The organism is Leptolyngbya sp. GB1-A1 (assembly GCF_039962475.1).
Classification (GTDB): domain Bacteria; phylum Cyanobacteriota; class Cyanobacteriia; order Elainellales; family Elainellaceae; genus Leptolyngbya_A.
This window is the reverse complement of the sequence record NZ_JAMPLI010000002.1, coordinates 288,358-346,028: the sequence shown is the minus strand read 5'-3', so window position 1 is coordinate 346,028 and position 57,671 is coordinate 288,358. Positions and strand designations below refer to the sequence as shown.

Annotated in this window: 43 protein-coding genes, 1 tRNA gene, 1 other RNA gene and 2 pseudogenes (1 of these 47 running past the window's edge); 23 read left to right on the top strand and 24 right to left on the bottom strand. The window is 51.0% G+C overall.

Annotated elements, in window-relative coordinates; all coding sequences use genetic code 11:
• The 6 genes and pseudogenes from NDI45_RS03440 to purU all read right to left on the bottom strand — a co-directional run.
• Nucleotides 1–30, bottom strand: partial view of a class II glutamine amidotransferase gene (locus NDI45_RS03440; RefSeq protein WP_190793872.1) — the beginning only. It extends 861 nt beyond the left edge of the window; only the first 30 of its 891 coding nucleotides appear in the window; it begins with the start codon at nucleotides 28–30; the stop codon falls past the left edge of the window.
• Nucleotides 31–66: 36 nt separating this feature from the next.
• Nucleotides 67–1,395, bottom strand: coding sequence for a type III glutamate--ammonia ligase (glnT, locus tag NDI45_RS03435; protein WP_190793871.1), 1,329 nt, complete (start codon nucleotides 1,393–1,395; stop codon nucleotides 67–69).
• 843 nt (nucleotides 1,396–2,238) lie between these two features.
• Nucleotides 2,239–5,127, bottom strand: a pseudogene (locus NDI45_RS03430) (2Fe-2S iron-sulfur cluster-binding protein); the annotation flags it as partial.
• Nucleotides 5,124–5,381, bottom strand: a complete 258-nt coding sequence (locus NDI45_RS03425) for a sarcosine oxidase subunit delta (protein WP_190793869.1) — start codon at nucleotides 5,379–5,381, stop codon at nucleotides 5,124–5,126. The gene NDI45_RS03425 and the pseudogene NDI45_RS03430, both read right to left, overlap by 4 nt.
• A gap of 21 nt (nucleotides 5,382–5,402) precedes the next feature.
• Nucleotides 5,403–6,644 (bottom strand): FAD-dependent oxidoreductase, encoded by a 1,242-nt coding sequence (locus NDI45_RS03420; RefSeq protein WP_348246313.1) that lies wholly within the window; start codon nucleotides 6,642–6,644, stop codon nucleotides 5,403–5,405.
• A 92-nt stretch (nucleotides 6,645–6,736) separates the two neighbouring features.
• Nucleotides 6,737–7,597, bottom strand: coding sequence for a formyltetrahydrofolate deformylase (gene purU, locus NDI45_RS03415; protein ID WP_348246311.1), 861 nt, complete (start codon nucleotides 7,595–7,597; stop codon nucleotides 6,737–6,739).
• A 127-nt stretch (nucleotides 7,598–7,724) separates the two neighbouring features.
• Here purU and NDI45_RS03410 point away from each other — a divergent pair, with 127 nt between their 5' ends.
• Nucleotides 7,725–8,375, top strand: coding sequence for an XRE family transcriptional regulator (locus NDI45_RS03410; RefSeq protein WP_348246309.1), 651 nt, complete (start codon nucleotides 7,725–7,727; stop codon nucleotides 8,373–8,375).
• Between the two features lie 29 nt (nucleotides 8,376–8,404).
• Here NDI45_RS03410 and NDI45_RS03405 read toward each other — a convergent pair whose 3' ends face one another.
• A complete protein-coding gene (locus NDI45_RS03405) occupies nucleotides 8,405–9,736 on the bottom strand; it encodes a PPC domain-containing protein (protein ID WP_348246307.1) in 1,332 nt (443 codons plus the stop codon).
• A 301-nt stretch (nucleotides 9,737–10,037) separates the two neighbouring features.
• On the opposite strand from NDI45_RS03405, the gene NDI45_RS03400 reads away from it, so the two are divergent.
• A complete protein-coding gene (locus NDI45_RS03400) occupies nucleotides 10,038–11,585 on the top strand; it encodes an AAA family ATPase (protein ID WP_348246305.1) in 1,548 nt (515 codons plus the stop codon).
• Between the two features lie 120 nt (nucleotides 11,586–11,705).
• Nucleotides 11,706–12,044 carry a hypothetical protein gene (locus NDI45_RS03395; protein ID WP_348246303.1) on the top strand — a complete coding sequence of 113 codons (339 nt, stop codon included), beginning with the start codon at nucleotides 11,706–11,708 and terminating at the stop codon, nucleotides 12,042–12,044.
• Here the strand turns inward: NDI45_RS03395 and NDI45_RS03390 are convergent.
• The 6 genes from NDI45_RS03390 to NDI45_RS03365 form a co-directional block, all read right to left on the bottom strand.
• Nucleotides 12,028–12,945 (bottom strand): glycosyltransferase family 2 protein, encoded by a 918-nt coding sequence (locus NDI45_RS03390; RefSeq protein WP_348246301.1) that lies wholly within the window; start codon nucleotides 12,943–12,945, stop codon nucleotides 12,028–12,030. The genes NDI45_RS03395 and NDI45_RS03390 overlap by 17 nt on opposite strands.
• A gap of 55 nt (nucleotides 12,946–13,000) precedes the next feature.
• The gene (locus NDI45_RS03385) at nucleotides 13,001–13,930 is read right to left on the bottom strand and encodes a glycosyltransferase family 2 protein (RefSeq protein ID WP_190793861.1); all 930 of its coding nucleotides are present in this window, start codon (nucleotides 13,928–13,930) and stop codon (nucleotides 13,001–13,003) included.
• A gap of 79 nt (nucleotides 13,931–14,009) precedes the next feature.
• Nucleotides 14,010–14,693, bottom strand: a complete 684-nt coding sequence (locus NDI45_RS03380) for an SAM-dependent methyltransferase (protein WP_190793860.1) — start codon at nucleotides 14,691–14,693, stop codon at nucleotides 14,010–14,012.
• Between the two features lie 6 nt (nucleotides 14,694–14,699).
• Nucleotides 14,700–15,053 (bottom strand): metalloregulator ArsR/SmtB family transcription factor, encoded by a 354-nt coding sequence (locus NDI45_RS03375; protein ID WP_190793859.1) that lies wholly within the window; start codon nucleotides 15,051–15,053, stop codon nucleotides 14,700–14,702.
• 125 nt (nucleotides 15,054–15,178) lie between these two features.
• Entirely contained in the window at nucleotides 15,179–16,366 is a 1,188-nt protein-coding gene (locus NDI45_RS03370) for a TRC40/GET3/ArsA family transport-energizing ATPase (RefSeq protein ID WP_190793858.1), read from the bottom strand.
• 79 nt (nucleotides 16,367–16,445) lie between these two features.
• Nucleotides 16,446–16,832 (bottom strand): DUF2358 domain-containing protein, encoded by a 387-nt coding sequence (locus tag NDI45_RS03365; RefSeq protein ID WP_190793857.1) that lies wholly within the window; start codon nucleotides 16,830–16,832, stop codon nucleotides 16,446–16,448.
• A gap of 330 nt (nucleotides 16,833–17,162) precedes the next feature.
• Here NDI45_RS03365 and NDI45_RS03360 point away from each other — a divergent pair, with 330 nt between their 5' ends.
• The 3 genes from NDI45_RS03360 to NDI45_RS03350 all read left to right on the top strand — a co-directional run bounded on the left by NDI45_RS03360 (nucleotide 17,163) and on the right by NDI45_RS03350 (nucleotide 20,138).
• Nucleotides 17,163–17,516, top strand: a complete 354-nt coding sequence (locus NDI45_RS03360; protein WP_348246297.1) for a hypothetical protein — start codon at nucleotides 17,163–17,165, stop codon at nucleotides 17,514–17,516.
• Between the two features lie 109 nt (nucleotides 17,517–17,625).
• Entirely contained in the window at nucleotides 17,626–17,889 is a 264-nt protein-coding gene (locus NDI45_RS03355) for a DUF3146 family protein (protein ID WP_190789643.1), read from the top strand.
• Between the two features lie 908 nt (nucleotides 17,890–18,797).
• Nucleotides 18,798–20,138 carry an AAA-like domain-containing protein gene (locus tag NDI45_RS03350; protein WP_348246295.1) on the top strand — a complete coding sequence of 447 codons (1,341 nt, stop codon included), beginning with the start codon at nucleotides 18,798–18,800 and terminating at the stop codon, nucleotides 20,136–20,138.
• Nucleotides 20,139–20,507: 369 nt separating this feature from the next.
• Here NDI45_RS03350 and NDI45_RS03345 read toward each other — a convergent pair whose 3' ends face one another.
• Complete coding sequence (locus tag NDI45_RS03345) at nucleotides 20,508–21,143, bottom strand: hypothetical protein (RefSeq protein ID WP_190789645.1); 636 nt, start codon at nucleotides 21,141–21,143, stop codon at nucleotides 20,508–20,510.
• 459 nt (nucleotides 21,144–21,602) lie between these two features.
• Between NDI45_RS03345 and NDI45_RS03340 the strand changes: the two genes are divergently transcribed.
• The 11 genes and pseudogenes from NDI45_RS03340 to NDI45_RS03290 all read left to right on the top strand — a co-directional run bounded on the left by NDI45_RS03340 (nucleotide 21,603) and on the right by NDI45_RS03290 (nucleotide 34,924).
• Nucleotides 21,603–22,658 carry a DUF2382 domain-containing protein gene (locus NDI45_RS03340; protein ID WP_190789646.1) on the top strand — a complete coding sequence of 352 codons (1,056 nt, stop codon included), beginning with the start codon at nucleotides 21,603–21,605 and terminating at the stop codon, nucleotides 22,656–22,658.
• A gap of 138 nt (nucleotides 22,659–22,796) precedes the next feature.
• A complete protein-coding gene (locus NDI45_RS03335; protein ID WP_199296361.1) occupies nucleotides 22,797–23,933 on the top strand; it encodes a DUF2382 domain-containing protein in 1,137 nt (378 codons plus the stop codon).
• Between the two features lie 97 nt (nucleotides 23,934–24,030).
• Nucleotides 24,031–24,301: pseudogene (locus NDI45_RS03330) on the top strand (sugar ABC transporter permease); the annotation flags it as partial.
• 346 nt (nucleotides 24,302–24,647) lie between these two features.
• On the top strand, nucleotides 24,648–26,174 hold the full coding sequence (locus tag NDI45_RS03325; protein WP_199296360.1) for an MFS transporter: 1,527 nt from the start codon (nucleotides 24,648–24,650) through the stop codon (nucleotides 26,172–26,174).
• Nucleotides 26,175–26,249: 75 nt separating this feature from the next.
• Nucleotides 26,250–26,483 (top strand): hypothetical protein, encoded by a 234-nt coding sequence (locus NDI45_RS03320; RefSeq protein WP_190790320.1) that lies wholly within the window; start codon nucleotides 26,250–26,252, stop codon nucleotides 26,481–26,483.
• A gap of 426 nt (nucleotides 26,484–26,909) precedes the next feature.
• Entirely contained in the window at nucleotides 26,910–28,382 is a 1,473-nt protein-coding gene (locus NDI45_RS03315) for an acyltransferase (protein WP_348246291.1), read from the top strand.
• Between the two features lie 51 nt (nucleotides 28,383–28,433).
• A complete protein-coding gene (locus NDI45_RS03310; RefSeq protein ID WP_348246289.1) occupies nucleotides 28,434–29,912 on the top strand; it encodes a glycosyltransferase family 2 protein in 1,479 nt (492 codons plus the stop codon).
• 490 nt (nucleotides 29,913–30,402) lie between these two features.
• On the top strand, nucleotides 30,403–31,254 hold the full coding sequence (cobA, locus tag NDI45_RS03305) for a uroporphyrinogen-III C-methyltransferase (RefSeq protein WP_190790317.1): 852 nt from the start codon (nucleotides 30,403–30,405) through the stop codon (nucleotides 31,252–31,254).
• 7 nt (nucleotides 31,255–31,261) lie between these two features.
• Nucleotides 31,262–31,750, top strand: coding sequence for a rhodanese-like domain-containing protein (locus NDI45_RS03300; RefSeq protein ID WP_190790316.1), 489 nt, complete (start codon nucleotides 31,262–31,264; stop codon nucleotides 31,748–31,750).
• Nucleotides 31,751–32,006: 256 nt separating this feature from the next.
• Nucleotides 32,007–33,041, top strand: coding sequence for a 2-hydroxyacid dehydrogenase (locus NDI45_RS03295; RefSeq protein ID WP_348246286.1), 1,035 nt, complete (start codon nucleotides 32,007–32,009; stop codon nucleotides 33,039–33,041).
• A gap of 251 nt (nucleotides 33,042–33,292) precedes the next feature.
• Entirely contained in the window at nucleotides 33,293–34,924 is a 1,632-nt protein-coding gene (locus NDI45_RS03290; protein ID WP_348246419.1) for an alpha-D-glucose phosphate-specific phosphoglucomutase, read from the top strand.
• Nucleotides 34,925–34,942: 18 nt separating this feature from the next.
• Here NDI45_RS03290 and NDI45_RS03285 read toward each other — a convergent pair whose 3' ends face one another.
• Nucleotides 34,943–35,272: a hypothetical protein gene (locus tag NDI45_RS03285; RefSeq protein ID WP_190790314.1), complete on the bottom strand. Its 330-nt coding sequence runs from the start codon at nucleotides 35,270–35,272 to the stop codon at nucleotides 34,943–34,945.
• A gap of 494 nt (nucleotides 35,273–35,766) precedes the next feature.
• Here NDI45_RS03285 and mgtE point away from each other — a divergent pair, with 494 nt between their 5' ends.
• The gene (gene mgtE, locus NDI45_RS03280; RefSeq protein WP_348246284.1) at nucleotides 35,767–37,128 is read left to right on the top strand and encodes a magnesium transporter; all 1,362 of its coding nucleotides are present in this window, start codon (nucleotides 35,767–35,769) and stop codon (nucleotides 37,126–37,128) included.
• A gap of 208 nt (nucleotides 37,129–37,336) precedes the next feature.
• Here mgtE and NDI45_RS03275 read toward each other — a convergent pair whose 3' ends face one another.
• Nucleotides 37,337–38,095 (bottom strand): HAD family hydrolase, encoded by a 759-nt coding sequence (locus NDI45_RS03275; protein ID WP_190790312.1) that lies wholly within the window; start codon nucleotides 38,093–38,095, stop codon nucleotides 37,337–37,339.
• A 215-nt stretch (nucleotides 38,096–38,310) separates the two neighbouring features.
• Here NDI45_RS03275 and cbiB point away from each other — a divergent pair, with 215 nt between their 5' ends.
• Complete coding sequence (gene cbiB / locus NDI45_RS03270) at nucleotides 38,311–39,273, top strand: adenosylcobinamide-phosphate synthase CbiB (RefSeq protein WP_348246417.1); 963 nt, start codon at nucleotides 38,311–38,313, stop codon at nucleotides 39,271–39,273.
• A 7-nt stretch (nucleotides 39,274–39,280) separates the two neighbouring features.
• Here the strand turns inward: cbiB and NDI45_RS03265 are convergent.
• Nucleotides 39,281–39,353 (bottom strand) — tRNA-Arg (locus tag NDI45_RS03265).
• Between the two features lie 343 nt (nucleotides 39,354–39,696).
• Between NDI45_RS03265 and codA the strand changes: the two genes are divergently transcribed.
• Nucleotides 39,697–40,965, top strand: coding sequence for a cytosine deaminase (gene codA / locus NDI45_RS03260; protein WP_348246282.1), 1,269 nt, complete (start codon nucleotides 39,697–39,699; stop codon nucleotides 40,963–40,965).
• 319 nt (nucleotides 40,966–41,284) lie between these two features.
• Here the strand turns inward: codA and NDI45_RS03255 are convergent, their stop codons facing one another.
• The 3 genes from NDI45_RS03255 to NDI45_RS03245 all read right to left on the bottom strand — a co-directional run bounded on the left by NDI45_RS03255 (nucleotide 41,285) and on the right by NDI45_RS03245 (nucleotide 45,069).
• Nucleotides 41,285–42,265, bottom strand: coding sequence for a fasciclin domain-containing protein (locus NDI45_RS03255; protein ID WP_348246280.1), 981 nt, complete (start codon nucleotides 42,263–42,265; stop codon nucleotides 41,285–41,287).
• Between the two features lie 157 nt (nucleotides 42,266–42,422).
• Nucleotides 42,423–43,727, bottom strand: a complete 1,305-nt coding sequence (locus NDI45_RS03250; RefSeq protein ID WP_348246415.1) for an FAD-dependent hydroxylase — start codon at nucleotides 43,725–43,727, stop codon at nucleotides 42,423–42,425.
• 151 nt (nucleotides 43,728–43,878) lie between these two features.
• Nucleotides 43,879–45,069: a class I SAM-dependent methyltransferase gene (locus tag NDI45_RS03245; RefSeq protein WP_348246278.1), complete on the bottom strand. Its 1,191-nt coding sequence runs from the start codon at nucleotides 45,067–45,069 to the stop codon at nucleotides 43,879–43,881.
• Between the two features lie 381 nt (nucleotides 45,070–45,450).
• Here NDI45_RS03245 and NDI45_RS03240 point away from each other — a divergent pair, with 381 nt between their 5' ends.
• Entirely contained in the window at nucleotides 45,451–48,852 is a 3,402-nt protein-coding gene (locus NDI45_RS03240) for a phycobilisome rod-core linker polypeptide (protein WP_348246276.1), read from the top strand.
• Nucleotides 48,853–49,049: 197 nt separating this feature from the next.
• On the opposite strand, the gene ssrS is transcribed toward NDI45_RS03240, so the two are convergent.
• Nucleotides 49,050–49,232: non-coding RNA, 6S RNA (gene ssrS / locus NDI45_RS03235), on the bottom strand.
• A gap of 324 nt (nucleotides 49,233–49,556) precedes the next feature.
• Between ssrS and NDI45_RS03230 the strand changes: the two genes are divergently transcribed.
• Complete coding sequence (locus NDI45_RS03230; RefSeq protein ID WP_190792785.1) at nucleotides 49,557–53,504, top strand: hypothetical protein; 3,948 nt, start codon at nucleotides 49,557–49,559, stop codon at nucleotides 53,502–53,504.
• Nucleotides 53,505–53,509: 5 nt separating this feature from the next.
• Here NDI45_RS03230 and NDI45_RS03225 read toward each other — a convergent pair whose 3' ends face one another.
• Genes NDI45_RS03225 through NDI45_RS03215 form a run of 3 tightly spaced genes read right to left on the bottom strand, consistent with a single transcriptional unit; the run spans nucleotide 53,510 to nucleotide 56,869 of the window.
• Entirely contained in the window at nucleotides 53,510–54,694 is a 1,185-nt protein-coding gene (locus NDI45_RS03225) for a glycosyltransferase (protein WP_348246274.1), read from the bottom strand.
• Nucleotides 54,691–56,712 (bottom strand): ABC transporter ATP-binding protein, encoded by a 2,022-nt coding sequence (locus tag NDI45_RS03220; RefSeq protein ID WP_348246272.1) that lies wholly within the window; start codon nucleotides 56,710–56,712, stop codon nucleotides 54,691–54,693. The genes NDI45_RS03225 and NDI45_RS03220 overlap by 4 nt, the downstream gene beginning before the upstream one ends.
• Before the next feature lie 4 nt (nucleotides 56,713–56,716).
• Nucleotides 56,717–56,869: a hypothetical protein gene (locus NDI45_RS03215; RefSeq protein ID WP_348246270.1), complete on the bottom strand. Its 153-nt coding sequence runs from the start codon at nucleotides 56,867–56,869 to the stop codon at nucleotides 56,717–56,719.
• A gap of 112 nt (nucleotides 56,870–56,981) precedes the next feature.
• Between NDI45_RS03215 and NDI45_RS03210 the strand changes: the two genes are divergently transcribed.
• Complete coding sequence (locus tag NDI45_RS03210) at nucleotides 56,982–57,602, top strand: DUF308 domain-containing protein (protein WP_190792787.1); 621 nt, start codon at nucleotides 56,982–56,984, stop codon at nucleotides 57,600–57,602.
• Nucleotides 57,603–57,671 lie beyond the last annotated feature (69 nt).

Genomic DNA, 57,671 nt, shown 5'->3' with positions numbered 1-57,671 from the left:
TTTGATCAGGAGTCCGACGATGCCGCACATAAGGGGATAAGGGGTGAAGGGGTGAGGGAGATGGGGTTAGAAGAATTCCAGGTAGCGATCGACTTCCCAATCTGAAACATGGCGGCAGTATTCGATCCATTCCATGCGTTTCAGATTGATAAATTCGGGGGCGAGTGGACCAAGGGCGGATTGGATTACAGCGTCGGATTCGAGAGCGTCGATCGCCTCGCTGAGAGATTGGGGCAGGGTGCCGATGCCTTTTTCTTCGAGCTGTTCGGGAGTGAGGTCGTAGAGATTGCCGTTGAAGGGTTCGCCGGGGTCAAGTTCGCGTTCGATGCCGTCTAGCCCGGCTGCGATCACGGCGGCGGTTGCCAGATAGGGGTTGCAGGAGCCATCTGCAAGGCGCAATTCGAGCCGTCCACCAGGAATACGCACCATGCTCGATCGGTTGTTGTCGCCGTAGCTGATGTAAGCGGGTGCCCAAGTTGCGCCGCTGAGCGATCGTCCCACTACCAGTCGCTTATAGGAATTGATCGAAGGGGCACAGAGAGCAGTCAGAGCATGGGCATGGGTCAGCAGTCCGCCGAGGAAGTGGTATGCCAGTTTTGAGAGTCCCAGTTGGTGCGGGTCGCTGTGGTCTTCAAAAAGATTGGTGTTGCCTTCGGCGAGCGAGCAGTGAATATGCATCCCTGTTCCGGTGCGGTTGGAGAAGGGCTTGGGCATAAAGGAGCAGATTAGCCCCATGTCGCGGGCAATCTCTGAGGCTGCCATCTTGAAGAAAATATAGCGATCGGCGGTGGTGAGGCAGTCGGTGTAGGTGTAGTTGATTTCAAACTGTCCGTTGGCGTCTTCATGATCGACCTGATAGATATCGAAACCAACCTGTTGCAGGTTATCCACCAGCTTCTCGATGTAGCCAATGCTGCGCGACAATCCTTTGTAGTCGTAGCAGGGCTTGTCGAGGGTGTCGGTGAAATCATAGGGGCGAAGGTTGCCGCGTCGGTCTTTTTTGAGCAGCATGAATTCGGGTTCGACTCCCGTGTTGAGCGTCCAGCCGTGCTGTGTGAGGCGATCGATCTGCTGCATTAGCACGTAGCGGGCATCGTAGGGGTAGGGTTTGCCTTTGACATGACCCACGCAAACAATTCGGGCGAATCCGGGCATCCAGGGAACCAGAGAAAGCGTGTTTAAATCACCAACTGCCAGATAATCTGGGCTGTTCGGTTCCATGCCCAGTCCCCAGACGGCAAATCCGGCAAATCCGGCTCCCGGATCAAGAATGTCTTCCAGATGGGAGGCAGGAACGGCTTTGGTTTTGGCAACACCGTGAATGTCTACGAACTGAGCGAGGATGAATTTGATTTGATGGGCTTCGAGAAACTGTTTGGCTTCGGTAAGGTTCATGGGTTCTGGGGAAGGTAGAAATTGTTGGAGGAATGGCAGCGGTGCGACATCGTCCCCTCGATTCCCCAAGGTTCGGGGATCTTGAGCAGTTCAACCTTTTTTATGCAAAAGAACTGCTTGCATCGGCTCAGTTTCGCCCAAAGCTGGGGGGTTAGAGGGACGGTTCGGCGAATTATCGTAACTTCTTCGATTTTTAGTGAGAGAACTGTTTGCGTCGCTACCTAATTCCGCAGCAATTTCATTCAGAGTTTGCCAAACATAGTGGCGGTAAGTTGTGTCGCACCACAAACGGTATTGGGGAATTGGAGCCTCTTCGATCGCCACAATCACGGATACGCCGATCGCCGAGGTCAGCACAATAGGACGATCGCTAGAATTAAACGATCGAAAACTGACGTTGCAGATTTGAGCAAATAGATCGTGAACCGCTTTACCTGAAAGAACGATCGCCAGATCTTGCCGCAAGACGGGATAAACCTGCGGCGGCAGATTTGAATCAGCCCGAAGCCGATGCGAAGCACTTTTCCCTTCGGGGTAATCGCCAATCTCTCCATCGTCCTCGATTAGAAATTCTGTCAGTCCCAGTCGGGCGATGCGTCCACCGTTCGCCAAAGGGAGCCAGGAATTCGGGCGATCGGGAATTGGGAATTCGTGCGCTTCCAGCCATGCCGCCGCACCTGCTCCTTTTACGCCGAATCGGGGGAGCGCAGAGACATCAGCTAAATCGACTAAATCATCTGTTTCAGAAATCAAGGGGATGATTGCGGCAGGCTTTTGCTCAAGCTTTTGCTCAAGCTTTTGCTCAAACTCAAGATGGCTTGCCTCAGGCAGCGGCGATGCCGTTTTCTGGCGGGTGTTTGCTGGGTCATAAAACGGAGTTGGGGTCACGGTGGCAGTGATCAGGAAACCATCCGATCGCCTCACCGTAAATTGACTTCCCACTTGAGATAGCTCTGGTTTGACATACGCCAGCCCAATATGGCGAGCGAGTGAGGGACTGTAAGCAATGCTGGTAATCCGTCCGGCAATGTCGCCGTTGTGAATCACCAGATGGCATTCCTGAGGCGGCGTGCCACTAAACTCGTTGAGGGTAAAACCAATCAGGATTTGTTTGGGCGAGCGATCGGCATGAATCTGGAGGCTGCGCTGGCCAATGAAGAAGGGTTTGTCAGTTTTCACTGCCCAGTTGAGGTTCGCTTCATAGGGTGTGGTGAGTCCGTCCGTGTCCTGTCCGACGATCAGGTGTCCTTTTTCCAGCCGCAGCAGCCTTTGTGCTTCCACGCCGAAGGGTTGAAGGCTGTAGGGCTTACCTGCCCGGGTTAGGGCGTCCCAAAGGACGGGGGCATTTTCGGCAGGAACGTGGATTTCGTAGCCCCACTCGCCCACAAAACCGACGCGCATGAGGAGAGCTGGAATGCCTGCCACCGTTGCCGATTGCACTGCGAGATAGGGAAACGCCGCGCTCGACAAGTCCAGATCGGTAAGCTGGCTCAGCACAGCACGGGAAAGCGGACCCGCGAGATTCACTGCCGATTGCGCCCCGGTCAAATTGACTAAACCGCAGTCCATTCGCCACATCGTATTCAGGCGAGACAGCTCGCGATAAATTGAAGCGGCGTTAGAGGTCGTCGTTGTGAAATAGAAATGGTCTTCGCCCAGCCGGGCAATCACGCCATCGTCGATCACCACGCCCGACTCGTCCAGCATCAGCGCGTAGCGGGTCATCCCGACTTTCAGATTTGCATAGCGTCCGGTGTAAACGCGCTCTAGAAAAGCGGCTGCGTCCCGTCCGCGAATCTCCAGCTTGCCCAGCGTTCCCACGTCGATCAACCCAACGCGCTGCCGCACGGCGAGAACCTCGTCCTGGATGCAGGCTTCCCGGTTTTTGTTGGGCTGCTGATAGTATTCTGGTCTGCGCCACTGTCCGGCAGACATCCACTTGGCGTTGAGGGCAAGGTGGCGATCGTGCAGCAGTGTTCTTCGCTCTGGCGTGAATCCGCGTCCGGCGAGGTGCGACATCGGCACAGGATGAAAAAATGGTCGCGCCGTCGTGGTTCCGACCTGTCCTGGTGTTTTGCCGGTCAGCTTCGCCAGAATTCGCAGCGCATTCACATTAGAATGTTTGCCCTGACTTGGACCCATTCCCACGGTCGTAAACCGCTTCAATAATTCAATATTGTCAAATCCTTCCTGAATTGCATTCGGAAAATCTTTGTATTGCAGATCTTCATCGAAATCGACAAAGTTTTTACCCTGCGGGTGAGGCACGATCGCCCAGGGATGGGACGGTGATTCTGATTCTGCGGGGAGATTGATCGCCACCGATTCCCCACCGCTGAGAAAAGCAATCGCCGACCGTGCCGCCCGTTCTCCGTCGCTTCGTTTATTCTCCGGCTGATACACCCCATTGACCCGACCGCAAGCAAATACACCCGGCAGCAGCAAATCCGGCACAAACTGCTGAATTCGGTCGTCAAAACGCATCTTTGCCCCTGCCTGATAAAGCAAATTTGCCGCTCCCGCCCAACCCACACTCATGAGAATGCCATCACAGGCGATCGTCTGACGAGATTCAATTTGCGGCTGTCCGTTTCGCATCGGACAAATCACTGCCGCACAAACGCCATCGCCTTGAGGATTTGCTTTTGCCTCATAAATTGCCTGTCCGGGATAGATTGGAACGCCTCGCTCACGCACCGTCTGTACCACTGTCGAACTCGGAATATCCGATCGCAAATCTACGATCGCCCCGACTTCCATCCCATGCGCCAGCAAATCCAGAGCCGCCCGATAACCATCCTGATTTGCCGTAAAGACGATCGCCCGGTGCATTGGCTTAACCGCATAGCGATAAATAAGCCGCTGTGCCGCCGAAGCCATCATGACGCCTGGCAAATCGTTGTTGCGAAAGACCGCAGGCTGTTCATAAGCCCCGCTTGCCACGATGACTGACTTTGCCCGCATTTTCGTCATGCGTGTGCCGTCTACTAGGGGAATCCAGAAGTCGGCATAGTAGCCTGCTGCTACTGTACCGGTGTAGAGCCGGATGCGGGGATGGGCTGTGACTGACTGAATAAGGGATTGGGTTTCGGCGGCGATCGATCGATCATCCCCAAGCTGGTAGAGTCCTACGCCGCCCGGTTTCGCGTTCTCATCCACAATCACCACATCTGCGCCTGCTTCGGCTGCGGTGAGTGCAGCAGTGAGTCCAGAAATGCCTGCGCCAATTACAAGCAAATCGCAAAAGTCATATCGCTTCGGGGTGCGTATCCAGGGCGTTTTGAAATCGACTTGCCCCAGCCCAATTGTGCGACGAATCAGGCGTTCCCAAAAGGGAAAAAGCTTTTTGTTGTTGAACGTTTTGTAATAAAACCCAACCGGCAAGAAGGGCGATAAAAAGTTGAGAAAGCTAGCGCGATCGTGCTCCACACCTCCGAACGTATTGACTGCTTGCAGCGACATTCCTGGCTCAATTGCCGTCACGTCTGCCCGCACATTCAGCTTCTCGCCGGACTGCATCAGGGTATTCACATCATGATTCGCCAGGCTGAGAATTCCGCGTGGGCGGTGATATTTAAAGCTGCGTCCCAACACCTTTTGACCCGAAGCCCATAGCGCAGCAGCGATCGTATCTCCTGCATATCCGGTCAATACTTTCCCTTCAAACGAAAACTGAATGATTGTATTGCGATCGATCCATTCCCCAGGAATTGGCGGTAGACGATAACTCATGACTCGCCTCCGTATAAATAGGTTTGTGTCACTTCGTCAGTTAATGTATTTCGCTCTGCAATAAACCAGGTGTTGCTGGGTGCGTGACACCACCATTCGCGTTTGATGCCCGGAACATTATTTCGATAAAAGATGTAGGCTGCCCAAGTTTGATCATCTACGGAGTTAGGGTCAGGCATTTCGCGATACTCGCCGCCATACACAAATTCGCTGATCGATCGCGTACCATTAATGGGACAGGTCATTAACTTCATCGCTGCTTTTCCTGTTATTTATTAATGGGCAACTGATGCCGCGCCTTTTTCACCAATCAATTCATACCGGGTAAATCGATCGATCGAAAAGTCTTGGATTAATTCATGCGCTCGATCGTTCGCAACGGTGTATGCCATCGTTTTGCCGCAAACCGGAGTCGCCTTAAAGCCCCAGGTTCCCCAGCCTGCATCCAAGTAAAATCCGGCGATCGGCGTTCTGCCCATCATCGGGGCGAAATCGGGCGTCATATCTGCCATGCCTGCCCACTGGCGCACAATTTTGGCGTGAGAGAGGAAGGGAAACAGATCGAGCATGTGAGCCGCTAATTCTTCGGTGAAATCCAGCGTCGATCGCGTTGAATGCAGCTCATAGGGGTCAAGCGACGCGCCCATCACCAGTTCGCCCCGCGCCGTTTGGCTGACATAAACGTGCAAATTGCCAGACACGATAATCGGGTTAAGCCAAGGCTTCATCGGTTCGCTCACCAGAGCTTGCAGCGGATGGACGTAGAGGGGCGATCGAATTCCCACCATTTGCAGCAAACGCGGCGTAAACCCAGCAACGGCACAGAGGACACGCGGCGTTTCGATCGTCCCTCGTGAAGTTTCGACTCCGGTAACGCGATCGGACTTCACCTGAATTCCCAATACTTCCGTTTGCTGATGAATTTCTACGCCACGCTGATCTGCCCCTCGTCCATAGCCCCAGGCGACCGCATCGTGCCGAGCAATGCTTCCCGGCGCATGATACAGAGCACCCAAAATCGGCGCGTGACCGTTACAGGTCAGATCCATTTGCGGGCAGGCTTCCTGAATCTCATCAGGACTGACCAACTCACTGTTCACCCCAATATGCTTATTGGTTTCCGCCCGCCAGCGCATGGTTCGCAGTGTGGCATCGGTATGCGCCAGGGTAAAATGTCCCCGCGTTGAGTAAAACAGATTCAAATCAAAATCCTGCGACAAATCCTGCCACAAGCGCACCGACTCATCGTAAAACTTCACTCCTTCCGGCGTGAGGTAGTTCGATCGAATAATCGTCGTATTTCGTCCCGTATTGCCGCCGCCCAAATAGCTTCTTTCCAGCACCGCCACATCCGTCATGCCATAGTCTCGCGCCAGATAGTAAGCGGCTGCTAAGCCATGTCCACCCCCGCCAATAATTACCGCGTCGTAGCTCGACTTCAGGCGATCGGGCTGGCGAAACATTCGCGGTTCTGGATGGTCTTTAGTAAGGGCGAAGCGCAGCAGATTAAGCGGCATAAAACGATAGATGCATGAATTTCAGGATGAACTTAAAAGAAATATCTTTTGAGGCATGTTAAAGGGGATACATTGCCCTTTTCAAACCTCCTTTAACGAAATACAACGGTCTTATTTCCGTGAACCAGAACGCGATCCTCAACGTGATACCTTAGCCCACGCGCCAGAACGGTTTTTTCGATATCTCTGCCGTAGCGAATTAAATCTTCCACAGCATCCGAATGATCAATCCGAATCACATCCTGCTCGATAATGGGTCCTGCATCGAGTTCAGATGTGACATAGTGACAGGTTGCACCAATTAATTTGACGCCGCGTTGATGTGCCTGATGATAAGGTTTTGCGCCAATAAAAGACGGCAAGAAGGAATGATGGATATTAATAATTCGACCAGGATATCGATCGCACACCTCCGACGACAACACTTGCATATAGCGTGCCAGCACCATCACATCGCCATTCACCGCCTCAAACAGGTGCATGATTTTGTCGTAGGCGATCGTCTTCGTTTCCGGGGTAACGGGCACATGATAGTAAGGAATACCGTGCCACTCGACCAGCCCGCGAAAGATTTCGTGGTTAGAAATGACGCAGGGAATTTCAATGTCGAGTTCTCTGCTCTGCCAGCGTGCCAGCAAATCATAGAGACAGTGATCGGATTTGGATACTAGAATCACCACCCGCTTTTTCTGCGCCGAATCCGTCACCTGCCACTGCATTTTGAATTCATCGGCGATCGGCTGAAACTGCTCTCGCAACGCTTCGATTCCAAAGGGCAGCGAATCAGCAAGAATTTCCTGCCGCATAAAAAATCGCTGAAAGTCCTGATCGGCGTGGTGTTGCGCCTCCACGATCCAGCCCTGATGACTGGCGATAAAGGAACTCACCGCCGCGACAATGCCAACGCGATCGGGACAGGACAAGCTAAGCGTATATCGGCGGGAAGAAGACACGAGACCAAATTCCCATTCGGAAACTTCGTTGAATATCATCCAGCATTGTTTCCTGTCTGTCAACATTGTTTCCTAGCATGATTCACCTGCTATGATTCATAGGGGCGCACCGCAGGAGAATTGCTGCATGGCAGAAACCGTTCCCTCACACATTTCCTCAGACGTTTCCTTGCAGAAGCTGGAGCATCCCGGACTGGAGCATTACCTGGGCAATACGATTCGTGACCTGCGCCAGCAACATGGGCTGACGATCGCAGAAATCGCCGATCGCGCCGGAATTTCTCGCGGAATGCTCTCTAAAATTGAAAATGCTCAAACTTCCACCAGCCTGGAAACTCTGGAGAAACTGGCAAATGCGCTGGGCGTTTCCCTGTCTACCCTGTTTCGCAAATACGACATTCCCGAAGGCGGAGCGCAGTTGGTCAAAAACGGTAAAGGCATGGAAGTCGTGCGGCGCGGCACCAAACGTGGACATACCTACCAGCTTCTCGCCTACGATCAGGGACCAACCAAGCGATTTGAACCCTTTCTGATCACAATGGATGATGCTTCCGAAGTCTTTCCCACCTTCGAGCATCCCGGCATCGAGTTTATTCACCTGCTCGAAGGCAAGCTGGAATACCGCCACGGACGACAAACTTACCTGCTCGAACCGGGCGACTCCCTCACCTTTAGAGGCGACATTCCCCACGGACCCGAAAAGCTGATCACCCTGCCAATTCGGTTCCTGACTATTATTTACTACGACAATTTTGCGATCGACGCTCGGGCAGAGTAAGGGATTGGCATACTACATTCGCTCAAGTTCTACCCAACTCCCAAATTCAAGTTGTAGCGAGTTGCGTTGCTGAAGGTATTCACTTCAAGGAAATAAGTTCCTGTTTGCAGCACTCTGGAAATTGTTGAGTTATCACTGCCGCTCGTCACCCATTCGCCGCTATCAATCAATCCATTATTGTTAGCATCAAAGTACAAAGTAACAGAAGCCGTTGCTGCTAGACCATCGATATTGACATTCAGAGTACGGGCTGTATTCAATTTGAATTTGTAGTAATCTAGCTCATCAAAAGCCCCAACGAAATCTTGTATCGTTTGATTTTCTAAAGGGGTACCCAGGTCGTATGCGATAGCGGCTCTATTGCCCGGATCGACAGGTAAATTACCAGGATTAGGTTTCGCTTCTACAATAAGATCATAGCGAGTTGCAGAACCAAAGCTATCTACTTCAAGATAATAAGTACCGGGTAGAACGGTTCTGGCAATAGTATCATTGTCGCTGCCGCTCTCCAATCTTTCGCCGCTGTCAATTAATCCGTTGTTATTAGCATCAAAGTGTAAATTTACAAAAGTAGTTCTCGATAAGCCATTGATATTCACATTAATGTCGTTAATTTGAGGCAATGTGAATTTGTAATAATCCGAAGAATCAAATGTACCTACAAAATCCCTCGCCGTAGCCGGAAAGGTTGAAAGATTGAATGCTGTACTCGCTGTATTGCCCGGATCAGTGGGAAGATTACTCGGATCAGGGGCAGCAGCGATCGATAGATTGTATTGGCTTGAAGAACCGAATAAGCTTTCTACTTGAAGATAATAAGTGCCGGGTAGAACAGTTCGGGCGATCGTATTCCCATCACTACCACTATCGAACTGCTCACCGTTATCAATTAAACCATTATTGTTAGCATCAAAATATAGACTGACCAAAGCAGGTGATGATACACCGTCAATATTCACATTAATATTGCTGATCTGTGACAGCGTGAATTTGTAATAGTCCAGTCGGTCGGAATTGCTAACAGATTCTGAGAGCCTCATGTCACCCGAGAGGATGCCTAGATTTCGAGCGATCGCAGTTGTTTCACCTGGTTCAGCAGGAACAGAAGAAGCACGAAGGCTGTAGCGCGTACTGCCTCGACGACCAGGAAGCCGTACCTGAATGTAATAGGTTCCAGCCTCTAGGGTCGTAATAATTTGCTCTGTCTGAAAACCTGTTTGATCTGAGACTCCGACCGAAACGCGCCTTCCATTGAGTAACTTAACGCGGGCGTCTGCCTGTAGATTATTCAGCGTTAGGTGAAAGTTGATTGGACTAGAAGCTTTAAATTTGTAGAAGTCAACTCGATCGCTGTGCCCCAACGCACCGCCAGTCGCTCGATTGAGCTGAAGATTACGCGCACCCTGAAATGTATCATCAGAACGACGACGCACCATAAATATCCTTCAATATCCTTTAAGATTTACAGGATCTTATTTTTCCCTGCTTAACCAATCGATGAACAGCTTGTAGTGACTTGAGCAAGAGCGCAATTCCTCGAAAAGACCAAACGATCGATCGCTATATTCAATCGCTACCTTCAAATCGCGCTGATTCCGTCACCTGCCTTTGTTAGGATAGTTGAGCTTATTTACCTTTCCGAATCTCTTTTTCTAAGCCCCCATGAGCGAAACCACCCTGCCTGCCCTGATTCAGCAAATGCTGCAACCGGAGTTTTATCCTCATGCAGTGCGATCGCCGATTCAGCTCATTCAAACCCACATTTCCTATGTGCTGCTGACTGGAGACTATGCCTACAAAGTTAAGAAGCCATTGAATTTTGGGTTTCTAGATTTTTCAACGCTGGAGAAGCGGCTGCATTTCTGCCAGGAAGAACTGCGGCTCAACCAGCGCGGCGCAGGGGCACTGTATCTAGAAGTTTTGCCGATCGCGCAGAATGGGGAACGGTTTGAGCTTGGCGGCAGCGGTGAGCCGATCGAGTATGCGGTGAAGATGCGGCAGTTTCCCCAGGACACTCTGTTGACGGATCTGTACGATCGCGGCGAACTGGGCGAGGAACTGCTGATCGAGCTGGCAAAGACGATCGCCACCTTTCACCGAGAAACGGACACCAACGACTATATTCGCAGCTTTGGCAAAGTCGATCAGGTGCGGCAGGCATTTGACGAAAACTACGAGCAAACCGAACAGTACATCGGCGGACCTCAGACCCAGCAACAGTTTGACGACACTCGCGCCTATACCGATCGCTTTTTCACTAAGCAGCAGGCGTTATTCGATCGGCGGATCGCGCAGGACAAAATTCGCGAATGTCACGGCGATTTGCATCTGCGAAATATTTGCCTCTGGCAAGACAAGCTGTGGCTATTTGACTGCATCGAGTTTAATGAGCCGTTTCGCTTTGTGGATGTCATGTACGACATTGCCTACATCGTGATGGACTTAGAAGCGCGGCAGCGACCCGATCTCAGCACGGTTTTTCTGAATGCCTACGCGGAGCAAACCGGAGACTGGGAAGGTTTAGAAGTGTTGCCAATTTATGTGAGCCGTCAAACCTATGTCCGGGCAAAGGTCATTTCCTTTATGCTGAATGATCCGGCAGTTCCGGCAGCAGAGAAAGACCAGGCAAAAGCCACTGCCTCGGACTATTACCGTCTCGCCTGGGAAGGGGCACAGCCCAAACAGGGAAGTTTAACTTTAATGTGTGGATTATCTGGCTCCGGCAAAACGACCACAGCAAGATTGCTTGCCAAGCGACTGTCCAATCAATCAGGTACGGTTCACATTCGATCGGACGCAGTCAGAAAACATCTGGGCGGCATTCCCCTCGATCAGCGCGGCGGGGATGACCTGTACACAAGCGAAATGACTCAAAAAACCTATGCCCGATTGCTGGAACTGGGAATTTCGCTGGCAAACCAGGGTTATGCTGTGATTCTGGATGCGAAATACGATCGCCAATCCCTCCGTCAGCAGGCGATCGATCAGGCAAAAGCACATCATCTGTCGCTGAAAATCATTTATTGCACTGCCCCGGTTGACGTGCTGCGCGATCGGCTGATTCACCGAACTGGAGACATCGCTGACGCCACGGCGGCTCTGCTGCCCCAGCAATCAATGGAACCGTTTACTACAGCAGAGCAGGCGTATGTACGGGCAATTAATACCACACAGGATGTCGCTTCGCAGCTCAACCAGGATAATGAGTAAAGACCGAATTTTTCGTAGGATGTCTTAGGCAAAAGCGCATTCCTGGAATTGATGCGTGACGATGTGCTAACACATCCTGCATAGTACGCACTTAGAGGCAAATCTGGAGGCTGACAATTCATGTACCGCTTCCCAACCGATATCGGCATTCAGTTTGCTTTGCGCGTCTGGATTGTGTTCATTCTGGTGTTCTGGCTAGTGCGGTTTCGGGCAGAGCTGGCAATTTTGCTGGGCGCGCTGGCAGGGGTGATGGCAGGCATTCTGATGACTTATTGGAAAGCACAAAAGCTGCCTGACGCCCCGCCCCCTGCGGAACGTCCTGACCATCCTCTGTTTCGGGTGAGTGACCGAATTGCAAAACGGCTCAGGCGATCGACCGAGAAGAACAATCTCGAACAGCAATCGATTCGTAAGCCGCGCCGCCGTCGGTTGGGGAAGGCGCCTAACTGGAAGCGGTAGACTGTACTTCTACTGAAGGCTGGGAACTGCGGTTGAGCTGTCCATCTAGCTGCTGAAGTTCATAGAGCTTGACGCCGATCTGGTATTCGTACTGACTTAGCAAGCAGCCATAAACATATCCGGCTCGTCCATCCAGGAAACCCAGCCGCACCAGATAGAACCAGACAAACCGCAGAAGAGGCTTAAACGGCAGCCGTACCCAAATTTTCTTCAGAAACCGCTTGCGCTGAACTGCGTCTCCGGTCAAACTCGCGCCGATCGTTCCGCGATCGTCCATGCCGTTGAGCAGGTTGTAGTACACTCTGGCTTCCCAGTTGGAATAGCGATTGTGTCGCGCCAACCAGTGATAAACATCACGAAAATCGATGTGCAGCATATCTTCTTTTAGATAGCCAACATTGCCGTTGAGAATCACGTGTTCATGCACTTCGTTGTCGCCTGTATTGGGAATGCCCTCGGTTTGCAGGGTTTCGTAGCGTCCCTTGGCATGACGAAACAGGCGCAGATTCCAGTCAGGATATTTGCCACCGTGCCGAATCCACGTCCCCAGGAAAAAGACGCGGCGATTCAGGTAATAGCCGTCATAGTCTGGATTTTGAATTACTTCTGCAATTTCATCCCACAGTTCCGGCGTGATTCGCTCATCGCAGTCTACAATCAGCACCCATTCATGCTGAAACGGTAGATTGTCGAGCGACCAGTTTTTCTTCTTAGGCGATCGTCCGTTGAAGTGAAACTGCACAACTTTTGCGCCATAGCGTTCGGCAATTTCCACGGTGCGATCGTCGCTCTGGGAATCAACCACAAAGACCTCCGCTGCCCGTGAAACGCTTTCCAAGCAGGCAGGAAGGTTGGCTTCTTCGTTTTTAGCGGGAATGAGGACGGAGATGGGGAGTGACATAAGCGTGAATGAGTAGAGGGGTGGATGGGGGGATGAGAAGATGCAGGGGTGGGGGTTAGGTATTCTTGGTTGCGTTTAGCATTCCCTCGATCGCCGCTTTTAGATAGCCCAGTTGACCGTAGGCGTATGTAAAGTTGTCAAATCGTTGGGCAGGGTCGTTCCAGTGCTGGAGCGATCGGTGGAGTCCACGCAGCAATCGCTCTGTGCCTCTGGTCAGTTGGGGAAGTCCTGACCGTCCAGCAAGCTGTTCGCGATAGCATTCGCTGATGCCCTGCCACCAGCCCCGTCGCAAAAACCACTGCTGGCGAAGGCGTTCGGGCGCGACATGATGGGCAACGAGGGCATCGGGCAAATAGGCAACTTTCCAGCCTTGCGCGAGTGCTAGTTCGGTCATGTGCAGTTCTTCGTTCGACAGCAGATTTTTGCCGACTCGTCCCAGAGCGCGATCGAATCCGCCGACCTGCTCTAGAAAACTGCGACGAATCGAGTAGTTCAAGCCTCTGGGGGTTTGCCCGGGACGATCGATCCAGATGAGCTGATTGCCCAGATCGTATGCGCCCAAATTTTCGCTCAGCCCAGTTGATAACCATTGCGGCGGCGAAGCATCCTGCCAGAGCAGCGTCACTTTTCCTCCGGCGATCGCCAGTTTGTTCCACTGCTGGTAGGCATCCCAGAGGTTTTGCAGCCAGGCTGGACTGGCAATGGCATCGTCATCCAGGTAAGCCAGGATGGGGCTACGGGCAAGGTTTGCGCCTGTGTTACGGGCAACCGATAATCCTAAAGTTGGCTCGTAGCCGTAGCGCAAAAGCGGATTTTTCTGACGGGATTCGACGACTTCACGGGTGCGATCGGTTGAGGCATTATCAATGACCAGCACCTCATACGCCCCAGAGAAATTTTGATCTAACAAACTATCGATCGCTTTGCCGAGATAGTTTTCCCGGTTGTGTGTGCAAATAATGGCAGAGATCTGCGGATCGGGCATTGCGGTGTTGAATGGAACGATCGCTGTTAGAGTGCCCGAATTCGCATGGCGATCGATAGGGGAGAGTGGAGGGGGGTTTTTAGGGGCGGGTGATTTTTAGCATTTGGTTACCGCCTTTTTGCAGTTCGTAGCTAACTTGCTGGATTTCACAGCGATAGCCCTGGGCGGCGAGGGTTTCCAGAACGGGCTGGAGGTGGGGAGAAGGGTGGAGCATCAGGGTCAGGAGGGGGAAGATTCTGACCTCGTGGCAGACGCGCAGCATTTCGGCGATCGATCGCAGGTGAAAGTCCGTATCAAACTGATCCGAGTAGAGAAAGAGGAAGTGGGAGCATAAGCCCAGCTCGTATTGTCCGTCTTCAGCATTCAGGCGGGGAAGTGCTCCGGGAGTATAGCGATGCTCCGCTTTGCCGGTCTCAAAATCGGCACAAAACCGCGCTGCAACCTGCAAGCGATGCTGCTTCAAATCATTGGGCGATCGATGATACGTCCAGACCCAATCCTTCGGGGTCGCTTTGATCTGGTCAATAATACCGTCTACGACGGCAAGGACGCGCTGCTGAATCTGTTCGGCAGAAAAGATATAAATCGGATCGATCGAGTGAATGTTGTAGCCCTTTGCAGTTCCTTCAGCATTAAAGCTGGCAGGTCCATCGCCAATGCCCAGCATGGACTTCTGTAAGTCTCGATCGCTCAAGTTAAATAAATGAATATACTCATCTAGCGATCGACCAAACGGAACGACCTGATCGAGCTCCATTGCCATAATCACTTACTGCTTATTGCTAAGGGTGAAGGCGCGGAAATACTTTGCCTGCTGCTCGATCCGGGAGGCAAGCCGATCGCAGACAAGATTGCACAGCTCAAAGATCAGGTCATCGGCAACGCTGTAATAGGCAGACGTGCCCTCGCTGCGGCGGTTCAGAATGCCCGCTTGTAGCATTACTTTTAGGTGCTTGGAGACGTTCGCCTGACTGGTTTCAGTAGCTTCGACCAGATCCTGAACGCACTTTTCGCCGTCGCGCAGCACATTGAGAATGCGGAGGCGCATCGGTTCGCTCAGAACACTGAAATAATCCGCGACCTGCTGAACCACCTCACTTGGTACAGATTCCGCCGTTTTCATGCTGTCTTACCCCGCAAGCTGTAATCCCGAAAGCTGTGGCTGCCCAAGCCTCGATCGCCTAAATTCTAGCACTTTACTCTTTTATGCCAATAGAGTAATCATCTTAGCGATCGGCGGGGGAAACCTCAAGCTTTGGCAGCATCCGCGAAGCGAATCTTCAAGTAATCTTCCTCCATTTTGGCTCCAGCAGGTTGCAGGGCAGCAAGTGCTTGGGGCAGAACAAGGTTGCGGCGATGGTTGCCGATGCGAATATTCAGTTCATCGCCCGTCTTGCTTAGCTCCACCTGATTTTTGGGGATACCTGGCAGGTACACTTCCAGGCTGTACTGGTTTTGCTCCTGCACGACCCGCAGCGTCGTTTCTTTGTAATAGACCTGTGCCGGGTCTTCGTTGGCATACAGCGTTTCCTTCAGGCGATCGAGTGCCGCCATACCGCACATTTCTTCTGAAAACAGAGGCACTTCCTTCACAGGCAAAGGCCGGAAGTTATCGTGAATCTCCTGGCGATACTGCTGCTGATTTTCTTTCCACCGCTGGAAGAAGGGGTCGGTCACCTGATCGGGAATGATCCGGTTTGCCACCACCATATCGGTCGCGACGTTGTACAGGCTCAGGTAGGCATGGGCACGCAGCGATTCTTTGATCACCATTTTTTCGGGGTTTGTCACCAGCCGCACCGAAGTTTTGGTGTTGTCGGTCAGGACTTTTTCCAGAGCTTCGATCTGCTCGTAAAACTCGTAGGGCGCGTCCATTACTTCTTTGTTGGGCAGCGAGAATCCGGCGATCGGGCGAAAGATAGGTTCCACAAGCGGACGCAGCGCAGCCGAAACCGCCTGAAGGGGCTTGTAAAATCGCCGCATATACCAGCCTGCTACTTCCGGGAGGCTCAAGAGCCGCAGTGCCGTGCCTGTGGGAGCCGAGTCGATGATCAATACATCAAATTCGCCTTCGTCATAGTGCCGCTTCATTCGCACCAGGCTAAAAATTTCGTCCATGCCGGGAAGGATCGCGAGTTCTTCTGCCGCGACACCTTCCAGTCCGCGTGCCTGCAACACTTGAGTAATGTATCGCTTTACTGCACCCCAGTTCCCTTCTAGCTCCATCAGCGCGTCTAGCTCTGCGCCCCAAAGATTCGGTCGCACTTCACGAGGGGCGTGTTCTAGCTCCAGATCAAAGCTGTCTGCCAGCGAGTGAGCGGGATCGGTGCTCAGCACCAGCGTTTTGTATCCCAATTCGGCACAGCGTAGCCCCGTTGCTGCGGCGACGGATGTTTTCCCTACGCCACCTTTTCCCGTCATTAGAATTACGCGCATTGAGGCTAACTCCTTCCTGAGAAACCGTTATACTCCTTTACCTAATGTATCGGGTTTTCCCATTGTTCGGAAGTTCGGGTTATGGACTCGATTTAGGAAAGTGCTGCTTGACGACATCCCAAACGGAGCAGTGCCAGTAGTCGCTATGGGCAACGATGAGTTCCCGATCGTTGAGTTGCAGTTCGCTCCAGCCATCGATCGCAATCCGGGGTTGCCACGGCAGCGGGGTGATCCAGCTTAGCGTCCAGTCGGTGCGAATCTGGTTACCGTGTCGCTGAATCTGGTGCAGGTCGAGCCGGGGCTGGCGAAACCAGGCTTGGATAAAACCAATCATCCGACGGTAGCGATCGCGCCCCTGAAACCGATTAAGCGGATCTTTAAAAAGAACATTTTCTGCGTAAATCTCATAGGTCTGGTTCGAGGGAAAGTTGCGATAGTCAGCCTGCAAAACTTCTAAGATGTCCATAGCAGTACTTAATCAGAAAGGGGAGAGACTGGATCATTTTGCGGTGCAGAAGTCGCACTGCCTAAGCAAAAACTCACTCGTAAGAAAGCGTAGAATCAGACCGTAGGACTCTGTATTTTGGCGGTTGGTTTCACTTTTTAGATTCCGTTAGAGTTCAATTATTGCCTGGGAATGATAGGAAATGCAGCTTTGTTCTCGGCTTAAACGATCCCGGCTAGGGAATTCTGCTTATCGCGATCGATGTAAGCTGCTGTAAGACAATGCTTATAAAACTGCATCTTAAAATCGTCTGCTGACGTTACTGTTCTTTCACCTGCCATAACAACTGCTATGGAACCGACTCCTATCCTTTCCCACAAGCTTGTCGATCGCTGTCATGTGATCCTGCCTGACACGCCAAAACCGATCGGCGCAATCTACTACGATAGACAGTATTACGCTTATGTCAAATGTTTCCCGACCGTAGAAATTGCTCGCCGTAAAGCGGAACTCATGACCCAGCGCGGCAATACGGTGTTGCTCACTCGGATTCCCAAAGGGCTAGTGCTCTGGGTGCTAGAGCCGGATGCAAAGCCAGTTCCAAAGCCAGTTCCAAAGTCAGCGTCGAACCCAGTTCCAAAATTAGCTCCAAGGTCAGCTCCAAGGTCAGCTTCAAGGTCAGTGAGTCAAAGGTTCATTGTTTAATTTCTGATTTGCAGGTAGATCTTTTGCCAAGTAGCCAGACCGGCTCAGTGGGTCTTAACCCAGTCAAAGCCCCTTTTGAACTAGTGTCTAATGCAGAGAGTGTGCGATCGTGAGTGCTAAGCGTTTGCCCCAAACTACCGCCTATGTAAGGATTACTCATCAGTCCTGGCAGCAAGGCAAGATCGAAGGTGAAGTGCGAGCCAGTGAGTATGAGTGGCATTTTCAGTGGCGGTTTAAGCAGGGCATTTTGTCGGTCGAGCCTTCTCTGGGAAGGGCGTTAATTAAGGAGCCGCTGAGCCGATTTTTAGAAAGCTGTGACTACCAGCTTGAGCCGGGTGGGGACTATTCGTTTACAATCCGAGGTGAAATCTAGGTTTCGTCACGGCTGCTCTCAACGGTTCTTGAAAACGGAAGTGGGGTTTGGCTGTACTGCGATCGATTTGCCTACTCTCACCGATTGCCTGCTCTCCCTTACTGCGTGGTGAATCACCACCTTCTTATTAAATCAATCAAAATAGGATGAAAAATTAAGCTGTAGATGTTGTTCTATCTATAGGGTTGAAGTCTGAGGGTTGAAATCTGTAGGGTTAAAATTGCTCGATCGGTTAAGCAAACGATCAATTAGATTTCCTTATTTTATTCTTAAGCAAAAGCGTCCTAGCCTCAAAGGCGATAAGCCTTCACAGACGATCGAATCCAGGATAAAAAATTCGATTTCCGGCGTTGCTGAATCGGGATATGAACGGTGCAAATTTAGCTTCTGCATCGCCCCCTCAATCCCCCAATGCTGGAGGACTTTGAATTCTGGTTCCCCCCAAAGTTGGGGGGCTGGGGGGGCGTATCATAAGCTTATTCAGCAACGCCCGATTTCCCTTTATGCTGCAATCTAAAACGATCGAACATTGATTCATCGCACTTTGACAAAAGCCGATAGCAAGAGTCGATGCTTCTGCAATTCAAGGGCGGCTCACTCACAAGTTAAGCCGGTTTAATGTAATCTATCCTCAGGTTAGCCGCAGGAGTCATCCGTAAGAACTTGAAACAGGCGGCAGCTTTCAGAAATTTTTGTTCGCCTTAAGTTGTCTTCTCAAGATACGCCAGAAATTAGAGTAGTTTTTCACGATAAAAATACAACATTCTAATTTTAGCTTGCGCCCTAGAAAAATCGGGTTCTTTGTCAGAGTTTGCTGAAATTTATGAAGGAAAAACTCAGTTATATTGATGAACTTATTGCTTTTAGCATATATCTCTTAGATATATTCTCTTCGGGTAACTTTGCAGATGGCGCAGCAGTTCCAATCGTCCAGACGAAAACGAGGAGTGATTCTAAGCTCTAGAGGATGGCAGCGAGTACAAAGTGCTGAGCAAAAATCAGCAGAGCAGGACAACGGGAGCCGTGCCTATACGCTCGATCAGCTCAGCGAACGAACGGGCTTAAGCCCGAATACCATTACAAAAGTTCGACGACGCCGATTAGCAGTCGATCGACAAACGCTGGAGTTCTACTTTAGTGCAGTGGGTCTAGAACTCACCCCTGAAGACTACATCAGCCTTGATCCTGACACTGCAAATGTGTCCCGTTCTCAAACTCCTCTACAGGGGCAAGTTCCGCTTGACTCGCCCTACTACATTGAGCGCCAGCCAGACGAGCAGATTGCTTACGAAGAGGTCTTGCAGCCCGGTGCGCTGATTCGGATTAAGGCTCCCCAGCAATCTGGGAAAACATCTTTGATGACCCGAATTCTTGCTTCTGCACGGGACAAAGGAATGCGAGAAGCCGTTGTCAGCTTACAGCTTGCAGATTCTAGTGTTCTCACCGATTTCAATCGCTTTCTTCGCTGGTTTTGCGCCGTTGTCACCCACAGCTTGCACCTGCCGAACCGGGTCGATGAGTATTGGAATGAGGTTTATGGCAGCAGCTATAACTGCACCAACTATTTTGAGCGGTACTTGCTGACTGAAATTGACAATCCAATCGTTCTAGCGTTGGATGAAGGCGATATTCTGTTCAAGCATCCTATTCTGGCGAATGATTTTATGGCAATGGTGCGTGCCTGGAATGAAAAATCACGCTATGGCAATGATGGCAGCGAACTGTGGCAGCAGCTACGCCTTGTCGTTATCCACTCCGCTGAATCGCTGGTTGGTTTACCGTTTAATCTAAACCATTCTCCCTTCAACATTGGGCTGTCGATCGAATTAAAGAACTTTAATCAGGAACAAGTTCAGGAACTCATCCAGCGTTACGGCATTAATAATCATCAGCGAATTGCACCGGATTTGATGAGCTTTTTAGGCGGTATTCCCTATCTCATTCAGCTGACGCTGCACCACATTAGCAATCGTGAGGTTTCATTCTCTCAGATTAAGGAAGAAGCAATTTCGACAAACAGCATCTTTAGTTCTCATCTTCGTAACCTATTCGCAAAACTACAGCAATCCTATCCGCAGCTTATTCCACTGTTACAGCAAGTAGTCAATGCATCAGAGCCGATCGTTCTAGATCCGATCGATGCTTTTAACTTGCAGTGTGTTGGACTCATTCGCTCAATAAATTTACACGTCGAGCCAAGCTGTATGCTGTATCAGCAGTATTTCTCCCAGGTGCTACGGCGTTTCTAGTCCGCACTTAAGCTACACTACTTTTTGATTTTTTTAATCATCAGGTCGCATCTTTATAATTATCAGGCTGCATCAATCATATCTCCGTAGCCATCTTCTTAAAACAGTTCTGCTTGCCTGAATTTATAACAATTAAGCTTATGTCAATCAAATTATCAACTAGATCTACAGCAATTCAATCTACAGCAAATTTACAATCAAAAAGGGTGAGCCGTTCACCCACCCCAATAATCGGTTGATGTTTCTGTAGTTTTCGCTGCAGGTTTGTAATCGATCGACGATCGGCTAATTGACCAGCATATTCATCATTTCGTTCGCTATAGATCCACCAACCCATCCATTAATGCTTACGAAAAGCATGAGGAAGAATTAAACATCCGTGCGGGCAACGACGGTGCGGGGGCTACGAGTGCCAATCGACGAACCAATCAAAGCCGAAATCAGACCGAGTAGCGAACCCAGTACAAATGACCAGCCAACCTTTGCGGCATTTCCTGCAATATCGCGAGCTTCCTGCGGATTAACGTTCGGAGCCTGATCCGGCAGATTTGTCGCTGCTCCAGGAACTTGCTGAAGCACGTCGCCTGCATTAGAAGCCACTACACCAAACGCACCAGATACACCGCTGGACAATAGCCAAGCGCTAGCGGCCAAAGTGGTCGCCCATAGAATTGCACCATTCAGTAAAGCAGTGCTGCGATTCATTGGACCACAAGAACGAGCCGTTACCCAGCCGCCCAAAAACAGGGAAATCAGTAGGCTGATAATTGACCAGATGCCAACTGCCGTCCCAACATCACCCGCAGCCGCACCGGGAGCACCCGCACCAGCCAGCGAAGACAGGCCGATCGCTGCACCCAAAGCACTTAGAACAAGCTGGGAGGCGATTGCAGTCATGAGTCCAGCCAGAATCGGACCCCAACGAACACGATCATGATAGTCTGCGGCAGCGACTACAGCAGGGCGATCCATTACTCTACTCACGGGGTCATTGTTGTATGCCATACGTTATTTTCTCCTGATAAGCACGAGTATCGAAACTAAATATCAAACAGTGCCGTTTTTTCAAGCGTTATTCACGTCCGCAAGTAGACCTATGCATTTGCATACATTAGAAGCCATGAAAGAAGCTACAAACGCAGGAGCACTTCAAACCTTGAAACCGACACGAATGATTAGCAATAACTTAAAAATAGGCAGTAAAGATAGATGTTACACCTATCTTGAGAGGTAAGTTTTTCTTGGTAGATTAATTGATATTTCCTCATTAGATAATAATCTTAGCATTTGAAGTAATGGTCTTAAAACGCTCTTAACCAGGCGATCGAGTAAAGGTAAAACTTAAGTAAATTACAGAACTGACTAAAGACGAGGGTGAACTAAGCCGGTAGGAGGAGGGTGTTTCCTTCTCCAATGTTTAGTGTTTACATATAGCTTTGTTTGAAAAATTGAGGAAAAACTGATATGGCTCTCTACAAGATTAAAGACTTTTATCCCGACTACCGCGAACACTTTGGCGACCACGATGTGATGGGATACGATCTGTATTCCGGCACGGATAAAGTGGGTTCTGTGGATAACCTGCTGGTTGATGATGAAGGACGCTTTCGTTACCTGATCATTAACACGGGTGCATGGATTTTTGGTAAGAAGGTGTTGCTGCCGATCGGTCGTGCTCGTATTGACTACAACGATCGTCATGTCTATGTAGATGGACTGACCCGTGAACAGGTTGAAAATCTGCCTGAGTACGACGGTTCTGTGCCTGCTGACTTCGATTACGAAGAGCGTGTTCGTGGCGTGTATCGTTCGCCCTCCAGTGGCACATCCATGGGGACTGGAGCGATGGCTGCTGGTGCAATGGGTTCGACTGCTGCTGCAAGCACCAATCCGATCAACACCGCAACGCCGCTGGACACTCCGACCGCACTCACCGATGTTTCCGCAACCAGCGACGTGAGCCGTCGTGATGTTGTCGCCGATCGCGATGTAAGCTCCAGCAAGAATCCGATCGAGCGTGCTGGCGATGCAATTGGCAACACTGTTGATCGGGTTACCAACCGCGACAGCTATCGCTACGACGAGCACGATCGCGACCTATATGCCTTGAACGATCAGCATCACCAAACCCTGCGCCTATATGAAGAGCGGCTGATTGCGAACAAGCAGCGTCAGAGAACGGGCGAAGTGATCGTGGGCAAGCACGTTGAAACCGAGCAGACTCAAGTTAATGTGCCGATCGAGAGAGAGCGTGTTGTCATTGAGCGCACCACTCCAGTAGACCGGGTTGTTTCTGGCACAGACGTTAATGCCTTTAACGAAGGCGATGTCGTTCGGATGGAAGTGTACGAAGAAGTACCCGATATCCGTAAGGAAACGGTTCTGCGTGAAGAAGTGACCGTTCGCAAAGAAGTCGATCGCGATACCGTGACAGCAGATGAAACGATCCGCCGTGAACGTCTAGACATCGACAAAGACGGCAACCCGAACATCAATAACACAGATCTGCCGAACGTGTAATTAGCGCATTCTGCTGAACAACTAATGATTAGCAGATGATTAATGGAGTGATGCGATCGATGAAGAATCAGTGAAAGCTGAGGAACCTCGATTGCTCACTCTTGTTCCATTCATAGCGGAATTACATAGGTGAAAATTATGACAAACTTTTTCAGACTCAAATCCTCTGATCCAGACTTCCACCGCTTATTTGACAGAAGCAATATTGATCACTTTAAGGTTTACACCAGCGATCGATCGTTGATTGGTCAGGTTGCTGATACCTGGGTTGACGAAGCAGGACGATATTACTTACTGATCGATCGCAATCTTGAGCCGAATGCTCCCAATCGGAATGAGCAAGTTTTAGTGCCGCTTAATCGATTCCAGATTGATTCTCATGCTCATCAGATTCACACTGAAATTAGCGCAGCACAAATCTCTGGCTTACCGATCGTCACTTCCGAAGGAATCGTCCGGGGTGCGGGTCAAACGGTTGCTAATCAGGCGATCGGCACTTCTACGGTAGAAAATTCGGCCGCAAGTGCGGCAGTTCGTCCTACGTCTGTATCTGATGCTGCCACAATGCGCACCTTTGCTCCGCTTGAGGCTTCCTCGCCGCTTGAAGGGGCTGCTCCGCTTGACATTCCCTCTCCAAGTAAAGACGTGCAGCGTGTCGTCATGCCGAACGTGGCAATGGCAAATCCAACGGTTTCTGCACCTGCTCCCACCGCGCAACCGATTCAACAAGCTGTTGAACAACCAACGATTGCCCCTGCACCTGTGGCTGAAGTGCTTGCTAGCCCGGTACAGCCTACGCCGGCTAAAACGTCTGTCCGCATTGCTCAGGAAGAGAAGATTCAGCTGCTGGAGGAACGGCTCGTCGTCAATGCTCGTAAGCAGAAAATTGGCGATGTGATCATGCGAAAGGAAATCGTCACCGAGATGATTCAGGTTCCAGTTCGGCGCGAAAAACTCATTGTTGAGCAAATTAGCCCAGAGCATCGAAAACTGGTAGAAGTTGATTTGAATCAGGGCGATCGCTCGACGATTGAACTCATTGAATCACTCAATGCCAACTCAAATCTCACAAGCTCTCAAGTCGGTCAGCCCATCGGTCACGGCACAAACGGACAGGGTTCGCTGATGTCGATTCAGGCGGCTAGCCAACTGCTGGCAGAATTGGCAAATCGTCCAGAATATCAGGGAGCAAACGTCAGAATTGAATTTGCTGACCCTGGACTCCAGGCAGATTATCAGCTCCGATCGCGGCAGTTTCCAACGAATTCTTACTAAGCAAATGAATTAGGTCTATCCGGTCTGGATAGAACTGTAATGCGTGGGCTGCTATGCAAAAGCTGAAAATGAAGAAGTGGTTGGCTATTTGTTTATCATGCCAGCCCTTCTTGTTTTGGGGACATTTTTTGTACTGCTGATTCTTTACTCTATTTTTCTATCGTTTCAGAAGGTTCAACTTCTGGGCAATACTCAATATCAGTTTGTTGGTTTGAGAACCTTGACGATTGCTGGAAGACGATTGCGTTTGGATCGCGCTAAAAAGCACGGTTCAATTGGTAGCGATTGTGGTTCCAGAACAGGCTATTCTGACATTGACGCTTGCGGTTACTCTAAACGCAGGAATTCGAGGAAAAGCGGTTGATTGGCTGAATTCTGATCAGGGCATGATTGCTGCTGTTTAACCCGGCTTGATTCCCCATTTACTCAACCGCCCTGTAACATTTTCCTGAGCATCCGCTGAAGGAGAGATTTTTTGACAGCTTACGATTGTGAATAACGTCACAGCAGTTAATAGAAATCGTTGAATCCCTCTGCGGAACATTGCAACTTCTTTCAGAGGGAGGGTGTGTCTTAACAACCCTCAATTTATCTTTGTAGAAACGATTACCTGTGCAGGTATGTTGAGAATGCAGCAGATTGTATCGCTCGATTCCTCACAGGTTAAGCAGTGTCGAGTCAGTGTTTCATCGCTTCTATTTACTGAGGTTAGCAGTGGATTCTTTGTCTATCGATACCGTTTCTTCAGAAAATTTTGAGCAGGCTGCCACAATGAGCCAGCTTCCAACGGTTACCCCTTTAGGGAACTGCGAAGCAACTGAAGTTATCCCATCGAATGAACAACTTTCCCCGAAAACCTCAAAGAACGTTATCCGTAGAAGTCTGAGAGCCTCGACGCTCGATGGCGTGTTTGCGACTGTTTTTTCTAATACAACGGGCGGAGTTCTTCTAAGCAATTTCATTCTCAATTTAGGAGCAACTTCAACCCAGATTGGCTTGCTCGCATCCATTCCGATGCTGGCAAATTTGTTGCAGCCGATCGGAGCTTATTTCTCTGAAAAAACAACGAGTCGCCACCTTTATTGCCTCTGGATCTACGGCATTTCTCGCTTGCTGTGGGTCGTGTTGGTAATTGGCATTTTTCTCACAAGCTGGTATCACTTTGATGCACAAGCCCTCATTTTTTGGACGCTGGGAATCTCGCTGGCAACTCATCTTTTGGGCGCATTGGGCAGTGCATCTTGGCTAAGCTGGATGGCAGTGCTGGTTCCCCGTCGCTTAAGAGGACGCTATTTTGGCTTTCGTAATAGTGCTGCAAACCTGACCAATCTGATTAGCATTCCGCTACTGGGTTTGATTATCTCTCTCTGGTTCAGAGGCACGCTCGAAGGATTTGCCATTGTTTTGGTGCTAGGAATTGTTTTTGGCATTGTGAGTCTGGCATTTCAGTTTCTGATTGTGGATGTCAATCCTCAAATGCAACATTTAATCTCAAAAGATAGAACTCAAGATATACAAAACCGGAAAGAAAATCAGGGGGATCAAAATCAGAAAGAGAATCAGGAGGAACGATCGCAATTTTCCCTAAAGCAATCTTTTCTTGACATCTTGAAGGACACGAACTTTCTGATGTTTCTGCTGTATTTCAATCTGTGGATGTTTTCGGTTAATTTATGTGCGCCTTTTTTTAACTTATATTTGCTAGATAATTTGAAGCTTGATATTAGTCAGGTCACGCTTTACAACAGTCTCACTGCGGCAGCTAACCTGCTGATGCTGCTCTTTTGGGGGAAGGTCGCCGATCGCATTGGCAATCGTCCGATTTTGATTGGCGTTGGCATTCTGGTTGCCGTCACGCCGCCGCTCTGGCTGTTTACAGGAGCGAATGAACTCTCGGTCTGGCTCTGGCTGCCACTGCTGCATATTTTAGGGGGGGCAACCTGGGCGGCGATCGATCTTTGCACCAATAACTTGCAAATTGGAGTCGCGCCGGTGCAGAACCAATCTGCTTACTTTGGAATTGTGGCCGCAGTAGCAGGGGTGAGCGGAGCACTGGGAACGCTAGCGGGCGGATATTTAGCGCAGGTAGATGGATGCGGCTTGTTTGGTATTTTTGCCCTGTCTGGGGTTCTGCGTCTGGTTGCCCTTTTACCGCTGGTGTTTGTTCATGAGCAGCGCAGTCAGCCGTTACATCAAGTAATGCAGCTTATTTTTCCCACAGCAGAGGAATCTTCGGTTTGAATCTCCTTTTCGATAGATGGATTGGCAGTAAGGGTGAGTCAAGGTGAAAAAGTGACACCTCAAGAGGATTTCATTATGACTACTAACAACAACAGCAGAGTTATTAACGACCTAGAATACGATTTGCTGGCAGTTCTGAAGAACAAATCGGATGCGGTTCAGCTCTACGATACCTACGTGAAGGATGCCGAGTCGGCTGGTTCTCAACCCTGTGTTGAACTGTTGAAAAAAATTCAAGAAGAAGACAGAAAGCACGCCGAAGAAGTTCGGAATCACCTGAAAGAAGTCATGCAAAAAGGCAAAATGTAATTTACCCTTGCTTTTGATGATTGAACTTGTTCGATCGCAGCTTGATCCCGAATGAATTCGATCGAGAATTGCATCATTAGAACGATTTCACAGGTTGCTAAAAATGGATAGAGTGCTGCTTTGTGAATCAGCAGGGCAGCACATTTTGTTGAGTAAATATTACTACTAAGCAAATATTACTACTGATAAGGTTGCTACTGGTAAATATTGCTACCGGAAGTGTTGGAGGATATTTGAGTAGTATGAGCGGTTTTACAATACCCCCTAAATCCCGCAACTTTTGACTTGCCACTCTCCAAGAGCAAGGGGGGACTTTGAATGTAGGCGAGGTGGCTCGGTTCTTTCCAAGGTTGTGGGGCTAAGGAGGCTGTTCGGGACGCATTTCGGTCAATCAGGTCAATCAGTAGGTTCAATCAGTAAAAACTCATGAAAAACGCCCGTGTTGCTGAAAAACAAGCTCAGCGTTCTTCACACAAAGAATCCTCTTCCCGGCTGGTCTGGGTTGAGGGAATTCGGGTGTTTGCGGCAGTCATGGTGCTGCTTTATCATGCCCAACTATTGTTTACCGACTATGGCTACACCCCGCAGCCGACAGGCTTGATCGATAACCTGGGGCGAATTGCCTATGCCTCCGATCGCCTTGGACCGGGCATTTTAGGAAAGGCGTTGAGCGTGCCGATCTGGTTTGGCTATCAAGCCGTAGATCTGTTTATTCTGCTAAGCGGCTTTACCACGGTTCTCTCGCTTAAGGGTAGACCGCTGGAACCTGTGCAGTTTCTTCGCCGTCGATTTACCCGAGTTTTGTTTCCCTACTGGACGATCGCCTGGTGCAGCTACCCGATTCTGTGGCTGATTGGACGACTGACCAATCGCTACAGCCCTGACCCCTGGAATATGTTTACAGGAGCCGTGTTTCCACTATTGTTTGAGTTTGATGGCGAGCAGCTCCTTGCCACAAGCGGTCCCTGGTGGTTTGTACCCCTGATTCTCAGCTTTATTTTGATCTTTCCGCTGCTGTGGAAGCTGCTGCATCGCTGGGGCGCGTGTCGGCTGCTGCTGGTGAGTTTAGGACTTACGATCGCCTATCGCACGATGGCAGTTTACTGGTTTGGCGGGCATCCAACTTATGTGGTGTTCGAGACCAGTCACGATTGGCTACCGTTTGTGCCGTTTTTAGCGCGGCTCAGTTCCTTCGTGGTGGGTATGGTGCTGGCTCAGGCATTTTTGCAGGGCAGAGGCGTTTTGTTCTGGCGGCTGCGGCGGGTCGTTCTGCTGAGTAGCATGGTGTATGCGATCGGCTGGCTGTGTCAGTTCAGTCGTTTTGGTTGGATTTTTGCCGATTTACTGTTGCCGATTGGCTTGGCAGGGCTTTGCTATGCCATCTGCCGCTGGCTGCAAAAGTCAAGGCTGCTGGAAGCCGCGATGGGCAGGCTGGGTCGCCACACCTATAGCTTTTTCTTAATTCATAACTTCGTAATCGATCGCACAATTCATCTCTCAGTTGGAAATTCTTTGCCGTCCTACTCCCGTCTCTTGCCACTCCTGGTAGTAGGAACCTTGATTTTGTCTGTTCTTGCAGATTACACTACTCCACTGATCCAGCAGTTGACGATGGCATTCCTGCGGAGCGTGGATCACGCTTTGATACCCGCCTCAGGGCAGCAGCAAACTTGGGGGTTCCAGGTCGGCGATCGGGTTCGCTATGGCGACGAAGGTGGCTGGACGATCCTCCAGGTGGGACGATTACTTGACGGTAAGCGGCTCTATCTGTGTCAATCTGACTACAGAAGCAAAACCCAATGGGTCACGCAGCAGGAGCTTGAACTCGATAAATCGTCCCCAGGCGAGAAGTCGCATCACAATCTGTCAGCTAGATCTCCCACAAGGGGGCAGATGTGAGGCATCCTGTAGCCATTAGCAACTCATTGTTCAGTGAGGAGGGTAACGTAAGTGAGGAAGTGGACGGTCGAGCTACGCAAGGCATTGGTTGCCCATGTCGTGCTGATTGGTTTTCCAACGATCGTGTTTTATTGGATGCGGCTAGAAGGCTGGAGCGTCACCAGTCTACATCTGCTGATTGCCACGTTCTATGTGATTAGTGGGCTGATGCTGCTGGTGGAATCGACCAGTGCGATCGCTCGTCGTTTCGCCACGGATGATTATAAGGCTGAGCGCAATCGCTTTCGTCGATTTTATTACCGTTTTAAATCTCGTTTGGGGCTGGGGGGCGCAAGACAGCCTTATCCTAAATTGCCCGTTCCTCGCTGTTCCTTCCTGCTGGCTGCCTATTTGCCCAATGAGCAAGAAATCATCCTGGAAACGCTGGAACATATTCTGCTGAGCGTGCAGCGTCCGCCAGACGGAATCGAGGTCGTGCTGGCATACAACACCCCCCACGACTTATCAATCGAGGAAAATTTGCGAAGGCTTGCCCAGGTTTACCCAGAACTCAAGCTCTTGCGGGTGGAGGGAAGTCGATCGAAAGCCGAAAACCTCAATGCCGCCTTTGATCTGGTTACTGGAGAAATTACCTGCATTCTGGACGCGGATCATCACCCCGCGCCCGATTGTTTGTTTCGGGCATGGCACTGGATCGAGCAGGGCTATGACGTAGTGCAGGGACGCAGCATTATTCGCAACCACCAGGAGAATTTGCTGACCCAGACGATCGCCATTGAGTTTGAAATGATCTACGGCATTGTTCACTCGGCAAAATCTTTTCTCACGGATTCCAGCATTTTTGGCGGCTCCAACGGCTACTGGCGAACTGAGGTACTGAAGCAAATTCGCTTTAATGCGGCAATGCTGACCGAGGATATTGATGCCTCAATGCGAACCCTGCTCCAGGGCTATCGGATTTTGCACGATCGCAGCATTATCAGCACCGAACTGGCTCCAGTGGATTTGAAATCTTTCTGGTTTCAGCGCAAACGCTGGGCGCAGGGCTGGCTGGAAGTAGCACTCAAATATCAGCGACAGCTCTGGAATTCCGATAAGCTCAGCTTAGTGCAAAAGGCTTTCTGGATTTATTTGCTTTATTACTGTGAGTTTTATTCGCTGGTTGCTATCCAGATTATTCCGATCGTCCTTAGCCTGTCGCTATCCGATGGCACAATTCCCGATAACCTGAATAACTATCTGTGGTTCAGCACAATGATTTCGTTTATCGGCGGAGTCTATCAAACGCTAGCAACCGCGAAAGTGGCTCAGGTACGCTATCCACTCTACTACTACGTCAATCACGTCCTGATGCTGGTTCCCTATATTTTCTTTAAGAATATTATTGCGATCGTGGCAATCTATGACCATGTGCGCGGACACTCAAGCTGGCTCGTGACTCCACGCGGCAAGCAGCCCTACTACATTTCAAATCTGCAAAAAGAGACTGTTCCTCCTTCTCCCTCGGTCTTGAATTCAACTAAATCGTAAGCCGGGGGTCATCGCGGAACCCCCAACCGGAAACTGGATTGGGATTCCCCTACTTGTCGGGGTTGGGAGGCTAAAGCAGGACTGCTGATACTTCCAAACTATGCCTCCAGCCTGCGTTCTAGCAATTGTCATCTGCGTCTGACAAATTCGCTCGGGTTCAAGGCTCATTCCTGATCGAGTTCGCTAGACTAAGGTCATACGCCAAAACAAATAAATTCAGTGGTTCCCAGGCATATCCTGGGAATTTCTGTTTTCAGCTCGCGTTTTCGATCGACTTGGATACAAAATCAGCATTTGCCCCATGCAGGTTCTTCATAAATGGTAATATTTTGTATTCAGCGATACTGGATTCCGCATCGGTCACGCCTATTGTTCTGTTAAAAGCACAAGGTACAAGGCTTTAAAGACACCAGTTTTAAGACACTAGTTCTCAGACCCTCGTTAAGACGCAAGTTTGCCCAAGCAGTACTCTCCTCATCCCCTCTCCTGCATGAACGACGACATCACCCTGCCGAATCAGTCGATTTTCCGGTCTGCCGCTTCAGTCTCCAGTCACGAATGCTCTAATCCGATCGCCCCTTCCGTGGGCAAAGTTTATCTGGTGGGCGCGGGTCCAGGCGATCCGGGCTTGATGACGCTGAAGGGCAAGGGACTACTCGAACACGCTGATGTGGTGATTTATGATGCGCTGGTAAGCCCGCCGATCCTGGCAATGATTAATCCTGACGCTGAAAAAATCGATGCAGGCAAGCGGCGGGGACGACACTCCCTGGTTCAGGAAGAAACCACCCAGCTTCTCGTCGAGAAGGCGCAGCATCACGCGATCGTCGTGCGGCTCAAAGGCGGCGATCCCTTTGTCTTCGGGCGGGGCGGCGAAGAAATGGAAGACCTGATGCAGGCAGGCGTTCCGGTGGAAGTTGTACCGGGTATCACGTCTGGGATCGCGGCTCCGGCGTATGTGGGCATTCCGCTCACCCATCGCGCCTACAGTTCGTCGGTCACATTTGTCACAGGTCATGAGTCAGCAGGCAAATACCGTCCGCAGGTGAACTGGCAGGCGATTGCCCACGGCTCAGAAACGATCGTGATTTACATGGGCGTTCATAACCTGCCCCATATTGTGCATGAACTCACCGCCGCAGGTTTAGACCCTCACACGCCGATCGCCCTGATTCGCTGGGGAACCCGTCCCGACCAGGAACAGCTCATTGGCACACTAGAGACGATCGCTCAGCAGGTCGAAGAAACCGGATTTGAGGCTCCGGCGATCGCCGTAGTGGGTCGTGTGGTCGATCTGCATCAAACCCTGGCGAATGTAATGCTTCCGCCTGTCGTTTTGTGATTGAGCAATGGTCGCCCTGCCTGCCTGGTTACGTTCCCTTCTCTGGAAACTGGTCAAGCGTTCAATTCGGCGCAAGTTTCCCCAGGTGCAGCCGATCGATCCCGCAACCCTGACAGCGCAGCTTCAACAAGAGCCAAAACCCGTTTTACTCGATGTGCGATCGGCTTCGGAATACGCCGTGAGCCACCTGCCAGCAGCACAGCAGATTGATCCCGCCACCAAAGACTTCTCTGATCTCCCTTACCCGCCCGATACGTCGATCGTCTGTTATTGTTCGGTCGGCTATCGATCGGCACGACTGTGCGCTCGCTTGCAGGCAGCAGGCTATCAAAATGTTCGCAATCTGGAGGGGTCGGCTTTTGAGTGGGTCAATCAGGGCTATCCGGTGTATCGAGAGGAGCAAAGGGTGCGATCGATCCATCCGTATAATGCTCAGTGGGGACTGCTGTTAGACAAGGCTGATGTTGAAAAAACAGAGCGTGAACTGCCTCCCTAGCTTCCCAATTCTTGGGGGAACCGAGTTAGCCTCCTGTTGGGTTTCAAAGTGTCCCCTAAAGTTGACCTGTTTCGGGGGCAATGTAGACCCTTAAACACTCGTCAAACAATTCCTAAAATTTATCAAAAAGCAAAAGGTTCATTCTCGCCCAAAAAGCAAATTTACAGCTTTTTTTTGGGTTAAATCCCTCTCCTGATAGTTTAATTAAGGCAGCTTTCCATCGATCGTCTAATTAGCATTTTGCTTGAGGTGCGGGATGAAAGTTGCGGTTTTTAGTACCAGGGAATACGATCGGCAATTTCTTGAAGTCGCGAACTATGACCATGAGCATGAACTCGTCTTTTTTGAGGTGCAGCTCAATCGCAATACGGCTTCTTTAGCAAATCGCTATCCGGCAGTTTGTATCTTTGTGAATGATGTTGCCGATGCAGCGACCTTAGAAATTTTGGCATCGCATGGAACAAGTCTGATTGCGCTCCGCTCTACCGGGTTTAATCACGTCGATCTCAAGGCTGCGGCACGACTCGGAATGCAGGTTGTGCGAGTTCCGGCGTATTCGCCTTATGCGGTCGCAGAACACGTCGTTGCGATGATTCAAACGCTAAACCGCAAAACTCATCGTGCCTACAATCGCGTTCGGGAAGGTAACTTTTCCCTTGAAGGACTGCTCGGCTTTGATCTGCATGGTCGCACGATCGGCGTAGTGGGAACTGGCAAGATTGGGCAAATTTTCGCTCAGATTATGAACGGCTTTGGCTGCCAGGTATTGGGCTACGATTTGTTCAAAAAACCCGCATTTGAAGCAGTTGGTCAATATGTCGATCTGCCCGAACTGCTGTGCCAGTCGGACATCATCTCACTGCACTGTCCCCTCACGCCGGAAACGTATCACCTGATTAACCCAAAAGCGATCGAGCAAATGAAGCCGGGAGCCATGCTAATTAATACCAGCCGGGGGGGGTTGGTTGATACCGAAGCAGCGATCAAAGGCTTAAAGTCAAAGAAGATTGGCGCCTTGGGTTTAGATGTGTACGAGCAGGAATCTGACCTGTTTTTTGAGGATTTGTCCAACGAAATTATTCAGGATGATTTATTTGAGCGATTGACTACATTTCCGAATGTTTTGATTACGGCGCATCAGGCATTTTTCACCAAGGAAGCGTTAGAAAATATTGCCGAAACAACGATGCAAAATATTTCTGATTTTGAGAACGATCAGCCGCTCAAGAACGAAGTCAAAGCAGAGGAAAAAATCGTCTCCAAATCACCCGCACCTCGCAGTCGCCCATGATTTGCGCGAAAGGGAATGTGAGGGCTGTGCCCCGGCAAAGGCAGCCAGAGAGATCTTCCAGCATCCCAAACACCCACCCGCTACTTCTCCATCATCCTTCTAGACAGAATTATTCAGCGATCGGTTAAACTTGCTCTGATGCATCATCTATCCCTTTTTGTCGAGTTTCTGTTTCGCTTTAAATCTGTTTCGCTTTAAATGTTTAGCTTTAAAGAGGATGCCAAACCTCCGCTCAAATTCCCGTGAAAAGCATTAATATTCGCACCGTTGCTACCACGCCGTATCTAGATCAGAAACCCGGCACTTCGGGACTGAGAAAGCCCGTCCAAACCTTTCGCCAGTTTCGCTATCTGGAAAACTTTGTGCAGGCAATCTTTGATGGTTTAGACTGCGCAGGGCAACTGCTGATACTGGGCGGCGACGGACGCTACTATAACCGAACTGCAATCCAGATCATTCTGAGAATGGCGGCAGCAAATGGATTTGCGCGGGTCAAGGTGGGGCAGGGCGGCATTCTCTCGACTCCGGCGGCTTCTGGGATGATTCGCAAATTTGGCGCAGTTGGCGGCATCATTCTGTCTGCTAGCCACAATCCGGGCGGCGTGAACGGCGATTTTGGCATCAAGTTCAACAGCAGCAATGGGGGACCCGCTTCTGAAACGGTTACGGATGAAATCTACCAGCGGAGCCGCACGATCGATCGCTTCAAACTCATGGAAGTTTCAGATGTTGATCTCGATCGCTTGGGCGAAACGCAGCTTGGCGAAATGCTCGTTGAAGTGATTGATCCGATCGCGGACTATATGAGTCTGATGGAGAAGATTTTTGACTTCGATCGAATTCAGTCTCTCTTGATCTCCGGCAACTTTCGCATGTGTTTTGATGCAATGCACGCCGTTACAGGTTCCTATGCCCATGCGATCTTTGAGCGGCGACTGGGCGCATCGGTTGGAACCGTGCAAAATGGCATCCCGCAAGAAGATTTTGGCGGCGGACATCCTGACCCCAACCTGGTGTATGCCAAAGAACTGGTCGATCGTCTGTTTGGGCATAACGCGATCGATTTTGGTGCCGCCTCAGACGGAGACGGCGATCGAAATATGATTTTAGGACGGCGGTTTTTTGTGACGCCTAGCGATAGTCTGGCAGTGTTGGCGGCAAATGCTCATCGGGTTCCGGGTTATCGAACCGGATTGGCAGGAGTAGCGCGATCGATGCCCACCAGCGCAGCCGTCGATCGGGTCGCGGCAAAACTTGGAATCGACTGCTACGAAACCCCGACGGGCTGGAAGTTTTTTGGCAATTTGCTGGACGCTGGGAGAATCACACTCTGCGGCGAAGAAAGCTTCGGCACTGGCTCAAACCACATCCGCGAGAAGGATGGACTGTGGGCAGTGCTGTTCTGGCTCAATTTAATTGCCGTACAGCAGCAGTCGGTGGAACAAATCGTACAGAATCACTGGCGCACTTACGGACGCAACTACTACTCACGGCATGACTATGAAGGCATTGAAACCGATCGCGCCGAAACCTTAATTGCCCAGCTGCGATCGAAACTGCCCAGTCTCAAAGGAGAAAGATTTGGACAATACGAAGTCCAGTACAGTGACGACTTTGCTTATCTTGACCCGATCGATGGCAGCATCAGCCAACAGCAGGGCATCCGAATCGGATTCACGGACGGCTCGCGCATCGTGTTCCGGCTATCCGGCACAGGTACTCAGGGCGCGACACTGCGGGTTTACCTGGAACGGTACGAACCCAACATCAACTGCCAGAGCTTCGAGGTACAGCAAACGCTAACGGACTTTATTGAGATTGCCGATCGCCTTGCCCAAATTCGATCGCTCACAGGGATGGCTCAACCCACAGTGATCACTTGAAGGAATATCCTTATCCCATCAAGCCGCAGGTTCGTCGCGCTCAGGCTTAGGCGATTGGGCTTGAAGCAGGCGCGTCAGGCGATCGGCAGACCACTGCTCAGACGGATAAGCCACTGCAACAATTTGCGATAGGCGGATCAGCCAGGTGGTAGACAGGCAAGGTTCACTGGAGGATTCGGTTTTATCAGGGGTGTAAATGCAAAGCACCTCGACAAATTCTGAATCCAGATAAATGGGTCTTCCTGCATAGCGATCGCCTGGAACTTCGATCCAAACCTTGCTGCCGCTTTGCAGGGCTTCGTTTAACCGATCAAAAAGCCGATTCGAGAGCCGATTCTTTTCCAGCATAGTTTTACTCCTACCTATAAGGAGGCATCAGCGACTACAACGGATGCGATATGAATTTCTGAACAATATCACAGCCTGCTGACGTAATGTTGCCCTAGATAGATGGCAAATCTTCTGTATGACCAGTGGATGACCCAATTGATGACAAAGAGGCGATTAAGCGACGACCAGCGTAAAATTACGCCTCCTGTCTACTGCGGTTCTGCCCTGATACCGATTCTCAAGCCAAACCGCTCCTGATCTCCGTCAATTTGCGTAAGTCCATGTTCTGAAAGTTGCGTGAAGCTTTTCTAATTGCGGCACAAGCGGGTTATCATGTCGGGTAGCAATGTCCAATTTATTGGCATTGATGTTGAATTCTGTTTTCTCTATGGACCGAAGTCCATTCCCCCACAGTACATAGCCCTTGCACGGTAAGCCATTGCACGTCTGACCTAGCGAGTCTGACCCAGGATGAGTTTCCCGGCGCGAGGGAAATTCATAGGAGGTTCTTAATGCTTACCCAGGAACGCAAGCTTGCCCTGTCGGAATTTTCTGTGGGCGATCGGCTATCTGACTTAAACCGCCTAAAAGCAGAACTCACCGAACTGCAATCGGTAGATATCAGCGAGTATATTAGCGAACTGCCCTCAGAACAAAGAGCGATCGTTTTCCGGCTGCTGCGAAAACAGCAGGCAACCGATGTGTTTGAATATTTGCCTACCGACATTCAGGAATCGCTGATTGAGTCTTTGCACGCGGTGGATGTGCGGCAGTTAGTGAACTCAATGCGTCCAGACGATCGCGCTGAACTGTTTGACGAATTGCCCGCTCGAATTGTGCGCTTGCTCCTTCAGCAACTTAGCCTCGAAGAACGTCAGGCAACCGCGATTATTCTCGGCTATCCCGAAGGCACTGCCGGACGGATTATGACTACCGAGTATGTGAAGCTGCGCGAGGGCTTGACCGTTGGACAGGCGTTAGAAAAGATTCGCCGCACAGACGAAGACAAGGAAACCATTTACTACGCCTACGTCACCGATGACTCGCGCCGCTTGATGAGCGTTGTTTCACTGCGTCAGTTGCTGTTTACCTTCCCAGATGTGCTGATTCGCGATATCGCCAGCGATCGGGTGATTAAGGTCTACACCGAAATGCCTCAGGAAGAAGTGGCGCGGCTAATGCAGCGATATGACCTGCTGGCGGTTCCCGTGGTCGATCGCGAAGATCGCCTGGTTGGAATTGTAACGATCGATGACGTGATCGACGTGCTGCAACAAGAAGCCACCGAAGACATCCAGAAACTTGCTGGAGCCGGAGGAGATGAGGCTGCGCTGTCGCCGCCCATCGTCACCATTCAAAAACGTCTGCCCTGGCTGCTGCTCAACATTGCGCTTTACGTGGGGGCTGCGAGTGCGATCGCACCGTTTCAGTCAGTGATTTCGCTGGTTCCGGTGCTAGCAGTCGTGATGCCCATTCTGTCTAATACGAGCGGCAATGTGGCAATTCAGGCACTCTCGGTGACAGTACGCGGCTTGGGCATTGGAGAAGTTACTCACGCCGATACGTTCAAAATCCTTCGCAAAGAGCTGCTGGCAGGACTGGGAACCGCTGCCGGGCTGGGACTCGCGCTGGCGATCCTGTCGCTGCTCTGGGCAGTTCCGGCAGAAAGATGGGTGTCGTTCGTGGCGGGTGGCGTCATGATTGTGAATGTCTTTATTGCCGCTAGTCTAGGAACCTTACTGCCGATGGGACTGAAGCGAGTTGGACTCGATCCGGCTCTGATTAGCGGTCCACTGCTGACGACCACCCTGGATGCTGTCGGATTTTTCACCTTTCTAAGTTTGGTCTCGATCGCCCTTAAGTTCTTTGGTTAGAGGGATTCTGGGAAGTTGGGTCTAGCGGGATTGCTGAATAAGTGTTTGAGGCTTCCAGCTCCCCAAATATCCCTTAATGCTGGAGGACTTTGAAATGAGCAAACTTGCTTTTGTTTGCCAAATTTCTTGTCACGCACCAAGTGCAGGATTTACAGTTTCCTATTTCTAGCAAGATTTATGAGTTTAAGATAGGTGATTAAGTATGAGTTTAGATTGATACATCATTAAGCAACGATCGCGCTAGCTCACAAAATCCTTCTGCTTCTTCTGCCTGCGTAATGTAAGTGGGTTTGTGAGTGAGGCGGTCGCCATAGTGACCAATATTTGCCACACCAACAGAATGCGGGAAGAAACAAGCATCAAACAAGCTCTCGTCGTTGGGACTATCGCCGATCGTGATCACCTGATCAACTGAGATATCGGAAAACTGCTGACGAAGCACCTGCAACAGTCCGGCTGCTTTGTTCTGCTCCAACGGCAAAATGTGACACTGCACGGTGCTGTAGGTAAATCCCCAGCCTTGCTGCTGACACCGATCGCTTAACTGCTGAAGCTCTGCCTCGGATAACTCCCCGATGTCAAACGTCCAGTCTGTTATCCGAAACCGATTGTCTGCAGACTCTTGAATGTGAGGCACGATCGTCTGCAACTCACCAAACATCTGCGCTAATTTTTGCCGATGCAGCGCAATCTCAGGAATCGAAACGATCAGCTCGAGTTTTGGATGATCTGCCTTGTAGAACAGCCCTCCGTTCTCTGCGATCGCAGCAGCCACAGGCAAATAGCTCACGATCGCATTTACCCATCCTGCCGATCGCCCAGTCACAATCACTACTGGAATTTGAGCGTCTTGTAAATCGGTCAGAACTTGCAGCAGGGGGGCAGTGAATTTGCCCGATCGGGTAAGAGTTCCGTCCATGTCGGTTGCAATCAGGCGAATTGATTTGGGGGAAGGAAGGGAAAGCATCGGAGTTAAGTGGATAGGTAAGCGTTTAGGTAATTGTTGAGGCGATACGAATACAGGTTTACGAATACAGATTGTAGAAGAGACGATAACGTTAGAGCGGGTTGGGATGGAATGAGCCGCAAGTTTGAGAACGTATGGAGTTTGCTTTGATGACGCTGCCAGAGGAACTGCTTTCGATCGACCCCCTCAAGGAAATTGCTTTGCAGTCACCCGTGATGAGTCTCCTTGTTCTCATAGGAGCAGCAGGGCTGGATTGCTGGATTGGCGATCCGTGGGGCTGGCTTCATCCGGTGCAAGTGATGGGTTGGGGAATTCAGCAGTATAGCCGATGGGCGTTGGGGTTCAAATCCACGATCGTTCAGCGATCGGCAGGGGTGGGCTTGGCGATCGGGATAATAGGTCTGAGTGCGCTGACTGGCTGGCTGGCAATCGCAGGAGCAATCTGGCTGCATCCGCTGTTTGGGGCAATTACGGCGATCGTTCTTCTGGCAAGCTGTTTTGCGGGGCGTAGTCTGCGACGGGCAGCAGAAGATGTGCTGGCTCCTTTACAGGCAGGCGATTTAGCAATGGCACGATCGCGGCTCAGTCTTTATGTCGGGCGAGAGACGGCTGATCTAGATGAAGCAGAAATTTTGCGAGCCGTGCTGGAGACCGTGACTGAAAATGCGGTGGATGGCGTGCTGGCTCCTTTGTTTTACGCGATCGTCGGGTCGTTTTCCCCTATTGGGGCTGTTCCACTGGCACTGGCATACAAAGCGGCAAGCACGCTGGACTCGATGGTGGGCTACCGGGAAGCCCCCTATCAAGATCTGGGCTGGTGCAGTGCCCGATTAGAAGATGGCTTAACCTGGGTTCCCTGTCGGCTGACAGTGTTGACGCTGGCATTACTGTCGGGTCAACCGCGAAAAGTCTGGCAGATTTGCTGCCGAGATGCGCCTCAAGATCCAAGTCCTAATGCAGGCTGGAGCGAATGTGTTTATGCGGCAGTGCTGGGGGTGCAGGTGGGCGGCAAAAACCAGTATCACGGTGTAATCAAAAACAAGCCGCTGTTGGGAGATCCCATTCATCCCATTACGTACGATCGCATCCAGCAGGCGATGAACTGGACAAGACGAGTTTTTCTGCTGTGGGTGGCGATCAGTGTCGCTGCCACGCTATGCGTCACGAACCTTCTCTAATCCTCTACGAGCATGGAGGGACTCGAACCCCCGACCCTCAGAACCGGAATCTGATGCTCTATCCACTGAGCTACATGCCCTCGAACCTTCCCTATCATAACAGCTCAATGATTCATCAGCAAACTTTGTGGTTTCAGGAATTGGTGATTAAGCAAATTAAAGCTTTCGTCGCTCCGAGCTTGAGCTGCGAAGGTTTTGGGGATGCCACTGCATGAAGTCGAAATTGTTGATGCCGATCGGGTTCCAGTTCGCCAAACCCGGCAATCACGCATTCTCATCCGCAACAATTCTCATCTGCAACAACGGTGAAACGTTGAAGCCCTGATTAACGGTAGCCTAAACTTCTGCGATCGTCGCTGACAAATTGCTATGCTCATCAGGTGATTGACCCATTTCCATTCCCATCATTTCGGGTGAAAGTCTATGTCTGTACCTGCTTGTGATTTGCTGTTGCGTCGGGGCAAAATTCTGCGGCAAAATGCACTGGCCGAAATTGCCGATATTGCGATCGATCAGGGTCAGATTGTGGCGATCACGCCTCAGCTGAACCATGCCGCGCAGCTTGAGCTAGATTTGCAGGAACAGATCGTCAGTCCGCCTTTTGTGGAGTCGCACATTCACTTAGATTCTGCATTGACTGTTGGAGAACCGCGCTGGAACCAAACCGGAACCCTGTTTGAAGGCATTGAAATCTGGCGAGAGCGCAAGCAGAATTTGACGATCGAAGATGTAAAGCAGCGGGCGATCGAAACCCTGAAGCAGCAGGCAATGCAGGGCGTTCTCTTTGTTCGTTCTCATGCGGATGTCAGCGAGAAAAATCTGGTTGCGCTGAAGGGCTTGCTAGAAGTGCGCGATCTGGTAAAGGATTGGATGACGCTTCAGGTGGTCGCTTTTCCGCAGGACGGAATTTACGGCAGTCCAGACAATGAGGCGTTGATGGAAGAAGCCTTGAAGCTGGGCGTTGATGTGGTCGGGGGTATCCCACACTACGAGCTGACCCGCGAGGATGGCGTGCGATCGATTGATCGAATTTTTGAATTAGCGCAGCAGTACGATCGGCTGATTGACGTGCATTGCGATGAGATTGACGATGATCAGTCTCGTTTTTTGGAAGTGATTGTGGCAAACGCAATTCGATCGGGCATGGGGTCGCGGGTGACCGCTAGCCACACCACTGCGTTTCATTCCTACAACAATGCCTATGCGTTTAAGCTAATGGGCTTTCTTCAGCGCACATCGGTTAACTTTATTGCCAATCCGCTGATTAACATTACGCTTCAGGGACGCACTGACACCTACCCCAAACGGCGCGGCGTGACGCGGGTAAAGGAATTGTGGCAGCAGGGGCAAAACGTCAGCCTCGGACATGACTGCATCTGCGATCCGTGGTATTCGCTCGGTACAGGAAATATGCTGGATGTGGCAAGTATGGCTCTGCACGTCTGTCAGATGACCGGAACCGAAGAAATGAATGCCTGTTACAACATGGTGACGTGGCACGGGGCAAAAACGCTGCACGTTGAAGACCAGTACGGCATTGAGGTAGGCAAACCGGCAAACCTGATCGTGCTGGAGGCTGACAGCCGCTATGATGCAATTCGCCGCCGTGCTGCCGTCCGGTATGTCATTTCACGCGGTAAGCTGCTCAGCATAACGGAGCCTGCCCGATCGCACTGGAAGGGCGAAGCCTAAGCAATAACTGCAAAGCGATTTCTGGCGTTGCTGAATAAGCGTATGATACGCCCCCCTAGCCCCTCAAAGTTGGGGGAACCAGAATTCAAAGTCCCTCAGTATTGGGGGATTTAGGGGGCGATGCAGAAGCTAAATTTGCACCCTTCATATCCCGATTCAGCAACGCCAAAAAAGGAGCCACAGGCATCTTCAAGGGAAGCATGTCGTGACTCCTAAATCACTCTCATTAAAAAGCAAAGCGGTGGATAGACCGCTCACCAGAAACGATCGCCGACTTTAGCAAAAGCTGAAATCGTTAATGTTGCGATCGCAGAACTTTTTACCACAGTCCTCGAACAGGGGCAGGAGTCTGGGTAGTCGTTGCTCTGGTGGTTCCGGTGGTACCAGTGGTTTGGGTTCTGACGGTTCCGGTCGTGCCAGTGGTTTGGGTTCTGACGGTTCCCGTGGTCTCAGTCGTTTGAGTTCTGACGGTTCCCGTGGTGCCAGTTGTCCCCGTAACGCCAGTCGTTCCCGTTGTGCCACTAGTTTGGGTTCTGGTCGTTCCGGTAACTCCAGTTGTCCCCGTAACACCGGTGGTTCCGGTCGTGCCGCTGGTTTGGGTTCTGGTCGTTCCGGTAACTCCGGTAACTCCGGTGGTTCCCGTGGTTCCCGTGGTTCCCGTGGTTCCAGTAGTTCCCATTGTGCCAGTGCTTCCAGCAGTCTGAGTTCTGGTGGTTCCAGGGGTTCCGGCAGTTTGAAGGCGGTCGCTCAACTGAGAGGCAATCGATTGTGGAACGAGAACTTCATCGATCGCATGAATCACGCCATTGCTGGCTTCTACATCAGGAGTCGTCACCGTTGCGTTATTCACCGTAACGCCAGAAGATGCAGCCTGAATATTGAGTGGGCCGTTGAGACTATCCACTGAACCACTACGAATCTGGCTGGTAGGTAGCTCACCCGAAACCACATGGTAGGTAAGAATCTGCGTTAGCAAATCCCGGTTTTGCGGCTCAAGCAATGCCTGGAGCACACCAGGAGGAAGGGCAGCAAACGCCTCATTGGTTGGCGCAAAGACGGTAAGAGGTCCGGGTCCAGATAGGGTTTGAACTAATCCTGCTGCCTGCACCGCTTGAACCAGGGTACTGAAATTAGGATTGGCAGCCGCTACACCCACGATCGTATTAGAAGCTTGCGTTGCAGTTGCGGGAGCGGAGGGCTGAGAATTTGTGGACTGAGCCATTGCCGCAACAGGGGCAAAACTTCCTGCACTGATAGCAAACACGATTGCCAGTGCCTTAGAACTGATTTTTATAGTCATCGTTCACTCCTTAATCGTGCTTCGTCCAATATTACCCGATTTGTGAAGAAAACTTAAAGCACGGCATCACATATAACAAATGACAATGATAAATAAATTAATGATTGAGGAATGATTGAGGCGATCGGCAAAGCAATTCACCCTTTGGCAATCGACCTCAGGAAGGGCTAGGAAGCAGCGGCTCCGTCTCTTTTCGCTCTTCAAGGGATTGAGCCTGATGAGACAGAGCAACAGCCGGAGATTTTCCGCTCATCCCCGTCATTAGCTTCAGTGCGAGAAATCGCAGCGGGCGGATTGCTCCCATTACGTGTAAACCTAACCGCCGCACCAGCACGATCGGCAGCACAGTATTCGAGAAAAAGCGATCGAGAAAATCGGTGAACCCAAGAATCATTAGATTTTCAAATTTGCGCCAGCGTTCATATCGCCGCAGAACTTTGAGACTGCCTACATCCTCGCCGCGCTGATAGGCCGTTTTGATCACCTGTGCCAGTGCCGCCGCATCGCGAATGCCCAGATTCATGCCCTGTCCGCCCACGGGATGACAGCAGTGAGCCGCGTCGCCCACCAGTGCCAGCCGAGACAAGGTATATCGATCGCTCTGCATCAGCTTCACCGGAAACAGGAGTCGATCGCCCAGCAATTCAATCTTGCCCAATTGCCCATCATATCGACGCTCCAGCTCTGCCAGAAACTCAGATTCTTCGACTTCCAGCCATTTTTTAGCTTCCGCATGGGGAGCAGTTAAGACAATCTGACAGCGATTCTCCGGCAGAGGCAGGGTCGCAAACGGACCACTTGCCCAGAAATGCTCGCGCGCGATGTTGCCGTGAGATTTCTCAGGACGAATTACCGCCGTAATACAGGACTGCCAGTATTGCCAACCTTGGGTCTGAATGCCTGCGGCTTCACGGAGAGGCGATCGAGAACCATCTGCGGCGACCAGGAGGCGTGTTTGCACCGTCTGAAGCTCTCCTGCAATCGAGAGCGTGAGCGTGACGCGATCAGTCTGATAATCCGCCTGCTGCACTTCCGCCGGACAAATCCAGGTGATTGACTCTGCGCCTTCCAGCCGATTCAGCAATGCCTGCACAATCACATGATGTTCGCCCACGTAGCCCAGTTCATCGGTGCCCAGGTCCTCAGGCTGCAACCTTACAACCGCAGGATAATGCTCATCGGCAAGGGAAATCTGCTGAAAGGTGGTAATCTGCGGCAGAATCTCGTCCCAGATGCCCAGCCCTGCAAAGATCTTGCCAGACATTAATGTAATCGCGTATGCCCGATGAAACTGGAGTCCTGCGTCACGCGGCTTTGCCTCAATCAGGGCAATCTTTAAGCCCGTGTCTTTGAGGGCACAAGCCAGAGTTAAACCGACAATGCCGCCCCCCACGATCGCCAAATCAAACAGAGCAGGCAGGGAGCCAGAAGAGGAAACCGAAGCAGACTGAGCCAGAATCATTCGAGACAGCAATAGAAATTACAGGCAGAAAATTACAGGCAGATAAGTCCCAAACTGATTGACTTTAGCAATCAATTCAGGTTATGAGCCGCAATACTTTTATTCTGCCGCGACCGACTAAGAGAAGCAAGGCAAACCGAACATTGCAGAATTATTGTGCAGGGGAAAGTAAAATTAGCTGCTGGGACTGGAGCGATCGCACCCCAGCCAAATCTAAATCTACAGTTTGTAGAATTTCTCGAACCGATCGCGTCTGATTGCCGTCTGCGGCTTTGAGAAACTGCCATTCGGCTTCGCTCAGGTTCACAATCTGGTAGTCGTAGTTAAATAGACAGCGACTATCCCACCCGTCCATACAAGGGCTGCGATCGGGCATGGCAGACAGCAGCGTTTCGTCGTCCGACCAGTCCGGTTTCGGAAGCGGCTCGCGTCCGAGGAAAAATTCGTAGTGGGTAATGGTTTCCGGGTCGAGCAGTTCGATCAGGCGATACCGCTGGCGATCACTAAGGTGGGCGGCACGATCAAGTAAATCTGGGGCTTTGTGAAGAAGGCGATCGAGCTGCCAGACACGAGGATTTGAGAAACCAATAAACTCTAGCCCCGAAGCGTCGATCAGTTCAAATAATGTATCGATGTTGTAATCAATCTCCTGAGGGTGAACGTACATATCTGCAAAGCATTCGTCCTTCTGGTTTTCCAGCGACCAGCGTTCTTGCTCTCGCTTCACCAAACGGTTGTTTTCTGGCAATGCACTCAAGATTTTGCGTCCAACCTGAACGCCGTCTTGATAGTTGCCGCGCTGGTCTCCCTGAAGGAGGGCGATCGCCTGCTGCATCAGCTTAATTTCCCAGCGTCCTAATTCTCCATAAACAAAAATGTGCATAATGCCACCCGGAGCCAGCTTTTTTGCCAAAGCTTGAATGCCGCGAATTGGGTCAGGCAGGTGATGCAGAACGCCAACGCAATTAATAAAGTCAAATTCGCCCGAAAGCTGCCCTACATCATAAAGACTCAGGTGATGAAACTGAACTCGACTCGCGCCGCTCCGCTGACATCGCTCCTGGGCGACAGCGAGAGTTCCGGCACTGAGATCAATTCCAGTGACTTGCGCTTCGGAATTAAGATGCACCAAATACTCGGTTCCTACACCTGAGCCACAGCCCGCATCCAGAATGCGAACATCCTGCCGGGAAGGCTTCTGTCCGGTGCAAAAGTTGTAGGCAGCGAGCCAGTTCCATCGCCAGTTGTAGCCAGGGGGCGGCTCATCCAGCAGGGGTTCCGGTGGAAAAGGGTAAGTGTCGTAGAGTTTGGCAACAGCAGCGGAAATTGCAGAATCAGACATAGCCTCAGGAGTTGCAGGGGTGAGAGGGCAGCAAATTTGAGTGTATCGAAAAGGGGGACAGCGATGGGGGTCTAAATACTCGTGATGAGAAAGTAACAAAACTTATACACATCCTCAGGTATGCTGCCTCGATCCCCTATGATTTTCTGTGTGGCACTCTTCGGTTCTCTACATGGTTCTTAATAATTTCATGTGGAACCCCGAAACGTTCTAATTTAATACTTAGCCAGTTGACCCTGGGCAGTCGTTCTGGTGAGCTTTATTGGAGGTCGTGGACGCTGTGAACCCGTAAACCGTGAACACAGTCAAGCGATATTTCATGAGCGGCACTTAGGGGCAGGTCTAAATGCAATCACTATATAAGGGAGCTTTTGAAATCCAATGAGTGTTAAGGCGAGTGGTGGAAGCTCTGTTGCGCGTCCGCAGCTATATCAAACCGTACCTGTCGCAACCATTTCTCAAGCTGAGCAGCAAGACCGTTTTCCGGGACGGGCAGAGCTAAATGAGCTTTCCGGCTACTTCAACTCTGGTTTGAAGCGGCTAGAAATTGCACAAATCCTGACCCAAAACTCGGAGCTGATTGTCTCTCGCGCTGCCAACCGAATTTTTGTGGGTGGCTCTCCGATGGCGTTTCTCGAAAAGCCTACGGAAGAAGTGCCCGTCATGATGACCATGGGCGGTACAGCACTGGATACCAAAGAAGCCATGAAGCTGGGAACCGCAACCTATGTGTCGAGCGGTGGTGGTTTCCTCGAAGGAATTCGATCGCTCTTTAGTGCATCGGGCAGCGGTCCTACCCCGGCAGGATTCCGTCCGATTAACGTGGCTCGCTACGGTCCGCGCAATATGCAAAAGTCGCTGCGGGACATGAGCTGGTTCCTGCGCTATACGACTTATGCGATCGTCGCGGGTGATCCCAATATCATTGCGGTCAACACCCGTGGTCTGCGAGAAATTATCGAAAACGCCTGTTCCGGCGAAGCAACCCTGGTGGCACTGCAAGAAATGAAAGCGGCTGCACTAGGCTATCTGCGTCAGGATGAGGCGGGTTTGGCGATCGTGACTCAGTACTTCGATGTATTGATTAACGAATTCAAAGCCCCTACGCCTTCTAACAAGGTGCGTCAGCGTCCGTCGGGCGATCAACAGGGTTTGGAACTGCCGCAAATCTACTTCAACGCGGCAGAGCGTCGTCCCAAATACGCGATGAAGCCGGGATTGTCGGCAACTGAGAAGAACGATGTGGTGAAAGCCGCTTATCGTCAAGTGTTCGAGCGGGATATCACGCGGGCTTACTCGCTGAACATTTCCTATCTGGAATCGCAGGTGAAAAACGGCGATATCTCGATGAAAGGGTTCATCCGCCGCTTGGGTAAATCGCCCCTCTACCGCAAGAACTTCTACGAGCCGTACATTAATAGCCGAGCATTGGAACTGGCATTCCGTCACTTCCTGGGTCGCGGTCCGTCTTCGCGGGAAGAAGTGCAGAAGTATTTTGCGATCGTCTCCAACGGTGGTCTGCCTGCTCTAGTGGATGCCCTGGTGGATTCGCAAGAATACTCGGATTACTTCGGTGAGGAAACCGTTCCTTATCTGCGCGGTCTAGGTCAGGAAGCGCAGGAGTGCCGCAACTGGGGTCCGCAGCAAGACCTGTTTAACTACAGCGCACCCTTCCGCAAGGTTCCGCAGTTCCTCACAACCTTTGCGCGGTACAACCAACCCCTGCCCGACCAGCACGTTTACGGCTCCGGCAACGATCCGCTGGAAATTCAGTTCGGTGCGATCTTCCCGAAAGAGACCCGTAACCCCAGCACCAGCCCTGCTCCATTTGGTAAAGACACCCGCCGGATTCTGATCAATCGCGGTCCGGGCATCAACAACCAGGTGAGCAATCCGAGGGCGCAAGGCATCGCTCCGGGAACGCTGGGTCCCAAGGTGTTCAAGCTGGATCAAATTCCCAGCTACACCGGAACCTTTGCGAAGAAGGGCAGCAACACTCAGGGCATCAGTACCAAGTTCTCGGAAAGCTCGACCCAGAAGGTGATCAAAGCGGCTTATCTGCAAGTCTTTGGGCGCGATGTCTATGAAGGACAGCGGTTGAAAGTTTCAGAAATCAAGCTGGAGAACGGCGAGATTACGGTGCGGGAGTTTATCCGTCAGTTAGCGAAGTCGGATCTGTTCCGCAAGCTCTACTGGACTTCGCTGTATGTCACCAAGTCTGTGGAATACATCCACCGTCGTTTGCTGGGTCGCCCCACCTACGGTCGTCAGGAAATCAACAGCTACTTTGATCTGTGCGCGAAGAAAGGCTTCTATGCCCTGATCGACGCGATTATCGACAGTGAAGAGTACAACAAGGCGTTTGGCGAAGATACTATTCCCTACGAGCGGTATCTGACTCCGGGCGGTCTGGCACTACGAACCAACCGGGTGGGCAGCATCAGCGACAAAGCAACGCGGATTGACGTTGAAGAAACGCCGAAGTTTGTCGAAATGGGTGCGGTGAAGGAAACTCGTACCGAACCCGACGTGCAGTTCCGCGTCAGCCAGGGGGTCAGCAAGCGGCGTGAGCAAACCAAGACCTTTAAGCTCACCACCCTTGATCCGACTGCGACAAACACCGTGATCCGGGCAGCCTACCGCCAGATTTTTGAGCGCGATATCGAACCGTACATCGCACAAAATGAGTTCACGGCACTGGAAAGCAAGCTGACCAACGGCGAGATTAACCTGAAGGAGTTTATCGAAGCTCTCGGTATGTCTCGGCTATACATTAAAGAGTTCTACGCGCCGTACCCGAATACGAAGGTGATCGAACTGGGAACCAAGCACTTCCTCGGACGTGCCCCGATCGATCAAGTCGAGATTCGCAAGTACAACAAGATCCTGGCTTCGGAAGGTCTGGCTGCGTTCATTCGCTCGATGACCAATAGCCCAGAATACGCAGAAAACTTCGGCGAAGACACGGTTCCGTACCGCCGCTTCCCGTCACTGCCTGCCGCCAACTTCCCGAACACGCAGAAGCTTTATAACCAGCTCACCAAGCAAAATGATGATCTGGTTGTGCCTAGCTTTGAGCCAGTGAAGACTCGGATGGACATCACAAAGATGCCGCTGATGAGCAAGGCGATGGCTGATCTGGAGAAGCAGGCGCGCCAGCCCGACCTCAGCAAACCGAGATTTGTGGAACTGGGTCGATCGTTTAGCAACGGCAACGGTCAATCCGTCGAAGTGGGCGTAGGAACGGCTCGCCGTAAACCCTCCCGCATCTTCCGCCTGAACCCAGAAACTAGCGGCTCTGAGAAGGAACTGGTAATCAACGCGCTCTATGTGCAGGTGATGGATGTGTTTAGCGGTCAGGTGCCGTCCGAAATCCGTCGCTCTGACCTGGAAAGCAGGCTGAAGAACGGTGAAATCTCGGTGCGCGAGTTTGTCAAGTCTCTGGCTAGCTCGGACATCTATGTACGCCGCTTCTACACCCCGTACCCCAATACGAAGGTGATTGAGTTCCTGTTCCGTCACCTGCTGGGACGCGCTCCGGCAACCCAGGCTGAGATCCGCGAGTACAACAAGATTCTGGCGGATCAGGGTCTACGGGCTGCGGTAGACACAATGGTTAACAGCGCAGAGTACAGCCGCTACTTCGGTGAAGACGTGGTTCCGTACAAGCGGTATCCGTCACTACCTGCCGGAAACTACATTGGTAGTGTGAAGGCAGAAGAGGATCTGGTGAAACAGTCCTGGTCAGGCTACTCGCCTTCCTATCTCACCGGACGGAGCTAAATAGTTGCGCTAACAAGAGCTAAACGGTAGAAGGTTCTGAGTCTCATCGTCCCTTGATTGGCATCTGCGATCAAGGGACTTTTTGTTGGAGCTTGACTTTTTGTTAAAGGATCTTTGAGGAGAAGGATGTTTGGAAGTGCAAACGCAAATAGTAAAATTCCCTCATCTATACAGACAAGGGAATAAAAACTTATAACAGTTCCCCGCAACGCCGTCTTACCTCAGTTTTTGACCTGGTATAAACCAGGTGGGAACTACTCGCCCAGTTTAAAGTTTCCGAGTACAAGCCCGGTCTACTGCCACTGGAACTCTTCGGCTCCCTTATTCAAAAAGCATAGATCATAAAACATTATTGGCAGTCACCAACGTTGCAGTAGAACCTTCCCTTATTCTAACGATCGATCGGCGATCGATCCACTAATCTTATAAGACTCAATCCAACTAAGCCGTTTCAATCCCCTTCCCCTTTAACTTAATTCCTCCCTGCACACTCCACAAACCCCGTTAAACGACCAACTTCCCCACTTACCTCCAAACGAACTACAAAACCCCTCCCCAGCCCTATTTCTTCATCTCTTCATTCCCCATCCGCCCCTCTACCCCCTGTCACCCACCCACCTTCACAGGCGATACTGGAATGAATCCTCCATTACAGTCCTGCAATCGTCCGGTTTGCAATACTATTTTGCGAAATCATTATCATTATGCTCAGGTATCCGTTCTCCAAAAAGAAAGCTCAAAGGGGTCAGACCAATCTGCTTCAGGAATCGCCTGACCTGGAAAAGTTGGCGCAGTCGCTTCAGCCAGTGCTTCAAGCTCAAATCATGGCGTCTCAGCTTCAGGTACGCTGTGCGATTCGGCAGAGAACGCTGTTTATTTTGATCGAACATCTGCTGCATGTTGAGCCAAGCCCCCAGCAGGTCTTTGTAGAGCTTGAAGCGATCGTTCGGAAAAATACGGCAGAGCACGTTCAAGACCCGTCTTTTGCAGCGATTCAAGGAACCAACTTACCTGTGCGGCTGTTTCTTCGGATTGCAGGGCACCAGCAACCTTATCAGTTTCATACGTTTTCGGTCAGTTTGATCTCAGTCGATCAGGGAAGGTCGATCGCTACCGAGAACGATCGCGGCATCCAGCAGATTTCTGCCTTTGTTGAGCCGTCTACTGTGCAAAGCAGGTCTTCTGACTCAGTAATCGAGGAAGGATTGGCAGCAGAAGCCGCACCCGTCAATGCATCAGGGGAAGCAACGACTGCCGTGGGTGAAGCAGCTCCCGAACCTGCGATCTCAAGCAATGAACCGATCGAACGATTAATCGCAGCAGCAGTTGAGGCTGTACCCGAAGTTAAATCCGAGGTTAAAGCAGTTGAGGCTGTACCCGAAGTTGAGATTGTACCCGAAGTTGAGGCTGGGTCAGAACCCGAGGTAGAATCTGTCGCGATCGAGTCTGCTGAGATTGAATCTGTCGAAGTGGATTCAGTAAAGGTTACCTCTGCGGAATTGGTTGGGCTGGCTGCGATCGAATTGATTGAAGTTGGGTCAGCCCATGTTGAACTCGAAGCTGAACCTGAGGCGACTGAAGCCCATTTAGTTGACGTTGAAGCTGAAGCGACTGAACCTGTTTCAGTTGAATTGATAGAGATCGATTTTGTTGATGTAGAACCTGTCCCGATCGAAACGATTGAAGCTGTTGCAACCGAACCTGTCGCGATCGGATCGATTGAAGACGATTTTGTTGACACTGTCCCTCAAGCGATTGAAGCTGGCTTAGTCGAACCTGTCTCAGTCGAGCCTGTCTCAGTCGAACCTGTCTCAGTGGAACCTGCCGAAGTTAATAGCACTGAAGTTGAGCCTGATGCCGAGGTTACGGTTTCCACGATACCGCCTGGAGCAGAGGTTGCTGAAGTCGAGTTAGTTGCAGATCAAGAATTGATATCGATCGAACCTGTCGCAGCAGTTCCTTCAGCGAGTGAACCACAGGAAATTATTGCAGCGGATGATATAGAAAGCGATCGACAATCTGAAGCGGCAGGAAGCGAACAAACTTATGCAGCGATCGAGTTCACTCATCCTGATCTTGATAGTTCTAATATTGCTAATATCGCTACGGATTTACAGCAGGATACTGCAATTTGTGAAGATCTTGACGAACCGTTCTTGGATGAAGTAACCGAAATTAAACCTGATACCGTTAACGCATCTGAGTACATATCTGAAAACGCTGAATTTGCAGCCGAGACCGAATTTCTACAGTCTGAATTTGGGGTGGAACTGGAATCCGATCGATCAAGTCTTGTTGAACCCATCTCAGAATTAATTTCGGAACCTATCTCTGGACCAATCTCAGAACCGATTGCGGAACCTATTTCTGAATCAGTCTCAGAATTAATTTTAGAATCTCCGGTTGAGGCATCTGTAGATGAGCTGACCGAAACAGAACTCCAGGAATTGGAATCATCTGTCGCCTTGTCTGAGGAGTTTTCCTTAGTACCAGAGCCATTAGCACCAGAGCCATTAGTACCAGAGCCGATCGAGCCTGTGGTTTTGCAAGCTGCTGAGCCTGCACTTCCAGAAGCGAGATTAGTAGAAACAGAAGCCTTTGAGCCTCGTTTGCCTGACAAGGCGGATGAGCCGCAGGACAGAGCGCAAACGATCGACGAGGAGAACGAGAATCAATTTGCTGAGCAATCTTTAGAATTACCAACTGAATCGATCGCTGCTTTATCAATCGATCAAGCAAATGATCAAGCAACTAATTTATTTGCAGACGAATTCTCTGATGAGTTTATTACTCCATCGACCGACAGACCAGAGACACTATCAGATAGTTTGTCTGAACAATTAGGGAGACTAGAACACCAGGAACCAGAGATTGCTCCAGAAACCATTGCGATACCAGAGACAGCAGAGCCGTACTCGATCGATTCTTCTGCAACCGTTGCCTTTATAGAAGACACTGCTTTGCCGCAAGCGGATACGCCTTCTGCGATCGAATCAGAAATTCAAGAAGATATTTCCCAAGAAGATATCTTGCAGGAAGATATTCCTCAAGATGATCTTTTCCAAGAAGAAGTAATTCAGGAGAACGTTTCTCAGGAAAATATCTCGCGGAATGCGGTTGATGATAGAGCTGAGAATTATATCGATGAAAATTATCAATCTCAAAGTTCTGCACAAGTTGTTAGTCCAATTGTTAGCTCAATTGTTAGCCCAAATTCCACGTCACCAGATTTTGCGGCGGTAAACGACCCAGCCCCGAACCGGGCCGCTGCCGAGACAAGCCCTGAAACCAAAGGCCTCTCTTTCTCGGAAGTGTTAGAGCTAGAAGCGTGGAGCGATCGGCAATCGTTTCTAAGGCGGATGTCGATTTCTGCCTGGATTTTTGCAGGCACTGTGGGAGTGTTTGGCGTTGTGACAGGCATTTACGCACTGACTCGTCCCTGTGTGATTGGAGGCTGTCTACCGGTTGAGCAGGCACAGCAAATCAGCGATCGGGCACTGAATACGATCCAAACCACTGAGTCTGCCCTGGCGATCGTGGATGCCCATAATCAACTTCGGGAAGTTAATGCGCTGCTGAGCCCGATTCCGTTTTGGTCGCCGCACTACGAGTCTGCTCAGCAAATTATGAAGGTGAGCGAAGCCAGAGCCAGCCGAGTTGCCCAGATTGTGAACGCGCTTGAGAAGGCAAACGCAGCAGCCCAGAAAAGCCTGAATCCGCCGCATCCGCTGGCGCAGTGGCGTGAGATCCAGTGGCTCTGGCGGGATGCGATCGCCGCTCTGCAAAAAATTCCGCCGGATAGTCCTGTCTACGACCTGGCACAGCGCAGGCTTCAGGAATATGAGACCAGTTTAAATGGCATCAATCAGCGGGTCGCGACCGAGCAGAACGCCCAGGAGCGGGTGAATGCAGCTCGTAGAACGGCAGAAGTGGCAGAGGCACAGGCAGGCATTGCAAAATCTGCTCAGGATTGGCAGCAGTCTTACGCCGCATGGCAGGCAGCTGTGAAGGTTCTCGATCAAATTCCGCAGGGAACGGCAGCGTATGCTGAAGCCGAGCAGCTTCTCGCACTGTATCAGCCGCGCTTGCAGGAAGCCAACCAGCGCCAAGGGCAAGAGACGATCGCCGAAAATGCCCTGCGTCAAGCCAATCAGTTGGCAGAGCAAGCCCGCAGCCTGGAGCAGCAAAACCAGTGGATCGAAGCAAAAACGATATGGCAGCAGGCAGTTACCAATCTTCAGCGGATTCCTCAAGGGAGCGTTTACTCGATGCAGGTGCAGTCTACGCTTCAGTCCTACACCGCAGCAATGACTCAAGCAGAAAAGAATGCCGCCCGTCTCACGGCAATGCAGGCTGTCCAGCCAGATCTCGATCGTACCTGTGCCGGGATGGTTCCACTTTGCACCTATTCCTTCGCGCCGCAGGCAATTCGGGTGCAGATTACCCGCAGCTACGACCAGGCGACCGAGCGCGTGATGACTTCCACTCAGAGCGGTTCGATGCAGGCAGTGATCACCACTCAGGTGAACAATCTGCTGCGATCGCTTGCTGCCATCAGCGAAACGGCTAAAGTGCCGATCGAACTTTACAATGCAGACGGCTCCCGTTTTGGAACCTACTCCCCGGAAGCCTCTGGATTTGTGGCGCAGTAAGGCAACTAGCTCAGCAAGTTGGGCTGAAACGCCTTATCCACATGGCTGAGAATTTTCTCAATCCGGTTCTCCCAGGAAAATTGCTGCACAAAGTTAATGCTGTGGGCATAGCCTTCGAGCTTCCGGGGATAGACTGCCAGCGTATGAGCAATGCAGTTGACCAGCGCAAAGGGACAGTCGGGCGCACACCAGCCTGCGATGATGCCAGCCAATTGAAACAATCGCAGCGGGGGAATCTCAGTCGCGACGATCGGCGTACCGGAGGCTAAATAGTCAAAAAACTTGAGCGGAGAGGTGAAGGAAGCTTCTTCGCCCGATCGATGGGGATGCAGCAGGACATCAGCGGCTTGAAGCAGGCTGGCAAGCTGGTCGTGCAGCACATAGCCCAGAAAAGTCACGTTTTGCAGTCCCAGCTCGATCGATCGCTGCTGATAGCTTTGCACTTTTGCCTCAGACCCGCCCGCAAACGCAAACCTAACCTGGGGCATCTCCTTTGCGACCTCCAGCAGCAGATCTACGCCCTTAAACGCATTCAGCCCGCCAGAATAGACTGCCAGAGAAGTGCAATCGCCTAAAAGCTGCTGTCGCCATTGTGCCGCTGCATCGGGTTGTCGGGTGGCAAAAGACTGGTTAAATCCGTTGTGAAGTTGAATTACTTTATCTGGCGGCATTCCTTGAGCGATCATGCTTTCCCGTACTGGATCGGCAACCGTGACCGCAAGCTGAAACATCGGATGATGGACGATTTCCGGTTCAAACTGTTTCTGCTCGTGGTGATGATGCTCATAAATTGCAGGAATCCTATTTTGAACGGCAGCTTTGATAAAATTCCAGTCGCGGCTATGAACAATCTGAACACGGGAACGAATATGAAACGGGAAATAATATTTTGAAACGATCGTACTCGGATGCGTCCATTTCGACTGACCTTTGAAGCGATCGGGAATCGGCAATCCGGCAACTTTTAGCCTGCGGTGCAAATTGTAAAACCGGGTCAGCTCCCCATCAGGAATCTGTGGACGAAAGGGCAGTAGCCAATCGATCGGCGAACTGATCTGGGGCTTCAGGTAAGTGAGAACAGCAGCATAGCCCAGATTTGCGGCAGCATTGGCACAGTTTGCCACCTGCACCAGATCGGCTCTGGGTTGAGGCAGTGTGTTGCGCGTAAAGAAAAGATAGTGTCGATTCATGAGTGTTCCTCGATCGCTTCAAGTTGCTTGACTAGATCCAGAGCTGACCGATAAGCCGTTTCGGTGTATTCCTGTTGTTCTTCGGGATACTGGACGACTTCATGCACAATCAGCCCTAACGAACCAATCACAATGTTGAGCAGCGATCGGATGTGATAAGAGAAATTCGCCGTTCGTTTGCGATGGTTGGGCTGCGAGAGTTCTGCAAACTGCTGGGCAAATTGCTCGGTAAACTGCATTTGACAGAGCCGAGCATAGTGACCCTGTTCTGCCAGCAACGATTGATGAGTGCCCAGTTCGACCAGTTTGCCCTGTTCTAAAACCGCAATTTGATCCGCCTTTTGCACGGTAGACAGCCGATGGGCAATGATAATCGTGGTTCGGTCGCGGCTGAGTCGATCGATCGCTTCCTGCACCAGTTTTTCAGAAACGGTATCAAGGGCACTGGTCGCTTCATCTAGAATTAGAATCGGCGGATTTTGGAGCAGTGCTCTGGCAATGGCAATGCGCTGTCGTTGCCCCCCAGAGAGCATTACGCCCCGATCGCCAATCACCGTTTCAAACCCGTGCGGCAATTGCAGAATAAATTCTTCGGCGTTTGCCTGTTTTGCCGCAGCAATAATTTCATCATCGGTTGCAGCCGGACAGCCGTAGGCAATGTTGTCTCGCACCGAAGCGTTAAACAAAAACGTCTCCTGGCTCACAATACCCATTGCCCGCCGCAGCGATTGATAGTCAAATTCGCGCAGGTCTTGCCCGTCTAGCAAAATGCAGCCCTCGCTGGGGTCGTAGAGTCGCGGCAATAAATCCACTAAGGTCGATTTTCCTGCCCCTGATGCTCCCACGATCGCCAGCGTCGTCCGACAGGGTAAATCAAGGTTGATATCGTGAAGAACGTATTTTTGTCGTCCTGGATAGATAAACGAAAGATTGCGAAGCTGAATTCCGGTTTGCAAAGTTTGGAACGGCAGCGTTCCGTTTTGCATAAATGGTTTATTATCACGACGGAGAAACTCGCTGGCAATTTCCAAACTGGGGGCAATACTTGCAAACTGACTGCGAGCGTTATTAAGCTGACCAATCAGGGGCAACGTCCGAAACAGCAAAAAAAGATAGGTGAGCAATACCGCAGAGAATGCCTCGAGCTGCGCTGCCAGAAAGGTACGCCCGATCGCCACAATTAGCAGCAGTGCAATTACGCCCGCCATTTCGTTCACAGGCTCAATCAGGGCAGAAACTGCCTGCGTTCGGAACTCTGCCTGCTCTCGATCGCGAATTAAACGAATCATTTTTTCATAGGCGGCGGGTTCGGTGGCAGTGGTGCGAACGAGCCGCATTCCAGACAGCAGTTCTAAAACACTGGTCGAATATTGCTTTGACGTATCCGAAAGCTGCTTGCCAAACTGCTTTGCTTGATGAATGCTCGACTGATTCACTAGCACAACGATCGCTAACAGCGCGGTTGAAGCCAGCGTTAACTGCCAGGACAGTGACACCAGCAATCCCACAAACACCAGCACCGTAATGACAACTGTGACCGATCGCGTAATGCTGCTAATTGCGCCTGCGGCACGAGAGACTTCGTTATTGAGCCGATTCACAATATCGCCAATTCCCGTGCGGCTAAAAAAATCAAGGTCAACTTCCAGCAAAAGCCGCAGTCCCTGCTCTCGCAAATCATTGGTGAGGATGCGCTTCAGGCTTCCGGCAACCAGCGCATTGCCATAGCCCGCCAGGTTTTTGAGCAGCAGCAGCAGGATAATTGCCCCCGCGAGCAGCGCGATACGAGGACGACCATCGATTTGAAATGGAGACAGCAGCATTCGCAGAACGGGCACTTCGCCCTCCAGTGCGATCGGCTGTCCCAGAAAGCTGAGCAGAACGGGCATGATCAGAGCGGTACTGACCCCGTTAAACAGCGCACCCGAAAATCCCAGCCCAATATTAAGCAGGATCAGAACAGGGTGTCGGTGAACCAGGTACAGTAACAGTTGACGCGGAGAGCGGAAATTTGACATAGCATCAGGCAGCATATTCGATCGCGTGAAGCGTTTTCTTCCAGCAGGAAACGTTCTCCTGTAGAGTGCCCGAAGCGATCGGCTGTCCAACATCACAGGTGGAAGATTTGCAGTTCGATAGGGCGATCGAAATGACTATTCTTCGATGCAAAAACATCGCGCAGCTTAACTTTCTACTCCTTTGGGGGTCTGTCTTTAGGAGCTAACAGAAGCTTGAAAAATTCTCTAGCCTTGTGAAGAGCAGTCAATCAAGCTTGAAGGAAAATTTTATGACCACGAGTGTTTCGCCGGACATGAACCGGAGTTCGAGGAATAGCCAGCTTTGGAGCGCAATTCTGCTGATCGCGCTGGGTCTAATTGCCATTATTCTGCCGCGTGTTTCAACGCTGGTCGCAGAAACCTGGATCTCCCTGATTCTGATTTCTTCGGGAGCCACCAAACTCTTTAACGCATTCCAGACTCGCCAGCAGGGCGGCTTTATCTGGAAATTGCTGCTGAGCATCCTGTACATCGGCACAGGGATCATGCTGTTTGTGAATCCGTTCGGCGGTACGATTACGCTGACTCTGCTGCTGGGTAGCTTCCTGCTAACGGAAGGCACGTTTGAGCTGATTCTGGCATTCCGTGTACGTCCCCAAGAAGGCTGGACTTCGGTGCTGGGCAATGCACTTGTGACTCTAGCACTGGGAGCAATCGTCTGGTTCCAGTGGCCCTTCAACGCACCCTGGCTCTTGGGAACTGCCGTCGGCGCAAGCATTATTTCCACCGGACTTTCGCGTCTGCTGCTGGCTCAGAACTCGCAAGCAAAGATGGCTTCCTCGACGGGAACACCTGCCAATACTGCTTCCAACCCTTCAAGCTCCACCAACGATCCGGCGGCAACGGTGTAGGTTTCCTCTATTCCGCGGCGGTTCCTCGTTCTGTTAATAATCCCCTGTCTGCCGATCGATTCTGGGCAG

Bases quoted from the DNA above. Each gene is read 5' to 3' on its own strand.
- glnT (WP_190793871.1), bottom strand. From the start codon at position 1,395: ATGAACCTTACCGAAGCCAAACAGTTTCTCGAAGCCCATCAAATCAAA.
- NDI45_RS03425 (WP_190793869.1), bottom strand. From the start codon at position 5,381: ATGAAGTTAATGACCTGTCCCATTAATGGTACGCGATCGATCAGCGAA.
- NDI45_RS03420 (WP_348246313.1), bottom strand. From the start codon at position 6,644: ATGCCGCTTAATCTGCTGCGCTTCGCCCTTACTAAAGACCATCCAGAA.
- NDI45_RS03410 (WP_348246309.1), top strand. From the start codon at position 7,725: ATGGCAGAAACCGTTCCCTCACACATTTCCTCAGACGTTTCCTTGCAG.
- NDI45_RS03400 (WP_348246305.1), top strand. From the start codon at position 10,038: ATGAGCGAAACCACCCTGCCTGCCCTGATTCAGCAAATGCTGCAACCG.
- NDI45_RS03395 (WP_348246303.1), top strand. From the start codon at position 11,706: ATGTACCGCTTCCCAACCGATATCGGCATTCAGTTTGCTTTGCGCGTC.
- NDI45_RS03390 (WP_348246301.1), bottom strand. From the start codon at position 12,945: ATGTCACTCCCCATCTCCGTCCTCATTCCCGCTAAAAACGAAGAAGCC.
- NDI45_RS03385 (WP_190793861.1), bottom strand. From the start codon at position 13,930: ATGCCCGATCCGCAGATCTCTGCCATTATTTGCACACACAACCGGGAA.
- NDI45_RS03380 (WP_190793860.1), bottom strand. From the start codon at position 14,693: ATGGCAATGGAGCTCGATCAGGTCGTTCCGTTTGGTCGATCGCTAGAT.
- NDI45_RS03375 (WP_190793859.1), bottom strand. From the start codon at position 15,053: ATGAAAACGGCGGAATCTGTACCAAGTGAGGTGGTTCAGCAGGTCGCG.
- NDI45_RS03370 (WP_190793858.1), bottom strand. From the start codon at position 16,366: ATGCGCGTAATTCTAATGACGGGAAAAGGTGGCGTAGGGAAAACATCC.
- NDI45_RS03365 (WP_190793857.1), bottom strand. From the start codon at position 16,832: ATGGACATCTTAGAAGTTTTGCAGGCTGACTATCGCAACTTTCCCTCG.
- NDI45_RS03360 (WP_348246297.1), top strand. From the start codon at position 17,163: ATGGAACCGACTCCTATCCTTTCCCACAAGCTTGTCGATCGCTGTCAT.
- NDI45_RS03350 (WP_348246295.1), top strand. From the start codon at position 18,798: ATGGCGCAGCAGTTCCAATCGTCCAGACGAAAACGAGGAGTGATTCTA.
- NDI45_RS03345 (WP_190789645.1), bottom strand. From the start codon at position 21,143: ATGGCATACAACAATGACCCCGTGAGTAGAGTAATGGATCGCCCTGCT.
- NDI45_RS03340 (WP_190789646.1), top strand. From the start codon at position 21,603: ATGGCTCTCTACAAGATTAAAGACTTTTATCCCGACTACCGCGAACAC.
- NDI45_RS03335 (WP_199296361.1), top strand. From the start codon at position 22,797: ATGACAAACTTTTTCAGACTCAAATCCTCTGATCCAGACTTCCACCGC.
- NDI45_RS03320 (WP_190790320.1), top strand. From the start codon at position 26,250: ATGACTACTAACAACAACAGCAGAGTTATTAACGACCTAGAATACGAT.
- NDI45_RS03315 (WP_348246291.1), top strand. From the start codon at position 26,910: ATGAAAAACGCCCGTGTTGCTGAAAAACAAGCTCAGCGTTCTTCACAC.
- cobA (WP_190790317.1), top strand. From the start codon at position 30,403: ATGAACGACGACATCACCCTGCCGAATCAGTCGATTTTCCGGTCTGCC.
- NDI45_RS03300 (WP_190790316.1), top strand. From the start codon at position 31,262: ATGGTCGCCCTGCCTGCCTGGTTACGTTCCCTTCTCTGGAAACTGGTC.
- NDI45_RS03295 (WP_348246286.1), top strand. From the start codon at position 32,007: ATGAAAGTTGCGGTTTTTAGTACCAGGGAATACGATCGGCAATTTCTT.
- NDI45_RS03285 (WP_190790314.1), bottom strand. From the start codon at position 35,272: ATGCTGGAAAAGAATCGGCTCTCGAATCGGCTTTTTGATCGGTTAAAC.
- mgtE (WP_348246284.1), top strand. From the start codon at position 35,767: ATGCTTACCCAGGAACGCAAGCTTGCCCTGTCGGAATTTTCTGTGGGC.
- NDI45_RS03275 (WP_190790312.1), bottom strand. From the start codon at position 38,095: ATGCTTTCCCTTCCTTCCCCCAAATCAATTCGCCTGATTGCAACCGAC.
- cbiB (WP_348246417.1), top strand. From the start codon at position 38,311: ATGAGTCTCCTTGTTCTCATAGGAGCAGCAGGGCTGGATTGCTGGATT.
- codA (WP_348246282.1), top strand. From the start codon at position 39,697: ATGTCTGTACCTGCTTGTGATTTGCTGTTGCGTCGGGGCAAAATTCTG.
- NDI45_RS03255 (WP_348246280.1), bottom strand. From the start codon at position 42,265: ATGACTATAAAAATCAGTTCTAAGGCACTGGCAATCGTGTTTGCTATC.
- NDI45_RS03250 (WP_348246415.1), bottom strand. From the start codon at position 43,727: ATGATTCTGGCTCAGTCTGCTTCGGTTTCCTCTTCTGGCTCCCTGCCT.
- NDI45_RS03245 (WP_348246278.1), bottom strand. From the start codon at position 45,069: ATGTCTGATTCTGCAATTTCCGCTGCTGTTGCCAAACTCTACGACACT.
- NDI45_RS03240 (WP_348246276.1), top strand. From the start codon at position 45,451: ATGAGTGTTAAGGCGAGTGGTGGAAGCTCTGTTGCGCGTCCGCAGCTA.
- NDI45_RS03230 (WP_190792785.1), top strand. From the start codon at position 49,557: ATGCTCAGGTATCCGTTCTCCAAAAAGAAAGCTCAAAGGGGTCAGACC.
- NDI45_RS03225 (WP_348246274.1), bottom strand. From the start codon at position 54,694: ATGAATCGACACTATCTTTTCTTTACGCGCAACACACTGCCTCAACCC.
- NDI45_RS03220 (WP_348246272.1), bottom strand. From the start codon at position 56,712: ATGTCAAATTTCCGCTCTCCGCGTCAACTGTTACTGTACCTGGTTCAC.
- NDI45_RS03215 (WP_348246270.1), bottom strand. From the start codon at position 56,869: ATGTTTTTGCATCGAAGAATAGTCATTTCGATCGCCCTATCGAACTGC.
- NDI45_RS03210 (WP_190792787.1), top strand. From the start codon at position 56,982: ATGACCACGAGTGTTTCGCCGGACATGAACCGGAGTTCGAGGAATAGC.